The organism is Lysinibacillus sp. FJAT-14222 (genome assembly GCF_001278875.1).
Lineage (GTDB): Bacteria > Bacillota > Bacilli > Bacillales_A > Planococcaceae > Lysinibacillus > Lysinibacillus agricola.
The window spans coordinates 1-41956 of record NZ_LIYL01000042.1 but is presented as its reverse complement, the minus strand read 5'-3'; the positions used below and the strand labels follow the sequence as shown (position 1 = coordinate 41956).

The window sequence follows — 41956 nt, the reverse complement described above, 5'->3', positions numbered from 1 at the left end:
TCCGGTGCAATACCGAACTCGTTTTACACAAGCTGCCTAATGAAATAACCGTGTCTAACTTTTAGGGGTCACTTCACCATTACATATGAGAAGGTCATTTTTTGGTTAAACTTAATTTCCTGTTTGAGGCTTAAAGCTTCGTTTATTGGTGTAGCAGGGCGACCGAACAATTTTTCTAAAATCTCTAATCCACCATCTCGAATATCTTTTGCGTGGTTACGAGCATAGGAATATAGGCTTTTGGTATCCCTGCCCCTTTCATAATGTCAGTATAAGTAGCATCATCGACTTGCTGTATATGGACTTCTTTCCCTAATACATCTCCAAGAGCAGATAGCCTAGTATTCTTTAAACAACTTTATCGAGACAAGCAACATTTAGTTTACATAATAAAATTATATAAACCCTTTCAATTCGTATAAACTTGCTCGAAGCGTAGTTTAAGTATCTAACTACTTATTCCCTAGCGTCTAAATCTATTGAAAATACGCTCAAAGAATGCAAAAAAAGACATCCTATATCAATAGGATGCCTTAGGTTTAACGAATGTAATTTTAATTACTGAGAATTAAAGTTTAGTTACGTTAGCAGCTTGTGGTCCGCGGTTGCCATCTACAACTTCGAATTCCACTTTTTGACCTTCGTCAAGAGTTTTGAAACCTTCGCCTTGGATAGCTGAGAAGTGTACGAATACGTCGTTTTCACCTTCAACTTCGATGAATCCAAAACCTTTTTCTGAGTTAAACCATTTTACTGTACCTTGTTTCATTTAAGAAAACCTCCAAAAAATAAAAGTGAACAATATGTAATTTCTTCACGAATGTAAAAAATTCACATATTACAAAGAGTACCGAACTAACGCGATCACTTTTTGTAATATGTGAATTCATGTTTCCGGTGAAGCAATTAAATTGTTAACTTAAGTATAACCATCATTCATAATTTTGTCAAATAAAGAAAAATGTTTTTTTATTAATTTCAAAATTTTATTTCAATTCGTCAGATTTTAAAGCGATAATACCGTGATATATTTGGACATCATCATCACAGGCTTCACAGAAAACACTCTCATCCTCTGACCAAAAAGCCCAAAACTTCCCTTCTTTAGTTGCCTCATTGTCATATGTTAAACGAAAGTGATGCAATTTTCTTTGTAATGCTGACTCAAATTGTTCTTCCGTCTCAAACGTTTCATTTGTTTGAATAAAAGTCTCCCAGCCTTCAAATTTCCACCAAGGCTCATAATCAGCTTTCATGTAAATGATTGTATACATATTTGCCACATTCCCTGCTGTATTAAGATATTTCCATTTTAGCAAACACATCTGAAATGTCTATTAAAACACTCTGAAATATGCTATTATTGCCTTATTATTCATTATTTTTGGGAGGTATTATTTTTATGTTTTCAAGTATTCGACCTAAAGCAGAGCTCGATGAATTATTAAGGCGTGGTACCAATTTAAATGCGACTGGCCGTTTTAATAAAACACTAGCATTTAACCATTTCAATTCTCAAGATGAAGAGAATTTAAAAACTCTCTACAATAAATTAAAAGATATCACGCCTTCAATGAATGCTATTTTTAATAATTATTTAAGTGAAATCTCTCTCTCCTCTCAACTAACAATTAGTGAAGAAAATATTAATCGATACTTAACTCAATTTTTCTTAGCTACTCGTGATGATGAATATGTGGATGAAACCGTTAAATTTTTCAATTTATTCAGAAAAAATCAATACGAGCCAGGTAAATTAATTGTTGTTTTCAATCAGTTTGCATTTTACATAACAACTTATATTTTACATAATTTCGGTTTAAAACCTAATAAAGCTTTTGAATACATGAAATCTTTTCAATCTGCAGTCAATGTTGATCAGGAATTACTTGTTGAAGTATTAACGGAACGTATTATTGAAAATGTAGTTGCTGAAGTTTCCTCTTTGATGGATGTCAACGCAAAAATCATGTACATGAAAGATTTAGTATTTAGCTTGGATAAACAAAATGAAGAAATCCAATCCTCTACCGCAGCAACTGAAGAAATTGCCGCTTCTATTAATGAGGTTGCTCGAATGTCTTCCCGTATTTCTGAGAAAACAACTGAATCTGTTGATCACGCTGTACAAGGAAAAAATGCAATTGAGCATGCCCTTTCTGAAATCTTTAAAACAGAAGAGACATTTACAACGATTGTTGAATCCTTTTCAGAATTACAAAAGCGGGTAAATGATATCGAACATGTTGTAACCTTAATAAATCAAATTGCCGATCAAACGAATTTACTTGCTTTGAACGCTTCTATTGAGGCGGCTCGTGCAGGTGAACATGGTAAAGGCTTTGCTGTAGTTGCACAGGAAGTTCGAAAACTTGCTGAAGGAACTGTATCAGCACTTACCGAGGTATCTGCAAATGTACATCATTTAAAGAGCTATTCAAACGAAGTGTCAAACTCGATTACGGAAACGACAGTGATTATTAAAGATGCTACAGTAGAAGCTAAAGAGTCATTACCATTATTAAACGCAATTGTTACTGCCATTGAAGGTATTAATATGGATGTCACAAATACGGCTGCGATTTCACAGGAGCAGGCAGCAGCTATCGATGAAGTATCTGCAAGAATGATTGAAATTTCTAACCTTCAAGATGATATTCGCGACTATAGCCATAACACTTCTAGCGATATTCATGCATTAGGGAAAGAAATTAATCGTTTCCGAAATGACATTATTGCGAATAACAATGTTCAGCTTTCTTCTATAGCGCTTTTACAACTATCGAAGGCAGATCATATTTTATGGAAATGGCGCATTTATAATATGTTCCTCGGTCTTGAAAGCGTCGAACCAAGTGATGTTTCTTCTCATACAGAATGTCGTCTCGGTAAATGGTATACAGCTGCTCGTTCTATGGAACGTTTCGGACACTTGCAGGATTATCGTGAATTAGACGCCTATCATTTACGTGTTCATGAATCGGCGAAGTTAGCAGCGGAGGCTTATAAGATTGGAAATATTCAACAGGCTGAAGTTCATTTAAAAGAAGTAGATCAAGCTTCTAAGCAGGTTCTCTACTTTATCAATAACTTAATTGCGTATTTAGAAAAAGAACGTGTCATGCACTAAGCACAAAGGAGGGCTCTTCCCCCTTAACTAGTAGGAGGTTTTAGCTTGAACAAGCGAGCGCTAATTAAATTTTTCGGAGATATTTATGGGACAGGCTACCGTTTTTTCATTAAACAAAAAGCGATTGAACTAGGATTAAAAGGATATTGTAAACTAAATGATCAAGAACAAATTGAAGTTGAAGTAGAAGGATCAAAAAAAGCGATTGATGAATTCCTAGTATTTGTTCAAAAGGGTGTTAGCCCTCAAGCAGATTCCAATTCATTTGCATTAGAGCTTTTTGATGATTTAAAAGGCTATGTGCGCATGGAATCAGACATTGTTTAGTCTGGCTTCTCTATTTTTATAGTGCAGTACTGGCTATTTTCAACATTGAATGAATACGGTTTTATCTAAAATAACGTTGCTGGGGGCAAAGTTTATATTTTATTAATTAGGATTGGGAATAATACCCCAGTCCTTTTTATTTTCCCTTTCACAAAAAACACCTGCCGTAGCAAGGGCAAATAAAAGGCACTCCTAAGATAAATATCGCAACTCCTTTTGACAACTGTGCATATTATAAATTATAGAGAGGAGGGAAATCATTATGTCTGAGTACTATGGTAGTGGATCTGGTTCAGCATTTGCTCTAATTGTTGTTCTATTCATTCTTCTGATTATTGTCGGCGCTACTTTCATGCAAAATAGAGCGTATTAATATTTCCAATTTTTTATTATTGCCTTAGAAAAATCATCAAAGCCTGGTGCTCATAACTTTAGTAAGGTAATTCTAATTTAACCTTACACCCTCTTACCTTTACTAAGGGTCCACTCTTCCTCCGGGTGACCCTTTTAATTACCTCATACTCAACATCTCAAGACATAATAAAAAGCCATCCCCAGTTGGATATGACTTCCCGTATTACTTCACTTCTTCTATAGATACTAAGTGATTTGTAAATATCAACTAGTGCTAATGGATCTCTAATATCACTAGTCTAAATCAATTAGAAATGTACATATCCTACTTGACGATACTCCTTTTGCTAAAGCACCAGATTCAAATAAAATCCAAGGATTATTTTTATTTTCTTGTGTTATACACACAATACCAATACTTGTTTCCTGTAATTGATTTGTTATCTGAGTAAACCACAAAGATTCTCTATCAATATCTCTCTCTGACCTCCACGATAATGGAAAAAAAGACAAAAACAAGATTACTTTAAATTAGGCTATAACACATTGCAACCAGATCAACTTGTATTCAGCATTTAACTTATTTGGACAATTACAAAAAGATGCCCCATAAACGTTGAAATAAATATGTACAAAAATGCTTGTTTAACAAATTAAGACCACCCATTACAGAGTGGCCTTTTTATAGACTATTTAACTAAAGCTGTCGATAGCTGAAGAAAGCTCTAGAATTTAATATGAAATTACTTCTTGAAGCTGCTCATTAATATTTTCCTTACTTAATCCTCCGTGGTAACAAATCACAGATTCAATGTCGAGGTCTAAGTATTTCTTCAAAGAAAGCTGAGCTTCTTTTATATCCAGTACTGTCGGGACATGAATTCCCTCAATTATGCCGTTGACACTGTACATCGAATCCCCAGCAATCAGCGTTTTACTTTGTTTCAAATATAAGCTGATATGGCCAGGAGTATGCCCTGGCGTATGGATAATACGAATTCCACCGCAATACGGCAATTCTTGACCATCTTTCAAGGTATCATCCACTTTGCCCTTTGGAGGGTTCTCTAAGTGCCCATCTTTCAAAAGAGTTAAATCCCCTTGAATATAAGGCTTATCCAAATCGTGAGCATATACTTTAATATTACTTCCACATTCTTGTAATATGTCAGGAAGACTACCTATATGATCTATATCCTGATGTGTCAAAATGATAACTTTTAGTTTGTCGAACGACACTCCTGCCTTTTCCATTGCCACACGTAAATCTTCAAGTTGTCCAGGGAACCCAGTGTCTATTAAAACAGCCATTTCTTGATCCCATAAAAGAGTTGGATGAAAAATATTCCCATGAAATTCAAGATGGAGCATTTCTACTCCTTTAGAAATTTCCATAATTTTAGTCTCCTTCATAATTAGATTTTGATATCAAAAATGGATTTGGTTACACAAGAAGTTGAAAGAAAAAGCTATTTTGTACGTCTAATACTATTAGATAATTTCAATAATTATTCATTATCATAATAAACTACAAGTACATTGAATTAAACTTCTGCACCCTGCTAAAAAGCTCCTGCCAATATGGCCCTATTACTAAAAAAAATAAATAATCACTCTTAAGAAGAATGATGTGAGCAACGGAGGTTAGTTGAATAAGGTATGTAACATTTTTAAGGAAAAAACGACTAAATGCATAAAGGAATGTATTATCATGAAAAAGATAAATGTTTTATTTGTTCTATTTATTTTGCTCTTAATTGCAAGTTGTAATCGAGTAGATAGTTCAACGGATATTTACATATACCCTAATGATATACCACCACCTTACATTTCGACTCCAGAAGATATAGTAGATGCGCATGCTGATTTAAAAAACCAAGAAAGATTTGAAGATTTTCTCCATAATGTACAACAAGGGAAAGAAGATAGTATTAGAATGGTTAGATATACCACAGAAGGTGACCCAATAGTTCACGAACTTGAATACGATGGCGAAATAATAAAATCAACAAAAGACCCACGCAGAGACCAATATGGCCAAGGAAGTATCATTCATTCAGCATGCTCTTTAATTGAGGCAGTTGAAACGAATGAAAGTACAAATTATCTTCTTGAAAATTGTGAGCCTCCAATAGAAGACAACAATATTTTAGTCATCGAAAAATAGTCATCTAACCATACTCACGCTATTTTTATTTTGAACCGTTTAAGAGAACCGCCTTTATTTAAGCATCCGCAATTTAAAAACACTAGCGATTAAATGACTACACCAGAACTGAATTTATCTATATAAAAACTGCACCCAACTGTTAATGTCTAACATTGAGGTGCAGTTCAATTTTGTTGAATAATAATACTTGTTAATATTGCTTTAATTACTATGTAATGAATCCGCTTCAAACTTTTTATAGGCTTCTTCCATTCCCATAATCACATCTTTAATTTTCATATGCCCTTCCGTATATACGGCATGATCTCGTATTTCTTCCCACATTAATATTACTTGTTTCACAAAAGATAATATCTGTATAATCCTTTCCAAGTAAGGCTTCTGCATCAAGGAAACGCACCTGTACTTCTGGATATTTTAAAGTAATTTCTTTAAGCTCATTAGCTCGTTTCCCTCTTTCTTCACGAGTCATAGCAAGCCAAGATGGATAAAATTCTACTAAAACAATAAAGATTTAGATCATAATAATTCTTCCTTTATAATAATTGTTTTTATTTGATTTTAGTTTATAACACACAATTGCTAGAAACATGTTAAGAGAAAGTTCTTTTTCAATAAGAAGTGTAGACTTCATAATCATTAGAATATGGTTTTCTAAGTTGTTTATCATCAAAATTGAATACCAACAGTTTGCATAATTTCTACTGCTTCGTAGAGTTCTTTTCCTCTCTCAGTGAAATGATGTTCCACTTTCCTCGAGTAATATCATGGGTTAAATCTAATGGGCAAGTGAATTGATCCCTCATTTTTATTTATACTCACCTCCATCACTTTTTACTATTCACCAATTTATAGCAACGAAGAATTTCTATGACATAGCAACATTTTTTGCTAAGGCATTACTTTAGAATCTTATTTGATAATGAGGAATTAACAACAGATGAAAAAACAATACTAATGTTTAAACTAAAAAAATGAATAACAACATTACAAAAATTCGCGAATTACATTTAATTTGAATACGATATAATAAAAATCAATAATCTCAGCAGCAATGTCAGACATTGCTTAGGCCGACTTCTATTTCATTTGCTCCTTTTCTCTACTATAAATCAAAGGATTTGCTTATTCTTATGTATTATCATTGTGAAACTTAACAAATAGCAGTAAAATTTATGTAAGGTTTAATTTTTCATTGAAACTTTATGTCGATTATTTCGTATAAGAAGATAGACATATTTAAATGCTAGGAGGAAGAAACATGCTCAGTGTCGGACAGTTTTTCTCTAGACATACCGCTAGCTTCTTTATTTCGCTAACAACTGTTTCTATTGCAGCAATTGCGGCAAATCCAGGATTCTTCCTTGGTGGTTTATTGTTTGCTGGAACATACGCGTCGAGTACAGCGTTGTTGAAACATAGACAGAAAAAGAAAGTCATGCAAATAGCAGGTATAACAAAAGAAGAATACAAACATATCGAAACACAACTTACAACAGCCAATAAAAACATTCAAACATTAAGCCAAAACTACTTACGTGTACGCTCTGTTTCAGCATTTAAGCAATTACTCGAAATGACACGTATTTCCAAAAACATCGTGAAAATTGTTAAAACAGATCCACGAAAATTTTATAATATTGAACAATTTTTTTATGCACACCTACCTTCCGCTGTCGAATTAACGGATAAATATACGATGTTATCGAAGCAGCCTGTGAAGGATAAGGAAATCCAGATTACATTATCTAAAACACGAGAAACGCTTACAGATTTAAATGATACGATTCAAATTGATTTAAAAGATGCGCTTTCCAATGATATCGACCATCTTCAAATGGAAATCGAATTTGCGAATCGTTCCAATATAAGACGAAAAGAACAATTGGAATGGCGAGGCGATGATAAGTGACAGCAAATGATCACGCGTTTCAACTAAATTCAATACAAGGTATTTCCCCTCTTGTGCAATCTTATTTAGAAACTACAAATAATGAGGCGATGGCGACGTATGAAACGCTATCGCCTCTTGCACAAAGTCGTGCACTTCTTTATGCTAGTCAACTTGACCTGTCAAACTTCGAATCAGTGCTGTCTTTAGGGCAAGATTCTCAGCGAGCACTTTCTCAATTTGCCGATCGAATGCTTGCACAAGTAAAACAGAAAGACGTCACAAAAATTGGCCAAATGTTAGATTCATTAATGCAAACGTTAGACCGCGTGGACCCTAACGCATTAGAGCCAAAAAAACAGTCCTTTTTCAAAAAAATGTTTGGTAAAATTGGGCCTACTGTTAAGCAAACATTAACGGAGTTTGAACGTATTAGTATTCAAGTAGAACGAATTGGTGTTCAGCTTGAACGTGCACAGCTTCAAATGATTAAAGATGTAGAAATGCTTGAGGAACTTTATTCACATAATAGAGGATTCTTTGAGGAGTTAGCAACTGCTATTTCGGCAGGACAAATGAAGAAGCAGCAAATCATTGAAGTTGAGCTTCCTGCAAAAGTGACTAGTGTACAGGCAACGAAACAGCCACTTGCTATCCAGCAGCTCAATGACTTCGCCGCTCAAATCGAACGTCTAGATCAACGTATTTATGACTTACAAGTATCACAGCAGGTTGCCTTACAAACTGCTCCACAAATACGTATGATTCAGCAGTCAAATCAAACGCTAGCAGAAAAAATTGAATTTTCAATCGTTACCCTTATACCACTTTGGAAAAATCAGTTAGCCATGATGTTATCCATGCATATGGACCATCACTACGCGAAGCTTGAGGAAAGATTATCTCGCACAAATGACCGTTTTACGAGCCCTTCTTTTGAACTGCAAGTATCGAAATTCAAAGAAACACAGCATGAACTTCAGACGGCTATCAAAGATGTCTTTGCCCTACATACAGCTACGGAACAGGAAAAACAGCAATTACAGGATGTAGCTGAATTAAAGGGCCATAATAACAGCGACTGATTCTACTTTTCCAACAAACAAGGGTGGCTCAGAAATCATCTGAACCACCCTTTTATTTTCATTCAGCAGAAGAAACCCACCTCTGAAGGTGGTAATGAATGCATATGTAGTTCCCCTTTTTCAGGGATTTCCAAACACCTACTGAATGAAAATAAAGCCTCCGGCGGATGTCACGGATTTTAAAAGGAATGAATTGTGCGAGCACAATTCAAAATCCGGACGCAATTACGCCAAGGCGAAATTGATTAAACTTATTCGAAATAATCTTTATAGTAGCCACCAATATTACCAGTGTTATCGATAATAAAAATGAATTCTTCTGTTTCATTTTTAACATCATATTGGTTCCCTACTGTTAATACGTTTGAAACTAAATATTTTGATGCATTTGTATGCTTACAAGTAACTGTACGTACTGTTGGAGCATCTTTCCATTTTAAATGTAACATAATCTCTCTACCTCTCTTTACTAGCATGAAGCTAATGTCTACTGTTTATTTTATAATATTTTTGAACTTTTGTGGAGAAAAAAACCATAGAAAACCTATATTTTCTCCGTAACTATCCATTTTTTTAACTATATCAATTTCGTCTTGGCGTAATTGTTGCTGTCGCTTTGCTTTCACACAGAAAACATTTGTTGCTGTCTCTTCGCTTTCGCACAGAAAACATTTGGTGCTGTCTCTTCTCTTTCGCACAGATGATCAATGCGTCTGGAGGCAATATTCTCATTCAGTAGATGTTTCACTGTAGGACTCATCCCAACACATTTAGAATTGGGCGTCCCTTAACGAATGAAGATAACTAATAAAAATTTTACTTCGAGGTGTTAACATGAGCTTTGGTGGTGTACCGCAATGGTTTTTTATCCTAGCCGTTGCATTTGCAATTTGCTTTATTTTATACGCAGAATGGAATTCTAGAAAATAAAGTAACCTATTTTCTAGAAAAAAACGTTAAATGTACATTGCTAAATTCAATTTTAGTGGTGTACGTTTTAATTTTTAGAAGTCATAAACAAATGGGACTAGAAGTAGACGGACTGCAGCTCGAAAGGGTAAAAAGTGAGCACGCTCATCCGTCACTCAAGGCTAATTGCTTATTACCTTCTAACAAGGAAAGAAATGTATGTAGACTTAACAAAAAAAACAATCCACTATTCGATATTCTGTTCAGAGTCTTGAAAGTTTAGGTTACAATGTGACCATCCTGCCTAATACAATCTAAACCAGATCTCCATTTTTTTTAATGACTAGGCCTTTATTTTTAGTGCCAGAAATTTTATTTTCATGGAAGTTTAATACCTCATTTGTTTAATCTCGCCCATTATTCATTAATCTCAATTTTTTCTGCAACTGCTTGTGCTGGATAACTTTCTTCTATTTTGGTTGTCCAAACAGAAACAGTAAGTCCTACTTTTAAAGATTCAATTTCATCAGTTGAAAACCATATCGCACCTGATCTGCCATCTGGTAATTTTTCAGTTTTGTTTTCCACTAAAAATCTTTTACCTTCTATTTGAACAATTTCGCCTATGATTGTAGGCTTATCTGTTATTTTCTCAGTTGACTTTGAAATCTCTTTGTCGAGTTCCTCCTCATCCCCACTTTTTTACAGCCCAATAATCCAATTGATAAAAATATTACAGATATAATTAAACTAAATTTTTTCAAAATCATCACTCCTTTTAAAAACTTGACTGAATTTCGTAGTTTTCGTTTCAATAAATTTCAAAATCATTCCACTAAACGACCTCTTAACTTCAAAAAAAGGCATTATCCTTCTTGAAAAATAGCTCCCTTTAGCTTAAGAACAGCACATCACAGCCTTATCCATATCTTTTTCATTTATTAAAACACTACCATGATCATCAATAATGAAATCAACCTTGGCAATAGTAAGCCTTTCTATCGCTGAATCAATACTTTCTTGAGTTTGTGTTGATGAATCAACCCATACGTAATATTTTTTTTCTTGCGAACAGCCAACTAACAGAACACTAATTATGGTAAATAGAATAAATAATTTTTTCAACATACTACCTCCATTATTAAAGGGTTAATAACTGCATAAAATTTATAAATTTGACGCTATCAGTGGAAGGAAGTTCCTAGACTAAAATGCTCCGTTAATTGAAGTAGCCCAGATTATATCTTTAATCGCAAAAAAAAGCTGAACTAATACGTCCAGCTTAATAGTAATAAAATTGTTTGGATTCACTTTTAGTTATTCATAACCAGAGGCGGAAACTTATTTATTTTAATGTCCGTTTTAAAAACTCTTTTGTCCGTTCATGCTGAGGGGTTACTAAAACCTGTGCTGGAGGGCCTTCCTCTACAATAACACCTTTATCCATAAAGACAACGCGATCTGCTACTTCTTTGGCAAATTCCATTTCATGTGTAACAATTAACATCGTATTTCCGGAATCCGCTAGCTGACGCATTACCTTTAATACTTCACCCACCATTTCTGGGTCAAGGGCTGACGTCGGTTCATCAAAGAGCATTACTTCTGGGCTCATGGACAATGCTCGTGCAATGGCTACACGCTGTTTTTGACCGCCAGAGAGCTGTCGTGGCTTTGCATTGACATATTGATCCATGCCAACGATTTGCAGATATTTTAGAGCAACTTCCTCAGCTTCTTCTTTTGAACGCTTTAATACTTTTATTTGACCAACAGTGCAATTTTTTAGCACATTATGATTATTGAATAAGTTAAATTGCTGGAATACCATACCTAAATGTGTACGATATTCTTGAATATTATGCTTTTCGTCTAAAATGTTTTCACCTTTGTAAATAATTTGACCACCACTTGGCGTTTCCAGTAAATTAATGCAGCGTAGTAGTGTTGATTTACCAGATCCTGAAGAACCGATTAAGCAGACAACCTCGCCCTTTTCTACTTGGAAATTTACATCCTTTAACACTTGGTTACGCCCAAATGATTTACTTAAATGCTCTATTTTAATAACCGTCATTTGTTCGTCCCCCTATACTGCTTCTTTCTGTTCTTTTTGGTAAGCATCTGGACCATCCAGTCGTTTTTCTACATACAGTAAAATTCTTGATGCTGTGAATGTCATGATGAAGTAAAGGACACAAGCTACAAAGAAGGATTCAAAATAGCGGAAGTTATTACCGGCAATCGATTTTGTTTGGAAGAATAATTCCGTAACCCCGATAACGTTTAATACTGCTGTATCTTTAATATTCATAATTAATTGGTTACCTGTAGCAGGTAATACATTTCGTGCAACTTGAGGTAAAACAACGTGTAGCATGATTTGGAAATGATTCATACCGATTGCTGAAGCAGCCTCATACTGTCCTTTATCAATTGAAACAATACCACCACGCACAATTTCCGTCATATAAGCCCCTGTATTTAGTGAAACGACTAAAATACCGGCCGTAATAAAGTGCATATCAATGCCAAATGCCATATCTAGTCCGTAAAATACAACCATCGCTTGTACAATCATTGGTGTACCACGGAAGAATTCAACATAGCATGTTAGTATAAAATTAATGAGCTTCAAGCAATAATATTTTACACCCTTTTTACGAACTTTGATGGTATGCATAATCCCGATAAAAAATCCGATAAGTGCACCAATAATTGTACTAATAATCGAAATAAGTAATGTATAATACGCACCCCGTAAAAACATTTGCCAGTTGTTCTCAACAATTGAAATAATCCATTCAAAACTCATGATGTTCCTCCTAACAACGTCGTGTTGCTTGTTCGTTCCAGTATCGTCTTAGCAATCTCCCTTTTTGATTGGAGCTTCTGTTTCTTTTATTTTATGAAACTTTTAGCTAAGACATTATCATTATTTAGAGAGATTCTTGTAGAATAATGATGAAATGATATTGCACGGACTAGTAAGCAGCCCGTGCAGTCATGTTATTGTGCTGCTGGTTGTTGATGAATTGCTTCTTCCATAATTTTTTGGCGATCATCTTCAGAAATACCTTTTAGGATTTCATTGATTTTTTCAAGATCTGCATCATTTTTACGTAAACCAACTGCAATAGATGTATTTGAAACATCAGTGTCAAAGCCTTTTTCAAACTTTACATATGTGAATTTATCGTTTGCAGCAGCAGCGGAAATACCTTCTGGGCGTTCTGCTACATAGCCATCAATTTTTCCAGCTTCTAATGCTACACGCATTGCTGGGAAGCTATCCATTGCTGTTTGTTTTTTTACATCTTTGATTTGATCAATAACAGTGTAGTTAGATGTATTTAATTGTGATGTGATCTTTGCTCCAGAAAAATCTTGGATAGATTTTGCTTTTTCATATTTACTGCCTTTTTTAATAACCATTACAAAATCAGATGTATAGTAGTTTTCTGTGAAATCGATAGTTTGCTTACGTTCTTCAGTAGGTGACATACCTGCAATGATTGCATCGATTTTATTTGATTGTAGAGCTGGTACTAAGCCATCCCATTCCAATTTTACGATGACTAATTCTTTTCCTAAGCCTTCAGCTATTTTTTTCGCCATTTGCACATCATAACCGCCTGCATACTCTGCATTATCGGCAATTTTTACTGCGCCATTTGCATCACCTTGCTGGGTCCAGTTAAACGGAGCATAGCCTGCTTCCATCCCGATACGGAATTGGCCGCCACCTTCATCCTTATTCGTTTTACTACCCTCATTACTAGATGACGTCGTATCCTTTTTGTCACCAGTACCACAAGCTGCTAGCAAAATTGCTGTCATTACGGTCAACATTAATACCAACCATTTTCTTTTCATGTAAAACTCCCCTTTTCTGTAAAAAAATAAGACAACTGTACCAAAAAAGACCTAAGTTCTGAACTTAGGTCTTACTTTTTTAACAGTTGCCCAAATCCTCACTATTATTCCATCATTCCGAGATAGCACAACCTAGTAAATCTGGAAAGTAATTTACTAGGACAGTCCTGCACTTATTCACTGCAGACCCAGCATAAAAGTACGAGCTCCTTTTATACTTCGGCGATATTTCCTTCTCCATTGCGTCTTCGCTTGCTTGCACTCAACAATGAACTAATAAATACCGCGCCTCTACCTCACAATAGAACAAAAGTGAGGTTTGTTTATTTAATTGATAATTAGATACTACTATAAAACTAAGTTATTCGTCAAGATAATTTTATTACTTTTCTGACTAATTACAATATTAGGGTTTTATTTTTCTTAAAGGATCATCACCATAACGTGTGGTTGATTTCCGTTCCGGCTAGGTGCTTTCTTGGGGGCGTCCGATGAGCCACTTGTGATACTGATCTCTAAGGAGGTCCAGTTTACACTTCAATCAAATACATGGCATTCTTTTTATCCCTACCTTTTGATAACGATCTTTTTTAGAAAATTCGCAAATATTTACTACTAAACTTTCATTCTAATGATTCAAAAGAAGCTATTAGTTAGGATAATTGATACCTTATCTACCATATACTTTTTTACTATATGAAGCTTTCATAACATTGTGGCGGCTGCCTAATGATTCTTTCCGGCGCTTTCATTGAATGTTTCATAAAAAGAAAAACCCCTGCAAAACAATGTTCGCAGGGGTAATAAATCATTGGAATTAAGAATTTAATAATAAATCTTCTGGGTTTTCAAGTAGTTCTTTAACAGTTTTAAGGAAGCCTACAGAATCTTTACCATCGATAATACGGTGGTCATAAGAAAGAGCTAAGTACATCATTGGGCGAACTTCTACTTCACCATTCACTTCAACTGGACGTTTTTTGATAGTGTGCATACCTAGGATAGCTGCTTGTGTACCATTCATGATAGGTGTAGACATTAATGAACCGAATACTCCACCATTTGTAATTGTGAATGAGCCACCTTGAAGATCTGCTAAACCTAATTTTTTGTCGCGTGCTTTTTTCGCTAGGTCTGCAATTGAATCTTCAATTTCAGCGAAGTTTTTGCGGTCAGCGTCACGTACAACTGGTACTACTAAACCTTCTTCTGTTGATACAGCTACACCGATATCAAAGAAGTTGTTTAAGTGAATTTCATCACCAGCGATTTGTGCGTTCACATATGGGTATTTTTTAAGTGCTGCCACTACTGCTTTTGTGAAGAATGACATGAAACCAAGTTTTGAGCCAGTTGACTCGAAGAATTGGTCTTTTTTACGAGAACGTAAAGCCATAATGTTTGTCATATCTACTTCGTTGAATGTTGTTAACATTGCTGTAGATTGTTTTACTTCAAGTAAACGTTTTGCAATTGTTTGGCGACGACGGCTCATTTTTTCAACTGTTACACGTGATTCATCTACAGCTGCTTTAGGTGCTGCTGGAGCTGCTTGTGGTGCTGCCACTGGAGCTGTACCATGAGCTGCTACGTCTTGTACACGTACACGGCCTTGTGGATCTACTGGAGATACAGCAGCAAGGTCAATACCTTTTTCACGAGCAAGTTTACGAGCTGCTGGAGATGCGATTACACGCTCACCAGAAGTTTCTTCTACAACTGGAGCTGCTGCAACCGGAGCAGGTGCCGCTTGTGGCGCTGCTGGAGCTGGAGCTGCTGCTGCAACTGGTGCCGCTGGAGCAGGTGCTGCACCTTCGCCGGCTTCTACTACTGCGATTACTTGACCTACAAGTACAGTATCGCCTTCTTCAGCTAAAATTTGAGTTAAAACTCCCGCTTCTTCAGAAATGATTTCAGCGTTTACTTTGTCTGTTTCAAGTTCAACGATGAATTCACCTTTTTCAACGCGATCGCCCACTTTTTTTACCCATTGTGCGATACTACCTTCTGTAATCGATTCTGCTAATTCAGGGACTTTAATTTCAGCCACTTTCATTTCCTCCTTTAATTAACGTGCATTGTGCACATAAAAGGGCTACTGCCTAAGCAAGTAGCCCGGCTCTCAAAAATTTATTATATGACTATTTAACCTTTACAGGCTCAGCAACTGCTTCTTCAACAAGTGCGGCTTGAGCTGCTTTATGAGAATCTGCATCACCTTCAGAAGTAGAGCTCATTGCAGGACGACCTACATAACGTAGCTTTTTACCTTCAGAAATTTCATGTAATGTTTCTAATGCATAATTCCAAGTACCTTGGTTTTTAGGTTCTTCTTGTACCCAAACAACTTCTTTTACATTAGGATACTTAGCAATAATACCAGCAACTTGTTCTTTTGGGAATGGGTAAAGCTGTTCTACACGAACAATGTGTACGTGATCGAAGCCTTCACCATCTTTTACACGGTCAGCTATGTCAATCATTACTTTACCTGTACCTAATACAATACGCTCTACAGCGTTTTCTTTTGAACCTAAACCTGGTTGCTCAATTACTTCTTGGAATGAGCCATTTGCTAATTGATCAGCATTTGCAGCAGCTAATGGGTGACGAAGTAAGAATTTAGGTGCTACAACTACAAGCGGACGAACACCTTCTGTTCCTAATAATGCTGCTTGACGGCGTAATAAGTGGTAGTAGTTACCTGCATTTGAACAGTTTGCTACAAACCAGTTATTTTCAGCTGACATTTGTAAATAACGTTCCATACGGCTTGAAGAGTGTTCTGGACCTTGACCTTCATAACCATGTGGTAAAAGTATAACTAAACCAGATTTTTGACCCCATTTAGCACGTGCACCTGAAATAAAGTTATCAAACATAACTTGTGCCATGTTTGCAAAGTCACCGAATTGAGCTTCCCAAACAGATAAAACATTACCATTTTCTAAATTATAACCATATTCAAAGCCCACTACCCCTGCTTCTGTCAGTGGAGAGTTGTGTACTGTAAATGATGCATTTGAACCAGAAATATGGTGAAGTGGCGTGAATACATTGCCATTGTTTTTGTCATGTAACACTAAGTGGCGTTGAGAGAACGTACCACGTTGTGCATCTTGACCTGTAAAACGTACTGGTGTGCCATCTTGAATAATTGTTGCATAAGCTAAAGTTTCTGCATGACCCCAGTCGATTTTTGCAGAAGCAAATGCATCACGGCGTTTTTCTAAAATTTTGCCAAGCTTTTTCTGTGGCTCGAAGTTTTCTTCAAACACTAAAAGCTCTTCGTTAATTGTTTCTAGACGTTCCGCACCAACTGCTGTATCAATTTGTGGGAATTCTACTTTTAATTCCTCTGGCATTTCTAAATGCTTGTGCTCATCTTTATCTGCCATTTCTTTTACATGATCATAAGCTGCTTGCATTTCTGCATAAATAGCTGCATCTAATGCTGCTACTTCATCAGCAGAAACTACACCCTCAGCTGCTAATTGCGCACCGTATAAAGCACGAACTGTTTCATGTTTAGCAACTAATTTGTATGTTTCAGGGTTTGTAACAGTTGGATCGTCAGTTTCATTGTGACCGTGACGACGGTAACCAACTAAGTCAACAACGATATCTTTACCGAATTTTTGACGGTAGCTAGCTGCAAAACGACCTACTAAAGTTACAGCCTCAGGGCTATCTGCATTTACGTGTATAACCGGCACTTCATAACCTTTTGCTGGGTCAGAAGAGTAAACAGATGAGCGAGAGTCTTGGTGTTCAGTTGTAAATCCAATCATGTTGTTAGCAATGATGTGGATTGTACCACCAGTAGTGAAACCTTCAGTTTTTGCAAAGTTTAATACTTCTGTTACGATACCTTGACCTGGGAATGCAGCGTCACCATGCACTAGGATTCCTAATCCTTTTGTGCGGTCATGGACAGCTTGCCCTGGCTTAGAAGTATCATCTTGTGCTGCTCGAGCAGTACCTAAAACAACTGGATTTCCTACTTCTAAGTGAGATGGGTTATAGGCAAGTTTAACATTCATACCCGATTCACGGTTGTAAGAAGCACCCATGTGGTATTTTACATCACCTGTCCAACCTTTTGTTATTTCAAGGCGACCATGTTCTGGAATAAATAAATCATTAGATACATGTGCAAAATCAGAGAACATCATGTCATACGGTTTATTTAAAATATGTGTTAAAACATTTAAGCGACCACGGTGAGCCATTCCAATACGTACTTTTTCTACGTTATTTGCTTCAGATGTTTTAATAATTTCATCGAATAGGACGATTTGAGTATCTAAACCTTCACCAGAGAATCGCTTTTGACCTACAAAAGTTTTATGAATAAACTTCTCGAAATTTTCAACGCGAGTTAAACGATCTAATAAAGCTTTTTTCTCATCAGAAGCTAATGCTTGTTTAAATGAACCTGTTTCAATTTGTGCTTGAATCCAATCACGTTCTTCTGTTGCTACTACGTGATTATATTCAAATGCTACTTTTTCTGTATAAACGGATTTTAAGTAATTGATTGCATCCTTACCATTTTTCACGTTTGCTGGCACATCTTTGAAGAAGATAGCTGCAGGAATTTCAGCTAAATCTGCAGCGCTTAAGTTGAACGCGCTTTCTTCAATTTGAGCTGTTTGTAGTTCACGGTTTTTCAAAGGGTAAATATCTGCCGCTAAATGACCATGTGTTCGAATTGCATCTGCTAGTTTCACAGCTGCTAACACTTTTTTGTAATCGCCAGCAGGAGTTGCTGCATTACTAGCTACAGCTACTTCACCCTCTACTACCACTGGTGCACCAAATTGTTGGAATAATAATACTAACTCCGGTTCTACTTCTTCAGGAGACTGTAAGAATAAGTCGTATTGCTCCATCACATATCCTAGGTTAGGACCAGAAAAAGCAGACCATGGAGAACTTACAGTTGTAACGTTGTTCGACATGAAAAATGACCTCCAAATTTTGCCTTTCGGCAGTTCCATTAATTAAATTACAATTAATTATATAATATTTCTCCGCTCTTTAAAAGGATGTTTAACACAACATACCCATAATTTAAAGAACGTTTTTTCCATCTCAATCTTACTACTCTTCACAAAAAATACAACTCTTTTTAGCAAATTAAGCAATTTTTTTCTCAAAGGATAGAATAATTAAATAAAGCGTGTATTTTTCTCAATATTTTAGCGGGAATTTCATGAAGAAAACGGTTCCAACATTTTTTTCACTCTTGACTTCCACAGAGCTATTATATTTTTCGAGTAACATTTTTGTGATACTAAGTCCTAAGCCTGTACCGCCTATTTGACGATTTCTAGCCTCATCAATCCGATAAAAGCGATCGAAAATGAAAGGAATGTATTCTTCCGCAACGCCAATTCCATTATCTTCTATTTTTAAAAGTGCCTCATTCCCAGAGACAGAAAGTGAAATTTGAATCTCAGGAATTTTTTCACAATAACGAATTGCATTTTCTATAATATTACGAACAATTTGACTAAGTGCATTTTCTGTTATAAATAACCGCCCTATTTCTTCATTTTTCGACAGCGTTATTCGAGCTTCTGGATGCAAATGCTTTATTTCCTCTATAACAGTTTCTATAACAGCTACTGCGTCAGCCTCACTCTGATCGTCCTTTTCTTCACGACGAGCAAGCTCTAGTAATTCTTCAATCATTTTACGCATCCGTGCAATTTCCGATAGTGAAGTATCAATAGATTCCTCTAAAATTTCTGGATCATCCTTCCCCCATCTTTTTAAAAGTGAGAGATGTCCTTCAATAGCTTGAATAGGCGTTCGTAACTCATGAGAAGCATCTGCAACAAATTGTTGCTGCTGTGTAAATGAAATTTGCAATTCATTCATCATCGTATTGTACATTTTCAATAAATCGCCAATCTCATCATGGGATGTGTAGGTTAATTGTATTGGCTCATTAAATCCTTTATCCATAACGGTTTTCATAGATGAGCGTAACTCATGTAGTGGTTTCATCAAATAGTTGGCAAGGTAATAGCCAATAGAAGCTGATAACAATAATGCTCCCAAGCCCGCTATTAGCATTGTAGTCAATAAATAATGCATCAAAGACTGGAACTTTGATAATGGATGAATCACTTGAATATACCCTTGAAAGAAACCAAGTTGAATCTGTTGATTTATGACAAAAACATCCTTTTTATCAATCGTCATTTCAATAATTTCACCTATCGAGGTAAGAGGTGCAACCTGTTTATTATCATTAATACTTAAAATCTTTCTGCCATCTAAATTATACAATTTAACTGTTTGATCACGATCCGCAATTGAATCTAAAAGACCTTTATTTTGCTGAATTTCCTGCATTGTAAGACCGGGTCCTTGTGACTCTAAAAAATACACCAAATCATCGCTTGTCCGTTTGATTTTGCTTTGTTCATCATTTAAAAGCCATGTATGTAACGAAATATAAACGACAATACAAATAATCGCATAGCTAAAAAATATTACAGCACTAGATGTTAGCATCCATTTTCTTTGTAAGGATTGATTGACTAAATAATCTCTTAATTTTTTCATTCACGCATCACGTACCCAACCCCACGAACGGTTTCGATATAGGCATTCATATCACCCGGTAGTTTTGTTCGCAAATGCCGGATATATACATCTACCACATTTGTCTCTATATCCGTATCATATCCCCAAACAGAGGTTAAAATTAACTCTCGAGTACAAACTCTATTTTTATGCTCCATCAATAATTTAAGTAGATCGTATTCCGTTTTTGTTAAATCAAGCTTTTTCCCTTGTACAAATACTTCATAGGCTGCTATATCGAGTTCGATATCACGAAAATTTAATGATCCTGCTGTCTTTTCATCAGGTGTCACCCGACGCAAAATGGTACGAATTCTAGCTAGTAGTTCTTCGATTGCGAATGGTTTTACTATGTAGTCATCGGCACCAGCATCTAAGCCAGCTACGCGATCCATCACAGCATCTCGTGCCGTTAACAATATAATCGGTACCTTTGACTGCGTTCGTATTCGACGACAAATTTCAATACCATTTATTCCGGGAAGCATAACATCTAATAACAGAACATCAAAATTTTCAGATGAAGCTAGTGCAATTCCTTCACGCCCATCAAAAGCGACTAAGACATCATAGCCTTCATGCTTTAATTCTAGCTCTACAAAGCGAGCGATATGTTTCTCATCTTCCACCAAAAGTATTTTTTTAGGCATTTCATCACCTTCTATTCCTAAGTAACTGTGAGGGACTCCTCCAACACTGTTATAGCATAACATCAAACAAAAAGTCTGTACCACAAGCAATTACTTGTTTGTACAGACTTCTTTTAATGTGCATCAGCGATATAAAGATTATTTTTTCCGATTTCCTTCGCTTTATATAAGGCTTGATCTGCTAATTCCAGCAAAACATTTAATGTTTTACCGTGATCCGGATAATATGCGATACCAATAGAGGCTGTTGGCGCAAAGTGATGACTTTCGATGGTCCAACCTATTTTAAGTTCATTACGGATGCGATTAATAATATGCATAATTTGTTTATGTCTTTTTTCATCATCCCGAGTTAAACCCGTTAACACGACAATAAATTCATCGCCACCCATGCGAATAACTAAATCATGGCTACGCACAGCATTAATTAAAACCTGGCCAAACTTCCGGATAAAATCATCCCCCGTGTCATGGCCGTAACGATCATTAACAACCTTAAAGTCATCCCCATCGATAAAGAACATCGCTAAACACGCATTATGTCCTTGTGCTTCTGCCAGTAATTTTGGGAACTCCTTCTGTAAATAACGACGATTTGGTAGTTGTGTTAACGTATCGTGATAGGCTAAATATAATAGATCATTCTCTCGCTCCTTACGATGGGTAATTTCACGGGACACCATCATAATTTGCGAAACTTTTTCGCGCTCAGGATCATGAACAACTGTTGCGTTTCCTTCAGTCCAAACAGGCGTACCATCCTTTGCCTTTAGCAGTAGCTCAAACTGCGTATCCGTTTGACCTGAATAATTATTTAGAAACGTTTGCCATGCCTTCTTACTTTCGTCATCGACAATGTTACTGTAAAACTGACCTTGTAATTCTACATTTTCGTAGCCTAAGAAAATTTCATAGGATGGTGAGGCGTAAATAATGATGCCGTCTTCATTTGTTATGACAATCAAATCGTTTGTATTTTCGGTAATGAGACGGAATGTGCGTTCAATATTTTTTAATTCCGTGAACATTTTTTTCTTGTCCGTAATATCATAGTTAATGGATAAAAATTTTTCTATCTTGCCAAATTCATTTTTTAATGGAACTATAGCTGCTTCTACCCAAAAATCCGCATGAAATTTTGTACGGTAGCATAGCTCCCCTCGCCAAATATTTCCCGCTACAAGTGTTTCATAAATGGCTTGTAATAAGTCCTCCGTATGGTAACGAGGCTCGATTAATTTATAAGATTGACCAATTAACTCTTCTGCCGTGAAGCCAGACGCATTCAAAAATAAATCATTCACTTCTAGGATTTTCCCATTAATATCCAAAATAGTGATAGACGTTGCAGAACTTAGAGCAGCCTTAAAAACCTCAAAACCATGAGATTTTGAGCGTAACTCCGCTTTTTGTTCAATGAATTGCGTGAAATCCTGCATGATAAGGAAAATAGCAAAAGAGTTATCCCCCTGCATAACAGGAGAGAGAGAAAGTAAATACATGCGCTCTTTTTTATCCAGTGTATGAAGCTTAATAAGTTTTTCCCCAATATTTTCGCCCATAGCCGCTCTTTGTAAATAATTTTGTATGTTTTCTACCTCATCTTTAGGAACAATTGGTAGGTCAATGAATAATTGGTGTTTTACCGCTTCATTTTCTAAATCAAAGTCCTCCATAAAGCTGGAATTCACATCGTAAATAGACCCTTCTGCTGATAAGATGACTGTTGAAAAAAAGGCATGATCAAACATTGAACGCATAAATAAAAACTTATCTTCAATGCTGCGATCATAGCGAATCTCTTTTGTTATGGCTAAAATATAGTCTTCATTTTTATATTTAAGCGGACGAACAGATGTCTCATATTTACGAACTTCAGATTTAATATAAGCATAATCCACAAAATCAATTTGACTATGCTTCGCAATTGCTTGATGGTAATTTTCTTTAATTATAGGGAAATTGCGACTTGAGGTAACGGTAGAAAGCATTTTCCCAATGACCTCAGGTGAAAACAAAGCTCGAGCTGCTTGGTTTAAGCTTATATATTGATAATCGTCTCCCTCTTTTTTCATTAGAAAGACAAAATCTTTGCCAATAAACAATTCATTAAATAAATCTTCGCTTAAAAGATATTCCATGCTGTCACCCCATAAGTCGGTAATATTAATATAGAATTTTTATATATTATTTGTTTATACAAAAAAATCAATACTACTATTATAACATAATTTAAAAGAATCACCTTTCTCGATTAAGAAAAATTATATCCTTTTTAGGGTATTTTTTGATATTTTACCTCTTTCGAAGAAATAACATAATCCTAAAGAAACACTTATTAAATATTTTCAGCAATAAAATTGTTATTTTAGACTCAATGCATCGTAAATAACAATTAAACATAATTTAATTATCTCTATAATTATACATTTTTCAGAATTATCCGATCGATAAAAATATTTTTTGTTTTAGCGAGTAAAATGATTGCATAAAGCAGAATGATTGTTATATTATATTAAAAAAACTAGCCATTTTTCGGTATGGTCGAAAAATCAGTAAGACAGCGGGAGATTATGGATTTCATAGTTATAACGTCTAGTTCTTTGGGTTTTAATTCCAGTACGAATTTTAGTTTTCTTCTTTATGTTTTAAAGGAATTGTTTTAACTACCCTTGTAAAGGAGGCGTTTCGTATGCTTAAACATCGAGACCTACATGAATGTACAGAGCTTTATGAGCTATTATCACACCCTTCTGTTTCCCCATTTGTCCGTCAAAAAGCCACATCAGCTGATGAATATTGGTTTATGACAAAACAACTGATTGAAGAAGAAGCGGAGGGACTCGCTATTTCAAGGACAATTACTGATGATTGGGGTCAGCCCATCGGCACCATTAGCATTCATGATGTCGAGGATGGTGCAGGTTTTTTAGGAACGTGGATTGGACTCCCTTATCAAGGTCAAGGCTATAACCAAAAGGCAAAAACACTTTTTTTGAATGAACTTTTTTTTGACTATAACTTCCATACGGTATTTCTCCGTATTCGTGTTGAAAATATAAAATCACAGCGTGCAGCCTTAAAGCTACCCTATGTCATGAGCGCGAATGACAGTCATCCGACATTATTAGCACAGGTAAACAGCGGCGAGGCACAATTTAATTTATATAAAATTCAAAAAGACTTGTTCTACCTTACAACTGCCAATCAAATGCAAGAAGGCGAAGAACAAGCGATGTAAACTACATGTTATTTTTATAAAAATAAGCTATGTGCTCCGTCATGATGACAGGCACATAGCTTTTGTTTTCTGGCTTTGCTTCATATCAATGTGTAATTGGGATGTTAGAGTAGGCAACGACTTCAACGTGACGCTCGCTACTGTTCTGTAGCTATTGTCTGGAGCATGTCGAGTAAAGTGCCTACTTTTTATAGTGTAAAATCAATTTCGCCATTTCATCTGGCGTTTTCGGTCTTTGTGTTTTCTCCATGGTTGCTACCATTTCTTCTTTGCGCTCAGTTAACACATAAACCGATTTCTTAAAGGATTCTTTTGTTAACTCTTCCTCTTGTAATACTTCTGCGTAGCCTTGTCTTTTAAATAACTTGGCATTTAAAATTTGGTCACCACGACTTTTTTGTGCGGATAATGGCACTAACAACATCGGCTTGTGAAGTGCTAAAAATTCAAAAATCGAATTGGAGCCTGCACGTGAGACGATAAAATCTGCCGCATGTAATAAATCCGGTAATTCTGTAGTCACATATTCAAATTGCTTGTAACCAGGCATAGACTCAAATGTTTTGTCATAATTCCCTTTACCGCACAAATGAATAATCTGAAACTGTTTGACAAGCTCTGGTAAATTTTGACGAAGCGCATCATTCAATACAACCGAACCTAGACTCCCTCCCATAACAAGAAGGACAGGCTTTAATGTTGTAAAGCCACATTGTGATAATCCTTTCGCTCGATCTCCCATAAATAACTCTTGGCGAATAATGGAGCCTGTGCATGTGGCCTTTTCTTTCGGTAAGTGCTGCAATGTTTCCTCAAAAATCGTAAAGATATGTGATGCAAATGGTAGCGCAATTTTATTGGCCAAGCCAGGTGTAACATCTGATTCATGGATGACCACTGGAACGCCAGCAAGTTTCGCAGCCATGACAACGGGTACAGAAACAAAGCCACCCTTTGAAAAAATGACTTGTGGCTTCACTTTCTTAATAATACGAAAAGCCTGCATAATTCCTGCAAGCACTTTAAATGGATCTGTAAAATTTTTCATTGAGAAATAACGACGCAATTTTCCACTTGAAATACCGTAAAACGGAACACTAGGGAATGCCTCGCCTATTAATTCTTTTTCAATGCCCTGCTCTGAGCCAATATAGTGGACATCATAACCTAGTTCTTGTAAAGACGGGAGTATCGCTTGATTGAGCGATACATGACCAGCTGTCCCTCCACCGGTTAAAATGATTGTTTGTTGTTTCACGTAAATTCTCCTATTCCTTAAAAGCCATTGTAGCCATACTACTTTTTATTTACAGTCTCTTATTTTACTATATGCGAACGAAAAGATATAGATGAAGCTTTTAATTTTTCAGCTTTCACCTATTTAATATGCTATACTAATTAATCATGTTAATGAAGGAAGTTAAACAATATGTATCAAACAACTACGTTAAAAGAAAAATACGCATTAATATTAAAAATAATCGTACCCATTTTAGTCACACAAGTAGCTTTTTATCTTATTTCTTTCTTCGATATTTTAATGTCGAGTCGCTACGGCACCGCTGACTTAGCTGGAGTATCAATTGGCTCTTCCATTTGGATGCCTGTTTATATAGGACTATCTGGAATTTTACTTGCGATCACACCTATTGTCTCACAGCTTGTTGGAGCCAAAAAAGAGTCGGCAGCAAAGAAGGCTGTTCAGCAAGGTCTTTATGTAGCCATCGTACTAGTGGTTGTTATTTTTATTGTGTTACTAGTCGGTATTGATTGGATTCTAGGTAATATGAATTTAGAAGCCTCTGTACATAATATTGCTAAATCCTATATTCATGCAATGTGTGCTGGTCTTTTACCGCTTTTTTTATTTTTTGTCATGCGCTGTTTTATCGATGCGCTCGGACAAACACGCGTCACAATGATTATTACATTGCTGACAACGCCGATTAATATTGTGTTAAATTACATATTTATTTTCGGGAAATTTGGAGCGCCAGAGCTTGGTGGAATCGGTGCTGGCGTTGCAACGGCAATTACCTACTGGCTAGTTTTCTTTATCACCGTTTGGATTATTGCAAAACGCGTGCCCTTTGAACGCTTCCGCATATTCCATGACTGGCCAAAATTAGAATGGCTTCGTTGGAAGGAAATTTTAATCATTGGTGTGCCTATTGGGATATCCTTATTTGCAGAAACGAGTATTTTTTCCGCTGTCACCATGATGATGAGTAGCTTTAGTACAGAAATCATCGCGGCTCATCAAATAGCTTTAAATTTCACCTCCTTACTATATATGGTTCCACTAAGTATTTCGATGGGCATTACGATATTAGTAGGTTTTGAAATAGGTGCAGGTCGTATGCATGATGCTAAACTCTATAGTTATTTATGTGTTGGTACTGCGATTTTATTTAGCTTTATATCAGCTTGTATCCTATTTATCCTTCGTGAACCTGTTGCAAATATGTATACAACTGATGGAAAAGTGCTAGAATATGCCGTACAATTTTTAGTATTCGCAGCCATTTTCCAACTATCCGATGCTATTCAAGCGCCAGTCCAAGGGGCTTTGAGAGGCTATAAGGATGTTACAGTGACCTTCATCATGGCCATCATTTCGTATTGGATTATTGGTTTGCCTGTCGGTTATGCACTTGCAACTTATACAGACTTCGGGCCGTTTGGCTATTGGATTGGATTAGTGGCAGGTCTGACTACAGGTGCGATTACTTTATTAATACGGTTATTACTTGTTCAAAAAAGATTTTCAAGTACGTCCAAAGCAAAACTGGCAAACTAGACATATTTCTAGTTTGCTTTTTTGCTTTAGAAATTCATCAACATCCCCAATTTTCTGCAACCTCTTTCCCCAACATCTAAGCCCATCCCTAAACTCCGAAAAAGTAAAATTATCACAAAAATGATTTACAGGTGTTTTTTTACAGCTTATAATACAGTTAAGATTTATTAACCGGTTAAAAAGGTGGTTATCGTATGAAGCAAAAATCTATTTCAATTATTGAAACTTATGAACAATTAAAAGCTATAAGTGATCCACTTAGAACAAAGATGCTAATGTATTTAGTCGAAGAGCCCTATACAGTACACATGCTAGCTAATGAACTTAACCTATCCAGAGCCAAGATTCTATATCATATACGAGAATTGGAGAAATACGGAATCATTAAGCTAGTAAGAACTGAAGAACGAGGAGGCAATTTATTAAAGTATTATCAAGCTATAGCAAGAGGGTTTATCCCTGCAGATCATTTGCTTAATTATGTTGAATCTAAAGAAGCTACTAGACAATCATTCTTAGAGGTATTAAGTCGTGCTAAAACGCGAGTGTTAGCCGCACCTGATGAAACATTCAATTTACATTCTTCAAATGTAGAGGAATGGAACAATCTTTCACTCCAAACAGAATTTACGGTTAGCCAAAAAAAATTTCTGGAATTCACTCAAAAATATAGAACTCTTCTAGAAGAATTAACTAGCGATTACACTGAAGAAGAAAAGCAACATTATTATGTAATGACGACTGCGTTTCAAATTGAAGAGCCTATTTTTACGAAAAAGAATTAATGTGGAGTCATTTTTGTCATGGAGGGATTGGATTGAGTAATCAGGAAGTACCTTGGTCACCCACAGAGGAAAAAGATTCTTCATCTCTATTAAAAAATCGTGCTTTTGTATTTTTATGGCTATCAAGTACAACCTCTTTTGTAGCTTTATCAACCTATTTATTTGCTGAACAATGGTATATTATTACCGTGTTAAAAATGGAATCAGCATTAGGAATAGTTATGATGATGACGATGATTTTTCGCGTTCTCTTTATGACTGTTGGCGGAGTGTTGGCGGACCGGTTTAGAAGGTCACGAATCATGCTTATTTCAAGCTTTATCCGATGCGTTATAGTTGTTGTTATGATTCTCTTCCTTCAAATGAGCATACTTGAGATTTGGTCGCTTATTGGTTTTGCCATATTATTTGGAATTGTGGATGCCTTCTTTTCTCCAGCCAATACATCACTGCTACCATCGTTAGTTTCGAACGCTTCAATAACAAAAGCAAATTCGTTTATACAAAGCTCGAATCAAATTGCAATGTTTTCTGGACCCATGATAGGCGGATGGATTCTATCTAAAGGATCGTTTAGTCTTTTGTTTTCAATAATTGCGGCTTTCTTGTTCACGACCTTCCTATTTTCATTTTGTATTGGAGAGCAAAAAAGAAATGTTCCCCCAAATAATAATTCTACTAAAGACGAACTATTAGATGGGCTAAAGTATGTTTGGAATATGTCATTTCTAAAAAACATGCTCATCATTCTAATAATTATTAATTTTTTCTTTTTTGGTCCCCTTCAAATGGGAATTCCTCTTATTGTTACTAATGTAATTAATGGTGAAGCATTGCATTTAAGTTTTTTACAGAGTTCCTATCAGGGCGGAATGCTTGCAGGGGCGTTAACAGTAGGAATAGTTAATTTCAGAAAAAAAAGAGGGTTGTCCATCTTAATAATTATAAATGTACTTGGAATTTGTTTATCATTGCTCGGGTTCATTAATTTGCTTTGGCAGGGTATTTTTTTATTATCAATCATGGGGATACTTTCCTCTGTCATCAATGTATCACTTATTTCAATCATTCAAGAAAAGAGCCAGGAAGATAAAATAGGCAGAGTGATGAGTCTAGTCAACGCATTTTCGAACGGACTTGTCCCAGTCTCATATGCTTTTGTTTCTATGGCCCTTGTTATGAATTTAACTATATCCAATATAATGTTGTATTGCGGATGTCTAATTATGTGTATATCTTTGTTGTATATATTTAAGTCAAACGTTATTAAAGACGTTGATTAAAATATGGTCAAGAAAATTTTATGTATGTTGTGGAATTTTAAATAAGGGTAATTTCGGCTCCGAACTACTCGCTTTCCTATGAGTGAGCGTCGAGCCAATTCCTACGCCTTGCTTTAATCACTATAAATTAGTTGTAACATGCCAGAGGGTTCATGTTAAATGAAGTGGTTGATTGGGATGGAGACTCGGCGACTCCTCGGGGATCACAGCGTCACAGATGAGACCCTGGAGCGAACCATGCGAGTGAAGAGGCTCATCAGACGCCCCCAGGAATTTTTGCTCTGTGCGAAAGCGTAGCGACAGCAACAATATTTTATCTGCGCGAAAGCGAAGCGTCACGCCCAGTTGGAACGGAAACCCACCCCTCGTTTTGCTGAAGTCCCATACTTTATTTAATATGACACCTCACCTTAATTTCCTACTACATAGTATAAAAAAAAGATGTCCACTAAGCCTTTTACGACTTAGTGGACATCCTTTTATTCAATGAAGCTATTTAATTTATACTATTATTTTTGGATAAATTGTTGTGTCCAGTAGTTACCTGATTTCACATAGCCAACACCAATATGCGTAAATTTCTCATTTAAGATATTCGCACGGTGACCTGGTGAATTCATCCAACCTTGTACTACTTCTTGAGGTGTTCGTTGACCTTGTGCAATGTTTTCACCTGCACTCTTATAACTAATACCTAAAGCTTTCATACGATCAAATGGTGAACCGAATGTTGGGCTTGTATGTGAAAAATAGTTTTTAGATTGCATATCTTGTGATTTTTCACGTGCAGCTGCCATCAATTGATCATCTGTTTTAAATGGTGCTAAACCAGCTTTTGTACGTTCAGCATTTGTTAATTTTACTACCTCTTGTTCGAATGCATTCACATCTGAAGTAGTTGTTGATGGTGTAGATTGAGATGGTGCAGTTGCTGTATTATCTTTTTGAGTTGTTTGTGTATTATTATTATTTGTTGCTTGCGTATTGTTATTTGGTGTTTGATTATTTTCTGGTATTTGTGTTTCTTTTGATGGTGCTTGTGTTTGTGGTAAATTTACATGCCATTTATGATTTGACCATTTATCTGACCATTTATAATAATAAACATTATTACAGTCTGTTGTCTGCTTTACTGAATTCCCCTCTGAAGTATTAGATGCAGCGGAAGCCATTTGAATGGGAGCTGCTAATAGAAATGTTGCACAAATTGCAGTTAGTGTTTTTTTCATTTTTGCAATTCCTCCTTCTCTGCAACCAATCGTAAAGGACGAATTTATTAAATTTCTTACCAGCATCTGCTAACAACACCATCAGAGAAATCGATTCGCGTCAAATAGAGGTTTTTTTACAATATTTTTTAGCAAGTTTCGCCAGCCTATGAAATACTTACGTTTTAAATAGGGTTGACATCCCTAAAAAACTATTAAATATCTTTAATATTCAAATAGATTATCATAGCAATGAAATCTTAAAACATCTAAAGTCGCATCGTTCATTCTACTAATCCACATAAAAAAATCTGCCATGATTTCTACTAAAAGTAAGACGAAAAGAACAGAATTTTCGCCTTAATAGTAGAAATCGGCAGATTTAAAATGTCTATGACCAGCCTAGCAAATCTTTACTCAAGACCTATAACGTGTAAGCTACCTACATCCTCACCAATGATAACGAGTTTTGCAGGCATTTTTACGTACTCTGGAAGCCATTGGACCATGCCATAAGCATATTGAAATAACAGAGGGTTTTTTACACCTTCAATTGGCACGTAGCCTTTCATTCGATATACGGTTTCAGGTAATGTACGTACCCAATCCTCGAATTGCTCTTGCGTAAAATCAACGTCCTTAAATTCAACTAATCGCGAGCCCAGATGCATCGATGCTATAGGGGTTTTCACAATATTTTGTTTATCTACCTGTGCTGTTGCCTTTAAATCTTCTAATAAACGTAATGGTACTCGGCCATTTGTTGTTTGCAAAATAAAGGCATGAGGATTAAAGCCTTGTAGCTCATAGACAACTTGAGCTTGCTCTGCCTCCGTTAGCAAATCCGTTTTATTGGCCAGTAATAAATGTGCGTGACGGATTTGTTCCATAAATAAGGAGCGCACTTGCGGGGTTAATGCCTCACGATTCAGCCAAAGCTTTGAGTCAGCAACCGTGACAATTCCTTTGACATTTAACTTTTCCGCAAATAACGGTGAATAAACAGCATCTAATGCTTCAACAGGATGTGCAGCACCTGTTGTTTCAATAATTAGCACATCAAAATCACTATCTAATAGAAGAGATTGGATTTGCGCCTCTGTTTTTTCAGCGCCTGAACAGCAAATACAGCCCTCTAGCATCTCCTTTAGCGGTATATCCTTTTCCACAGCCTGTGAGTCAAATGGTAGCTTTCCAAGCTCATTCATAATGACAGCTGGCTTTAAATTCTTTTCCTTTAGTTGTCGAATAACATCTGTTAGCATGGATGTTTTTCCGCTACCTAAAAAGCCACTAAATAAGTATACGTCCTTCACAATCGTTGCCTCCCATGAAAAAAGCTGTCGCAAAAGGCCGTTAGAGACGCCTGCTGCGACAGCTACTTTGTTTGTTTGTAGTTTACTCAGTTTTTGCTGGCGTACCAGTAAGTAGTTCTTTTGCTTTTAACAATTGAGGATCTTCTGCTTTTATTTTTGCACGTAATGCATCCATTAAAGCATACGTTGTATCGCCAGTTAAAATACCAGTTTCTTCAAGATCACTTGCAGCTTGCAGTTTTTTCACTGCACGTTCTGTATATTGTTCAAAAATACCGTCTGCTTCACCAGGCTCGTATCCTAGAACTTCTAGCATTTCTTGAGCCGCTTTTACAGAGTTAGACTGCACGCCCGCTTTCATCTCCATAGATGGATCCAAGTATGGTAATGATGCATAAGAAGGGTATTCCACTTTCACATCAGGAGCAATGCCCTTTTCATTAATCCAGTTACCATTTGGCGTTAGCCATTTACCTGTTGTGAATTTAAGGTTAGAGCCATCTTTTAATGGTGCAACATTTTGCACTGTACCTTTACCGAAAGATGTTTCTCCAACAATTTTAGCACCGACAGATTCTTTTAATGCACCGGCTAATATTTCAGATGCAGAAGCACTGCCACTATCGACAAGAACTGTTACAGGTAAATTATATTTTTTACCAGCAATAGCATTTGTAATCTTCGGTTCTTCGTCTTTTTGTTGAACTTGTACAATCGGTTTGCCATCAGGAACGAATAAATTCGAAATTTCTATTGCAGCATCTAGGTAGCCACCAGGATTTTGGCGTAAATCTAATACGATACCTTTCATACCTTTACCTTCATAATCTGCAAGAATTTTTTCTAGCTCTTGAGCAGTTTGTTCGCTGAAAGAGGTAATTTGGATATGGGCAATATTGCCATCAAGCATTTCACCGTAGACCGTTTCAACCGGAATTTCATCACGAATAATCGTCATTTTAATAGGCTCAGTATTTTCGCCACGTTTCACGGTTAATTTCACAGGTGTACCTTTTTCACCACGAATTAGTGCTACCGCTTCAGAAGCACTGAATCCTTGAATGCTTTTCTCATCAACCGTTAATATAATATCTTTCGGAAGTAATCCAGCCTTTTCAGCAGGAGAATTTTTTATAGGTGACACAACTGTAATAAAGCCATTACGCTCTTGAATTTCCGCACCAATTCCTTGGAAGCTAGAAGACAATCCAGAATTAAATTGGTCTGCTTCTTCCTTCACCATAAAATCAGAATACGGATCATCTAATGCGTCGAACATGCCGTTAATAGCGCCATCGACCACTTTTGCATCATCGATATCTTTGTAATAGTTGTTTTTAAGTAAATCAAAGGCTTCGTATAATTTTGTAAACTCTGCACGTTCAATCGGTACTTTTACTTCAACTACTTTCTTTTCACCGAATGTTAACGCAAATATCGTTAAGCCTGCAGTAATGAGGATTGTAAAGAACATCAGCATAATAAATTTAAACGGTTTCATTCGTATAAATTGTCCTGCTGGTTTTACTTCAGCTACTGTTTGTTCTTGCTGCTGTTCTATACCATCTTTTTTCTGTTCATCCATCTTGATTGTCACCACTCTCATATACACTAACTTGTTGTCACACTACTACCATCTTAACAGGTTATAGAGAAGACGAAAAGAAAAAGACTGACAAAATTTCACGACAGATCTTGTCCTACAACACTCTTCATAAAATCTAGCATTTTAAAGCAACTTTTCACCTTAATCGCTATATTGTTAAGCCATTTTATTCTATGTAGGAGTTATTGCTTAGATTTCACTAGTGGTAAAGGTGCATCAGAAGCACTTTCTGAGGCACCTCTGTTATCTGCTAAGTTATAGGTATATAATGGTACTGCTTTTCTATTTTACCCGTTTCTTAGAAGCAGTCAACTAAAATACTCATGAAATTATAGAAATTCATTGTTCTCTTAGGCATCTTTAATATACGTAACTTGCGCCAATTTCGCATTTTTAATTTTAATTTCTGCATTTTTCGCTGCGTTAATCCCTGTAAAAGTTCCTGTTTTAATACGATAATTTTTGCCGTCTTGCTCAATGTGAACAAGCCAGCCAAATGTTGTTTTCATCACCTTTGTTGCACTTTCTGCCGCTTTAAGGGTACTATACGTCCCAGTTAAAATTCGATATTTTTTCGTATCTACTGGCGGGTTTTGTATATTTTTAGCATTTTTTACCATATTAATAAATTGCGTCCAAGGTACTTTGCCAGCACGAATATTACGGGGGCAATTTTTCCCACTAAAATAATTGTGTTGAACAATATTTTGTAACGCTATATTTTCGTCTTTAATAATTTTTGCGATAAGACTCGCAGCATTTTGCACAGCTTTTAAATAATTTCCATCGCTATTTACACAAATCTCCACTTGAATTCCTTGTTTATTACCGATATAAGTCCCTGCTCCCCAGCATTCCCAATAATGTTCAAATGATTGTACTGCTTCCTTATCATCCACTTGCCAATGCCAGCTAGCTTGCCTGCTATTACCATTTACCTGTAGACGAGCATGGGCATCAGCATCGGCTCCGATGTTTGTATTATCTGTTTCATGAACGACAATATATTTTTTTGCATTATTTTTACCATTTGTAATTTTGACTGCTTGTGAAGCTGTTACTAATTTTTGGCGGATTGTTACCAAAGGTTTTCCCTCCCTTCCTTTTGTTTTATTTAATCCGGATTATTGAAATTGTTTTGGAAAGAATCAAACTATCTTATCGCTCGTAGTTCAAAGATAGAAATGGATTCCATTCTATATTATGCACCTTTTTGTAACTTCTACTGTGTTTTTATAAGCATTAATAACCACACTATTTTCACCCAGAATTTACTAGTATTAGTATTTACATTAAGCTGTTTTTAGTAAGTTCTCTTAATTTTTTGACAACCGAATGGACTGTTAGCCTATGAAAAGTAATAAGCTGCCCCTTAAAGATGACAGAAAAAATACCGTACGGGGTTGGCGAAAATCCCATCAACTCTTCTCTATTTTTGAAATCAATAAGTTCAACGGGTATATTCAATTTATTTGCACCAGCCATAATGTTTTCAGTTGCAATTTCTACGTATGGACATTGAAATGAACGCAGAATAGTTAAGTCATTAAATTTTTTTAATCGCGCTTCCCAATCATTTGGAAAATATGGTTGTTCGGCTTCGTTGCTCAATGGATAGACAAGTAATTCAAAATCATATGGCGCCGTATCAATAAGTTGAAAATCGTTTTTCAAAAAAATCTCTTTACTCGGCGTCCAAGATGTTTTTGAATTCGTAATAACGACAACACCCTTTTTGCTTAGCTTTTTTGCATCTTCTAAACATTTATTGATTAATCGAGTACCGTAACCTTTTCCAACTTCACTTACCCACAAACAATGAATCACTAAATAACCATCAGCATGAACAACTCTTGAAGAATATTCTGCATCTGTATATTCAATAAACCCTGCTTGTTTTTTATTATCAAGAAGTTGCACATATTTCAAGCCTTCTTCAAATCTATTATTCAGCCATCTATTCTTATTTATATAGCCAGTTGATTTCTTCTTACTTCTAAGACAATAGCTCCCAACACCCTCTAAAAGTTCATTATTTAATTCAACCATTTCAACCTTAGACAATGGCAATCCCCCCCCTATTTATTATGGTAATTATACCTTTTCTGAATTATAAACATAACGTGTGGTTGACTTCCGTTCCGGCTGGGCGCTTTCCTGAGGCCGCTTCGCCCCAGGGTCTCATCTGTGACGCTATCCCAAGGAGTCGCCCATCCTCCACTCCAATCAACAAATATTCATGGCATATGTTCTAATAAAATAATCTTTCTGTATTTAATCCTTATTATGGATGAGTCATTCTTAGAAAATGAAAAATCAGGCTATTTACATTTTAGCCTGATTTCCACAAGAAAATAATTTAATTATTTTTAACAAATTTATTATTGAAAATTCTGAATTACAGCACATTTAGTTGTAGTTCAAGCATTACGGATACTTATTTCTTTTTGCCTTTTTTACTCTGCACGTCGAGTAATTCAGAAACCGTGACAAAACGATATCCTTGCTTTTCAAGTTCGGGTAATATTTTTTCCATTGCTTTGACAGTCTGCTGGCGATTTCCGCCTCCATCATGAAAAAGAACGATATTGCCTTCTTTAACACCTTTTAACACAGTTTCCACAATTCTATTCGCACCTGGACTTTTCCAGTCTAAAGTATCTAGATGCCATGACCACATAACAACTTTATATCCTTCTTTAGCAATCGCTTCAATCATTGCATCCGAATACTGCCCTTCAACAGGCCGGAATAAAGTAGGAGTAAAGCCGGTTATGTTATGAATGGTTTCATTCGTTTGCTTTATCTCATTAAGTAAGTTCGAGACATTCGTCCTTAAGGGATGAGTAAATGTATGATTGGCTAGCTCATGACCTTCCGTATACATTCTTGATATGACCTCGGGATTTTTTTGTGCATTTTGACCAACAATAAAGAAAGTTGCTTTTGCATTGTATTTGGCTAATAAATCTAAAATCTGAGATGTGTACTTGCGATGTGGCCCATCATCAAAGGTAAGAGCAATAATTTTTTCATCCGTATTGATTTCCCATACAATTTGTCCTGCTTCTTCATAAAACTTTCTTCCTTTATTTTCATATCTTTCTGCGTCGGCTTTTACATAAAAAAAGGAGATAGTTAAAAGGCAAATAGGTAATAAAAACAGGAATTTTTTCAAATTTCCACTTCCTCAAATAAAATATTTAGTACCTTATTATTTGAGGAATGATAAAAAAAATGCTCTTTTTTGATTTTTTGTTGCAGTGTATTCTTTGAAACTGAATAGAAGTAAATCATCCAAAAATTACATATCGTAGTTAAAGGTTGTCTAATTGATTTTGATTGCGATTGCGATTGCGATTCATGTTACTGCTATTGAGAAAACTGCTCAATTTTTATTAAAATTTGTTTTTTCAAATGATGTTCCGTATGTTCCAGGTAGTCTTGGATAAGCCATTGGAGAGTCATTATTTGATTATTTCCTACGTCACATTGAAGGGCTAGCCTTTCATTGGGGATATTTTTAATAACATTTATAATTTTTTTATTTAAGCTCACCCATAAATTTAATACTTCATCAATAGGTAACTCTTGATACCCTTGGATTTTTACCCACTGTACTTGATCATAAGAAGTTAGTACAAAAGGCTGCTTATCGTATTGTATTTTAATGAACCTTTCCAAATTATTAATGGCAGAGTCGCATAAGTGGCCTAATATCTCTTTTTTTGACCACTTTTGAGGCGCAGGTCGTTTTGATATCTCTGAATCAGACATTTGATGAAACTCCTCTGGAACCTTGCTTATCCAAAAATTTAGTCGATCAATAGTACTTTGCATATTTCCCACCTCTAGAAGTTGATATTTTGTTACTTTATGACAGATTAAGAACTGACAAAAAGGATGTGGCATATTCAGCTACTTCTTGTGAAAACTTAAATAATAGTCAATTAATTTAATGACTTCATATATTTTTTTATATTCTTTTTCTATTTTATAGGAAATACACAATACAGCTACAGTAAAACTCAAAACTGCTAGGGCAATTATTTGGACAAACGAGATCCCAAACATCAGCTTAGTATTAATGGCAGAAGCAATTATTACAATCAATGATAATATCACACCACTCAATGTAATATAAACTGGTTTAGATCTAATAATTTCATCTGCTTGCAATTTCAAAACATCTAATAAATATCGAATTTCTTTCAATTTATATTGTTGATCAAAAATAACAAAATAGGACATATAAACATCGTTTGCTATATTTTCATTCAGTATATTTTTATGAATTTTTTTCACTAATCGATCACAAAAATCTTTATCTAATGCTTTTTCAGGTATAAATAATTCCTCTTTATTTTCTAAAATATTTGTGCTGGGATGTTTCAAAATCCCCTCATCCTCTCATACTGGTTTACCTGATTTAATGACCGTATTATGAATAGAAAGTTTGTTTATAGTCAAAACAAAGTCATTTTTAATTCTTTCAGACAATATAAGTATATGAAGGAGCGGAAAGGTAGTATGTTATTTTCGACAAAATTTTATTGTAAGTAAGTATTTGTCTGAGAGCATACATAAAGACTTAATTAAGTACATCGTTAATAAAGTTGTTGATACACGGCTAATGCATCTGTAATATTGAACTGCTCTGTTCGTGGGTCACCCTTAGCACCTACTGTTACTAGAATATACTCCTCGCCTTTAATTGTCGCTAGACTTGCTAAGCATAAGCCTGCTTGCTCTGTGTAGCCAGTTTTGCCGCCAATTATTTCACCTCTCGTCTTTTCAATAGAATGCAAATTATTAAACATTCGACTCGTCACCGTTATTCCCTCTGGATGAAGATTCGTTGACTTTATTGAGTATCTTTCCGCCGTATAGATATCCCGAAAGGTGTTATTGGTTAAAGCATATTGTAAAAGTATCGAAATATCTTTCACACTCGTATAATGATCAGGATGATGGAGTCCTGTTGCATTCATAAAATGTGTGTTATTCATACCTAGCTGTTTAGCTTTTTCGTTCATTAACTTTACAAATTTACTCTCCGATCCAGCAATGTAATCGGCTAAACCAATAGAAGCATCCGCACCAGAAGGCAGCATTGCACCATAAAGTAAATCCTCTGCTGTTACCTCCTCATTAGGAAGAAAGCCTGCCATAGAAGCATTCTCTTCATACAAATCCTTAAATATACTTTTAGGAAGCAAAATCTTTTCCTGTAAATTCGGGATATTTTCAATTGCAACTAGAACCGTCATGATCTTCGTCAAAGAAGCAGGATAAATAACTTCATCGCTACCTTTGTCCAGTAAAATTTTATTGGTATCTAAGTTCACTAATATAGCATTTGAGCTGTGTAAATTCACATCAAGATTTTTATCACTTTTCTTTGGCATTTCCAGCTGGGGATTATCAAATATTTCTAGCTTTGAATGTTGAAATGGATATTCTTTTACAAACATGTACACCAGAAAACTAATAATCAGTAATATTAGGCTATAAAATCTTTTTCTTTTAAACATAAAAACAACTCCTTCTCTCTATGCCTCTATTGAAACATAAAAGAAGGAGCTCTTTTTTAATAATCTATTATAGAATTCTTAAGATTTCTTAAGAAAGTGTTGGAAGCATAACAGTGAAAACTGTTTTTTCATCATTACTTGAAGCTGATATCGTTCCTCCATGTGCATGAACTATTTCATTGGCAATTGCAAGACCAAGCCCCGCCCCACCTGATTGGGTCGATCTGGCAGAATCCAAACGATAGAACTTTTCAAAAATCGTCTTTAATTTTTGTGGTGGAATTGTTTTTCCCTTATTTGTAAAAGAAATAAATGTCTGATCATTTTGATGGTGTGCGCTAATATGAATTATACTGTTATCATCGCTATAGGCTATGGCATTTTTTAAAATATTATTAAATACCCTCGCTAATTTATTGGCATCCGCAAAAACCTTCATTTCTCCCTCGATATTCACAATTGCTTGCTGTCCTTTAGGGGCCAATAAGGGATAAAATTCATCTGCCAATTGCATTAACATATAATTTAAATTAATGGATTCTTTATCTAAAATAATGGACTGTAAGTTAAATCTACTGATTTCAAAAAATTCATTAATCAACTGTTCTAGCCTATATGATTTTTCTAGTGAAATCTTCACATACTTTTCTTTTTGGTCTACAGGCATGTCCTTTGCCTCATCCAACAGACTCAAGTAACCAATCATAGATGTCAGCGGTGTTTTAATATCATGGGCTAAGTAAACAACTAAATCACTTTTGCGCTGCTCAGCCTCCTGTGCATCCCTTGCCCGTTTTTCTAATTTATTTTTAACATCATTTAGTTTTTTCTCCATAAAATCTAACTCAGAAGGAAGAGTTATTTCCTGATTTGATTCCTCTGAAAGCATATTAACACCTATAGCAATTTGATTAAAATACTTCGTAAATCGAGAAAGTGCAAAATAAAAAATTACTAAAAGCAAAATAATTAAGCCTATCGATAACCAAAGGGACTTATTTTGTTGAAATAAAACTCCATAGGCTCTCTGTGCCGAATAATAGTCAAGCTGTAGCACGTTTTCACAAAATCGAATAAACCAATCAGCGAATGGGGCTTGTAAGACACCATCAATAAACACATAGCTTATGATATAGCCGACCAACAATGCTATTACTAAAATCAGCAAAATTTGAAGCATTATTGTCCTTTTTAATTTTCCAAAGTCATTTTTCAATGGTATATCCCACTCCCCAGACAGTTTTTATAAATTTAGGGTTCTCTGCGGAATCATACATCTTTTCCCGTAAATGCCTAATGTGAACCATTACCGTATTGTTACCGCTATAATATTTCTCCCCCCATACTTCTTGAAATACTTCTTCTGATGAAACGACACGCCCTCGATTTACACATAAAAACCACAATATAGAGAACTCTGTAGGTGTTAGAGACAGTTGTTTTTCATTTAACATACATCTCCGAGTATTTTGCTCTAAAATCAAACCCGAAAAATCAATAATCGGATCATTTTGTAATGTCTCCTGATGATTGTACTTTGTAAATCTGCGAATTTGAGCCTTAACCCTTGCAATAACCTCCAATGGGCGAAATGGCTTAGTTATGTAGTCATCAGCCCCAAGTGTAAGCCCCGTAATTTTATCTATTTCTTCTTCCTTCGCTGTTAACATAATCACCGGAAAATGATATTGTTCGCGAATTCTTCGGCAAATTTCGAAACCATCGATGTCAGGCATCATCACATCAAGAATAGCAAGATCCAATTTGATCGAATGTATGCACGCTAACGCTTCCTGAGCATCATAAAATTTATAAACATTAAAATTTTCATTTTTTAAATAAAGCTCAATTAAATCCGCAATTTCCTTTTCGTCATCAACTACAAGAATATTTATATCCATACTCATAACCACCTTTATTCAAATAGCTTCATCTTTATTAAAAACCTTGATTTAACAATATTTCCAGAGGTTCTACTAATGCATCCACCATCATATCATTCCACCAAACTACTGTCATGAAAAGTCTTATTAATTAAGAAAATCTAAAGAATTACACATAAAAAAAACCACTCGTTTTTTGCAACGAAGTGGTCTAAATGATTATCAAAGTGAAATACGAACCATTTGAGCTTTCATTATCTTGCTTGATCATCATAGTAGGCTTCATTAGCAGCCTCTTCATTGGTACCCTTTAAATAAGCTAAAATCATATCAGGTCGTTTCAGTAACATCCAGTCTCCATAATGATCAAATCGTCTGCACGAAGTAATCATTCCATTTTTTATCGTTCCGTATTTTTTACTGTTCTCTTGCCCCATTGTTTTAAACGCTTCGCAAAATCAGCATCTTCTGCCATCAGCATATTCTCGTTAAAACCTTTTATCGCCTGAAAGTCCTTTTTATAGCACCAAAAGATCCCTACCGAGATAAAACCATACTTGAACAGTAAGGGAACAATTAGCAGCATGGTAGAAACTATTATACCTAAGGACATTCTTTCAAAATTACCGTTCACGCCTCCTCCAATGACATGATTGGAAGCTAAATGCTTTTCAATCTCAGCTAGCATATGTTCTGTCATTCGAGTATCAGCATCAATTGTAATCAAAATCTCGCCTTTTGCTAACGCAGCTCCAGCATTTCTAATTTTGGATAAATTTTTATCGCTATTTTCCAATGTCACACAATTGTAGGACTGTGCAATTTCTTTCGTTTTATCCGCACAACGATTTAGCACAACTATCACTTCTACTTGATCTTTATAAGGTTGTGCAGACTTTGCAATTGACTCTAAACACCCACCAATATAATTTTCTTCGTTATGAGCAGGTATGATAATAGAAAATTTCACATCTTCACCAGGAACATCTTTTATAAATGGTGTGCTTTCCGACATATAAAATCTCCTCTCAATAATTAGCTCTCGTTATTCTAATTTAAGTATACGTTCAAATGTTTCACTCAATTTTTTATTTTTGGATTTTTATGTCTATTTTGCAACAAAATGAATTAACTCACACATTATCTATATGTTAACCTCTAAATTTCTGGACAAAAAAAGAGAGCTGATTAATGTGGTACCCAAGTCAAGGACAAACTAAAAAAAGAGATTAAGCAGCTAAGAGATGGTTTCTGTATTGTACAGGAGCCATCCTTTTTAGATTCCATTGATAACGATAATTATTG

Annotated in this window: 39 protein-coding genes, 2 pseudogenes and 1 riboswitch; of the genes and pseudogenes, 10 read left to right on the top strand and 31 right to left on the bottom strand. The window is 35.6% G+C overall.

The window, feature by feature from the left end; translation table 11 throughout:
* Window positions 1-68: 68 nt before the first annotated feature.
* The 3 genes and pseudogenes from AN161_RS30670 to AN161_RS17075 form a co-directional block, all read right to left on the bottom strand.
* Window positions 69-334, bottom strand: a pseudogene (locus tag AN161_RS30670) (hypothetical protein); the annotation flags it as partial.
* Window positions 335-568: 234 nt separating this feature from the next.
* Window positions 569-769 (bottom strand): cold-shock protein, encoded by a 201-nt coding sequence (locus AN161_RS17080; protein WP_004230088.1) that lies wholly within the window; start codon window positions 767-769, stop codon window positions 569-571.
* Between the two features lie 217 nt (window positions 770-986).
* Entirely contained in the window at window positions 987-1274 is a 288-nt protein-coding gene (locus tag AN161_RS17075) for a DUF1033 family protein (protein ID WP_053595550.1), read from the bottom strand.
* 128 nt (window positions 1275-1402) lie between these two features.
* Between AN161_RS17075 and AN161_RS17070 the strand changes: the two genes are divergently transcribed.
* The 3 genes from AN161_RS17070 (at window position 1403) to AN161_RS27685 (ending at window position 3830) form a co-directional block, all read left to right on the top strand.
* On the top strand, window positions 1403-3130 hold the full coding sequence (locus AN161_RS17070; protein WP_053595549.1) for a globin-coupled sensor protein: 1728 nt from the start codon (window positions 1403-1405) through the stop codon (window positions 3128-3130).
* 45 nt (window positions 3131-3175) lie between these two features.
* Window positions 3176-3457: an acylphosphatase gene (locus AN161_RS17065; protein ID WP_053595548.1), complete on the top strand. Its 282-nt coding sequence runs from the start codon at window positions 3176-3178 to the stop codon at window positions 3455-3457.
* A 262-nt stretch (window positions 3458-3719) separates the two neighbouring features.
* Window positions 3720-3830: a YjcZ family sporulation protein gene (locus tag AN161_RS27685; protein WP_075807284.1), complete on the top strand. Its 111-nt coding sequence runs from the start codon at window positions 3720-3722 to the stop codon at window positions 3828-3830.
* A 713-nt stretch (window positions 3831-4543) separates the two neighbouring features.
* On the opposite strand, the gene AN161_RS17060 is transcribed toward AN161_RS27685, so the two are convergent.
* Entirely contained in the window at window positions 4544-5206 is a 663-nt protein-coding gene (locus AN161_RS17060; protein WP_053595547.1) for an MBL fold metallo-hydrolase, read from the bottom strand.
* 316 nt (window positions 5207-5522) lie between these two features.
* Between AN161_RS17060 and AN161_RS17055 the strand changes: the two genes are divergently transcribed.
* A complete protein-coding gene (locus tag AN161_RS17055; protein WP_053595546.1) occupies window positions 5523-5978 on the top strand; it encodes a DUF4362 domain-containing protein in 456 nt (151 codons plus the stop codon).
* A gap of 204 nt (window positions 5979-6182) precedes the next feature.
* Here the strand turns inward: AN161_RS17055 and AN161_RS17050 are convergent, their stop codons facing one another.
* Window positions 6183-6368: a hypothetical protein gene (locus AN161_RS17050; RefSeq protein WP_343069218.1), complete on the bottom strand. Its 186-nt coding sequence runs from the start codon at window positions 6366-6368 to the stop codon at window positions 6183-6185.
* Between the two features lie 874 nt (window positions 6369-7242).
* On the opposite strand from AN161_RS17050, the gene AN161_RS17045 reads away from it, so the two are divergent.
* Both AN161_RS17045 and AN161_RS17040 read left to right on the top strand, forming a co-directional pair.
* A complete protein-coding gene (locus tag AN161_RS17045; protein ID WP_053595545.1) occupies window positions 7243-7893 on the top strand; it encodes a 5-bromo-4-chloroindolyl phosphate hydrolysis family protein in 651 nt (216 codons plus the stop codon).
* Window positions 7890-8957, top strand: coding sequence for a toxic anion resistance protein (locus tag AN161_RS17040; protein ID WP_053595544.1), 1068 nt, complete (start codon window positions 7890-7892; stop codon window positions 8955-8957). The genes AN161_RS17045 and AN161_RS17040 overlap by 4 nt, the downstream gene beginning before the upstream one ends.
* Before the next feature lie 251 nt (window positions 8958-9208).
* Here AN161_RS17040 and AN161_RS17035 read toward each other — a convergent pair whose 3' ends face one another.
* The 12 genes from AN161_RS17035 to AN161_RS16985 form a co-directional block, all read right to left on the bottom strand.
* Window positions 9209-9406, bottom strand: a complete 198-nt coding sequence (locus AN161_RS17035) for a DUF6501 family protein (protein ID WP_053595543.1) — start codon at window positions 9404-9406, stop codon at window positions 9209-9211.
* Between the two features lie 173 nt (window positions 9407-9579).
* Window positions 9580-9705 (bottom strand): hypothetical protein, encoded by a 126-nt coding sequence (locus AN161_RS31105; RefSeq protein ID WP_277815960.1) that lies wholly within the window; start codon window positions 9703-9705, stop codon window positions 9580-9582.
* Window positions 9706-10283: 578 nt separating this feature from the next.
* Complete coding sequence (locus AN161_RS27680) at window positions 10284-10484, bottom strand: DUF3221 domain-containing protein (protein ID WP_343069296.1); 201 nt, start codon at window positions 10482-10484, stop codon at window positions 10284-10286.
* Window positions 10485-10763: 279 nt separating this feature from the next.
* Window positions 10764-10994 carry a hypothetical protein gene (locus AN161_RS17025; RefSeq protein ID WP_143114882.1) on the bottom strand — a complete coding sequence of 77 codons (231 nt, stop codon included), beginning with the start codon at window positions 10992-10994 and terminating at the stop codon, window positions 10764-10766.
* 217 nt (window positions 10995-11211) lie between these two features.
* Window positions 11212-11943 (bottom strand): amino acid ABC transporter ATP-binding protein, encoded by a 732-nt coding sequence (locus AN161_RS17020; protein WP_053595540.1) that lies wholly within the window; start codon window positions 11941-11943, stop codon window positions 11212-11214.
* A gap of 12 nt (window positions 11944-11955) precedes the next feature.
* Complete coding sequence (locus AN161_RS17015; RefSeq protein WP_053595539.1) at window positions 11956-12681, bottom strand: amino acid ABC transporter permease; 726 nt, start codon at window positions 12679-12681, stop codon at window positions 11956-11958.
* Window positions 12682-12875: 194 nt separating this feature from the next.
* Complete coding sequence (locus AN161_RS17010; protein ID WP_053595538.1) at window positions 12876-13742, bottom strand: transporter substrate-binding domain-containing protein; 867 nt, start codon at window positions 13740-13742, stop codon at window positions 12876-12878.
* Between the two features lie 115 nt (window positions 13743-13857).
* Window positions 13858-14044: riboswitch (Lysine riboswitch) on the bottom strand.
* Between the two features lie 515 nt (window positions 14045-14559).
* Window positions 14560-15792 carry a 2-oxoglutarate dehydrogenase complex dihydrolipoyllysine-residue succinyltransferase gene (gene odhB, locus AN161_RS17005; protein WP_053595537.1) on the bottom strand — a complete coding sequence of 411 codons (1233 nt, stop codon included), beginning with the start codon at window positions 15790-15792 and terminating at the stop codon, window positions 14560-14562.
* Between the two features lie 91 nt (window positions 15793-15883).
* Window positions 15884-18706, bottom strand: a complete 2823-nt coding sequence (locus AN161_RS17000; RefSeq protein ID WP_053595536.1) for a 2-oxoglutarate dehydrogenase E1 component — start codon at window positions 18704-18706, stop codon at window positions 15884-15886.
* Between the two features lie 232 nt (window positions 18707-18938).
* Window positions 18939-20324: a HAMP domain-containing histidine kinase gene (locus AN161_RS16995; RefSeq protein ID WP_053595535.1), complete on the bottom strand. Its 1386-nt coding sequence runs from the start codon at window positions 20322-20324 to the stop codon at window positions 18939-18941.
* Window positions 20321-20995: a response regulator transcription factor gene (locus AN161_RS16990; RefSeq protein WP_053595534.1), complete on the bottom strand. Its 675-nt coding sequence runs from the start codon at window positions 20993-20995 to the stop codon at window positions 20321-20323. Before AN161_RS16990 ends, AN161_RS16995 begins: the two co-directional genes overlap by 4 nt.
* Window positions 20996-21108: 113 nt before the next feature.
* Window positions 21109-23136, bottom strand: a complete 2028-nt coding sequence (locus AN161_RS16985) for a diguanylate cyclase (protein WP_053595533.1) — start codon at window positions 23134-23136, stop codon at window positions 21109-21111.
* 551 nt (window positions 23137-23687) lie between these two features.
* On the opposite strand from AN161_RS16985, the gene AN161_RS16980 reads away from it, so the two are divergent.
* Window positions 23688-24236, top strand: a complete 549-nt coding sequence (locus tag AN161_RS16980; protein WP_053595532.1) for a GNAT family N-acetyltransferase — start codon at window positions 23688-23690, stop codon at window positions 24234-24236.
* A 181-nt stretch (window positions 24237-24417) separates the two neighbouring features.
* Here the strand turns inward: AN161_RS16980 and AN161_RS16975 are convergent, their stop codons facing one another.
* Window positions 24418-25494, bottom strand: coding sequence for an undecaprenyldiphospho-muramoylpentapeptide beta-N-acetylglucosaminyltransferase (locus AN161_RS16975; protein ID WP_053595531.1), 1077 nt, complete (start codon window positions 25492-25494; stop codon window positions 24418-24420).
* Window positions 25495-25665: 171 nt separating this feature from the next.
* Between AN161_RS16975 and AN161_RS16970 the strand changes: the two genes are divergently transcribed.
* From AN161_RS16970 to AN161_RS16960, 3 genes are all read left to right on the top strand, one after another.
* Window positions 25666-27036: an MATE family efflux transporter gene (locus tag AN161_RS16970; protein WP_053595530.1), complete on the top strand. Its 1371-nt coding sequence runs from the start codon at window positions 25666-25668 to the stop codon at window positions 27034-27036.
* A gap of 194 nt (window positions 27037-27230) precedes the next feature.
* Complete coding sequence (locus AN161_RS16965) at window positions 27231-27821, top strand: transcriptional regulator (RefSeq protein WP_053595529.1); 591 nt, start codon at window positions 27231-27233, stop codon at window positions 27819-27821.
* 32 nt (window positions 27822-27853) lie between these two features.
* Complete coding sequence (locus AN161_RS16960) at window positions 27854-29104, top strand: MFS transporter (protein ID WP_053595528.1); 1251 nt, start codon at window positions 27854-27856, stop codon at window positions 29102-29104.
* 509 nt (window positions 29105-29613) lie between these two features.
* On the opposite strand, the gene AN161_RS16955 is transcribed toward AN161_RS16960, so the two are convergent.
* The 13 genes and pseudogenes from AN161_RS16955 to AN161_RS31260 all read right to left on the bottom strand — a co-directional run.
* A complete protein-coding gene (locus tag AN161_RS16955; protein ID WP_053595527.1) occupies window positions 29614-30333 on the bottom strand; it encodes a CAP domain-containing protein in 720 nt (239 codons plus the stop codon).
* 392 nt (window positions 30334-30725) lie between these two features.
* Window positions 30726-31628, bottom strand: coding sequence for a CobW family GTP-binding protein (locus tag AN161_RS16950; RefSeq protein ID WP_053595526.1), 903 nt, complete (start codon window positions 31626-31628; stop codon window positions 30726-30728).
* Window positions 31629-31710: 82 nt separating this feature from the next.
* Complete coding sequence (locus AN161_RS16945; protein ID WP_053595525.1) at window positions 31711-33213, bottom strand: S41 family peptidase; 1503 nt, start codon at window positions 33211-33213, stop codon at window positions 31711-31713.
* Window positions 33214-33584: 371 nt separating this feature from the next.
* Window positions 33585-34319 (bottom strand): N-acetylmuramoyl-L-alanine amidase, encoded by a 735-nt coding sequence (locus AN161_RS16940; RefSeq protein ID WP_053595524.1) that lies wholly within the window; start codon window positions 34317-34319, stop codon window positions 33585-33587.
* A gap of 202 nt (window positions 34320-34521) precedes the next feature.
* The gene (locus AN161_RS16935) at window positions 34522-35298 is read right to left on the bottom strand and encodes a GNAT family N-acetyltransferase (RefSeq protein WP_053595523.1); all 777 of its coding nucleotides are present in this window, start codon (window positions 35296-35298) and stop codon (window positions 34522-34524) included.
* A 373-nt stretch (window positions 35299-35671) separates the two neighbouring features.
* Window positions 35672-36412, bottom strand: a complete 741-nt coding sequence (locus tag AN161_RS16930; RefSeq protein ID WP_053595522.1) for a polysaccharide deacetylase family protein — start codon at window positions 36410-36412, stop codon at window positions 35672-35674.
* Window positions 36413-36606: 194 nt separating this feature from the next.
* Window positions 36607-37011 carry a DinB family protein gene (locus tag AN161_RS16925; RefSeq protein ID WP_347230951.1) on the bottom strand — a complete coding sequence of 135 codons (405 nt, stop codon included), beginning with the start codon at window positions 37009-37011 and terminating at the stop codon, window positions 36607-36609.
* Between the two features lie 141 nt (window positions 37012-37152).
* Complete coding sequence (locus AN161_RS16920; RefSeq protein ID WP_241774592.1) at window positions 37153-37629, bottom strand: hydroxymyristoyl-ACP dehydratase; 477 nt, start codon at window positions 37627-37629, stop codon at window positions 37153-37155.
* 212 nt (window positions 37630-37841) lie between these two features.
* Window positions 37842-38768, bottom strand: a complete 927-nt coding sequence (locus AN161_RS16915) for a D-alanyl-D-alanine carboxypeptidase (RefSeq protein ID WP_053595520.1) — start codon at window positions 38766-38768, stop codon at window positions 37842-37844.
* A gap of 88 nt (window positions 38769-38856) precedes the next feature.
* A complete protein-coding gene (gene vanS, locus AN161_RS16910) occupies window positions 38857-39948 on the bottom strand; it encodes a vancomycin resistance histidine kinase VanS (RefSeq protein WP_198926903.1) in 1092 nt (363 codons plus the stop codon).
* A 25-nt stretch (window positions 39949-39973) separates the two neighbouring features.
* Window positions 39974-40669 (bottom strand): VanR-ABDEGLN family response regulator transcription factor, encoded by a 696-nt coding sequence (vanR, locus tag AN161_RS16905; RefSeq protein WP_053595518.1) that lies wholly within the window; start codon window positions 40667-40669, stop codon window positions 39974-39976.
* A 236-nt stretch (window positions 40670-40905) separates the two neighbouring features.
* Window positions 40906-41666: pseudogene (locus AN161_RS16900) on the bottom strand (glycosyltransferase).
* A gap of 214 nt (window positions 41667-41880) precedes the next feature.
* Window positions 41881-41956, bottom strand: a 76-nt coding sequence (locus tag AN161_RS31260) for an IS3 family transposase (RefSeq protein ID WP_347230952.1), incomplete at its 5' end; no start/stop codon positions are given.

Coding starts and splice junctions, on each gene's coding strand:
- AN161_RS17015 (WP_053595539.1), bottom strand. CDS start 12,681: ATGAGTTTTGAATGGATTATTTCAATTGTTGAGAACAACTGGCAAATG.
- AN161_RS16995 (WP_053595535.1), bottom strand. CDS start 20,324: ATGAAAAAATTAAGAGATTATTTAGTCAATCAATCCTTACAAAGAAAA.
- AN161_RS16915 (WP_053595520.1), bottom strand. CDS start 38,768: ATGTTTAAAAGAAAAAGATTTTATAGCCTAATATTACTGATTATTAGT.
- AN161_RS16980 (WP_053595532.1), top strand. CDS start 23,688: ATGCTTAAACATCGAGACCTACATGAATGTACAGAGCTTTATGAGCTA.
- AN161_RS17010 (WP_053595538.1), bottom strand. CDS start 13,742: ATGAAAAGAAAATGGTTGGTATTAATGTTGACCGTAATGACAGCAATT.
- AN161_RS17070 (WP_053595549.1), top strand. CDS start 1,403: ATGTTTTCAAGTATTCGACCTAAAGCAGAGCTCGATGAATTATTAAGG.
- AN161_RS17055 (WP_053595546.1), top strand. CDS start 5,523: ATGAAAAAGATAAATGTTTTATTTGTTCTATTTATTTTGCTCTTAATT.
- AN161_RS17035 (WP_053595543.1), bottom strand. CDS start 9,406: ATGTTACATTTAAAATGGAAAGATGCTCCAACAGTACGTACAGTTACT.
- AN161_RS16925 (WP_347230951.1), bottom strand. CDS start 37,011: ATGTCTGATTCAGAGATATCAAAACGACCTGCGCCTCAAAAGTGGTCA.
- AN161_RS16970 (WP_053595530.1), top strand. CDS start 25,666: ATGTATCAAACAACTACGTTAAAAGAAAAATACGCATTAATATTAAAA.
- AN161_RS17080 (WP_004230088.1), bottom strand. CDS start 769: ATGAAACAAGGTACAGTAAAATGGTTTAACTCAGAAAAAGGTTTTGGA.
- AN161_RS17025 (WP_143114882.1), bottom strand. CDS start 10,994: ATGTTGAAAAAATTATTTATTCTATTTACCATAATTAGTGTTCTGTTA.
- AN161_RS16985 (WP_053595533.1), bottom strand. CDS start 23,136: ATGGAATATCTTTTAAGCGAAGATTTATTTAATGAATTGTTTATTGGC.
- AN161_RS27685 (WP_075807284.1), top strand. CDS start 3,720: ATGTCTGAGTACTATGGTAGTGGATCTGGTTCAGCATTTGCTCTAATT.
- AN161_RS17045 (WP_053595545.1), top strand. CDS start 7,243: ATGCTCAGTGTCGGACAGTTTTTCTCTAGACATACCGCTAGCTTCTTT.
- vanS (WP_198926903.1), bottom strand. CDS start 39,948: ATGCTTCAAATTTTGCTGATTTTAGTAATAGCATTGTTGGTCGGCTAT.
- AN161_RS17050 (WP_343069218.1), bottom strand. CDS start 6,368: ATGCAGAAGCCTTACTTGGAAAGGATTATACAGATATTATCTTTTGTG.
- AN161_RS17075 (WP_053595550.1), bottom strand. CDS start 1,274: ATGTATACAATCATTTACATGAAAGCTGATTATGAGCCTTGGTGGAAA.
- AN161_RS17000 (WP_053595536.1), bottom strand. CDS start 18,706: ATGTCGAACAACGTTACAACTGTAAGTTCTCCATGGTCTGCTTTTTCT.
- vanR (WP_053595518.1), bottom strand. CDS start 40,669: ATGGATATAAATATTCTTGTAGTTGATGACGAAAAGGAAATTGCGGAT.
- AN161_RS16945 (WP_053595525.1), bottom strand. CDS start 33,213: ATGGATGAACAGAAAAAAGATGGTATAGAACAGCAGCAAGAACAAACA.
- AN161_RS16955 (WP_053595527.1), bottom strand. CDS start 30,333: ATGAAAAAAACACTAACTGCAATTTGTGCAACATTTCTATTAGCAGCT.
- AN161_RS16965 (WP_053595529.1), top strand. CDS start 27,231: ATGAAGCAAAAATCTATTTCAATTATTGAAACTTATGAACAATTAAAA.
- AN161_RS17060 (WP_053595547.1), bottom strand. CDS start 5,206: ATGGAAATTTCTAAAGGAGTAGAAATGCTCCATCTTGAATTTCATGGG.
- AN161_RS17020 (WP_053595540.1), bottom strand. CDS start 11,943: ATGACGGTTATTAAAATAGAGCATTTAAGTAAATCATTTGGGCGTAAC.
- AN161_RS16990 (WP_053595534.1), bottom strand. CDS start 20,995: ATGCCTAAAAAAATACTTTTGGTGGAAGATGAGAAACATATCGCTCGC.